The sequence below is a fragment of the Pseudoalteromonas sp. 2CM28B genome (genome assembly GCF_023161935.1).
The window spans coordinates 1-57,671 of sequence record NZ_JALNTH010000017.1 but is presented as its reverse complement, the minus strand read 5'-3'; the positions used below and the strand labels follow the sequence as shown (position 1 = coordinate 57,671).

At 40.9% G+C, this 57,671-nt stretch carries 54 protein-coding genes, 1 tRNA gene and 2 pseudogenes (1 of these 57 running past the window's edge); 25 read left to right on the top strand and 32 right to left on the bottom strand.

The window, feature by feature from the left end:
* The 4 genes from MTN96_RS20355 to MTN96_RS20340 form a co-directional block, all read left to right on the top strand.
* Positions 1-350: the 3' portion of a BON domain-containing protein gene (locus MTN96_RS20355; protein ID WP_036980268.1), read on the top strand. It extends 220 nt beyond the left edge of the window; only the last 350 of its 570 coding nucleotides appear in the window; its start codon lies beyond the left edge, outside the window; its stop codon occupies positions 348-350.
* 64 nt (positions 351-414) lie between these two features.
* Positions 415-573 carry a YqaE/Pmp3 family membrane protein gene (locus MTN96_RS20350; protein WP_008466367.1) on the top strand — a complete coding sequence of 53 codons (159 nt, stop codon included), beginning with the start codon at positions 415-417 and terminating at the stop codon, positions 571-573.
* A gap of 278 nt (positions 574-851) precedes the next feature.
* Positions 852-928: transfer RNA gene (locus MTN96_RS20345), tRNA-Ile, on the top strand.
* Positions 929-1,188: 260 nt separating this feature from the next.
* On the top strand, positions 1,189-3,066 hold the full coding sequence (locus tag MTN96_RS20340) for a methyl-accepting chemotaxis protein (protein WP_248532631.1): 1,878 nt from the start codon (positions 1,189-1,191) through the stop codon (positions 3,064-3,066).
* A gap of 86 nt (positions 3,067-3,152) precedes the next feature.
* Here MTN96_RS20340 and MTN96_RS20335 read toward each other — a convergent pair whose 3' ends face one another.
* Positions 3,153-3,482, bottom strand: a complete 330-nt coding sequence (locus MTN96_RS20335; RefSeq protein WP_013465979.1) for a 5-carboxymethyl-2-hydroxymuconate Delta-isomerase — start codon at positions 3,480-3,482, stop codon at positions 3,153-3,155.
* Positions 3,483-3,675: 193 nt separating this feature from the next.
* Here MTN96_RS20335 and MTN96_RS20330 point away from each other — a divergent pair, with 193 nt between their 5' ends.
* The 7 genes from MTN96_RS20330 (at position 3,676) to MTN96_RS20295 (ending at position 9,629) form a co-directional block, all read left to right on the top strand.
* Positions 3,676-4,197: a hypothetical protein gene (locus MTN96_RS20330; protein ID WP_248532630.1), complete on the top strand. Its 522-nt coding sequence runs from the start codon at positions 3,676-3,678 to the stop codon at positions 4,195-4,197.
* 443 nt (positions 4,198-4,640) lie between these two features.
* Positions 4,641-5,111, top strand: coding sequence for a CreA family protein (locus MTN96_RS20320; RefSeq protein WP_013465976.1), 471 nt, complete (start codon positions 4,641-4,643; stop codon positions 5,109-5,111).
* 3 nt (positions 5,112-5,114) lie between these two features.
* On the top strand, positions 5,115-5,897 hold the full coding sequence (locus MTN96_RS20315; RefSeq protein WP_069439802.1) for a hypothetical protein: 783 nt from the start codon (positions 5,115-5,117) through the stop codon (positions 5,895-5,897).
* A gap of 2 nt (positions 5,898-5,899) precedes the next feature.
* Positions 5,900-6,526: a LysE family translocator gene (locus MTN96_RS20310; RefSeq protein WP_214553155.1), complete on the top strand. Its 627-nt coding sequence runs from the start codon at positions 5,900-5,902 to the stop codon at positions 6,524-6,526.
* Positions 6,527-6,538: 12 nt separating this feature from the next.
* Positions 6,539-7,033, top strand: coding sequence for a gamma-glutamylcyclotransferase family protein (locus MTN96_RS20305; RefSeq protein ID WP_036980263.1), 495 nt, complete (start codon positions 6,539-6,541; stop codon positions 7,031-7,033).
* A gap of 27 nt (positions 7,034-7,060) precedes the next feature.
* Positions 7,061-8,602, top strand: coding sequence for a serine hydrolase (locus MTN96_RS20300; protein ID WP_248532629.1), 1,542 nt, complete (start codon positions 7,061-7,063; stop codon positions 8,600-8,602).
* 103 nt (positions 8,603-8,705) lie between these two features.
* A complete protein-coding gene (locus tag MTN96_RS20295) occupies positions 8,706-9,629 on the top strand; it encodes a histone deacetylase family protein (RefSeq protein ID WP_028835586.1) in 924 nt (307 codons plus the stop codon).
* Here the strand turns inward: MTN96_RS20295 and MTN96_RS20290 are convergent.
* Positions 9,609-9,908, bottom strand: coding sequence for a DUF4144 family protein (locus tag MTN96_RS20290; RefSeq protein WP_036980261.1), 300 nt, complete (start codon positions 9,906-9,908; stop codon positions 9,609-9,611). The two genes, MTN96_RS20295 and MTN96_RS20290, sit on opposite strands and share 21 nt — an antisense overlap.
* 76 nt (positions 9,909-9,984) lie before the next feature.
* On the opposite strand from MTN96_RS20290, the gene MTN96_RS20285 reads away from it, so the two are divergent.
* A complete protein-coding gene (locus MTN96_RS20285; RefSeq protein WP_248532628.1) occupies positions 9,985-12,513 on the top strand; it encodes an EAL domain-containing protein in 2,529 nt (842 codons plus the stop codon).
* Here the strand turns inward: MTN96_RS20285 and MTN96_RS20280 are convergent.
* The 14 genes and pseudogenes from MTN96_RS20280 to rsmD form a co-directional block, all read right to left on the bottom strand.
* On the bottom strand, positions 12,486-13,301 hold the full coding sequence (locus MTN96_RS20280; protein WP_036980260.1) for a DUF2797 domain-containing protein: 816 nt from the start codon (positions 13,299-13,301) through the stop codon (positions 12,486-12,488). The two genes, MTN96_RS20285 and MTN96_RS20280, sit on opposite strands and share 28 nt — an antisense overlap.
* A 21-nt stretch (positions 13,302-13,322) precedes the next feature.
* A pseudogene (locus MTN96_RS20275) lies at positions 13,323-13,770 on the bottom strand (EAL domain-containing protein); the annotation flags it as partial.
* Positions 13,746-13,976 (bottom strand): annotated as a pseudogene (locus MTN96_RS20270) (7TM-DISM domain-containing protein); the annotation flags it as partial. The pseudogenes MTN96_RS20270 and MTN96_RS20275, both read right to left, overlap by 25 nt.
* Before the next feature lie 185 nt (positions 13,977-14,161).
* Entirely contained in the window at positions 14,162-15,448 is a 1,287-nt protein-coding gene (gene purD / locus MTN96_RS20265; protein WP_036980257.1) for a phosphoribosylamine--glycine ligase, read from the bottom strand.
* 14 nt (positions 15,449-15,462) lie between these two features.
* Positions 15,463-16,281 (bottom strand): class I SAM-dependent methyltransferase, encoded by an 819-nt coding sequence (locus tag MTN96_RS20260; RefSeq protein WP_036980256.1) that lies wholly within the window; start codon positions 16,279-16,281, stop codon positions 15,463-15,465.
* A 109-nt stretch (positions 16,282-16,390) separates the two neighbouring features.
* Entirely contained in the window at positions 16,391-17,977 is a 1,587-nt protein-coding gene (gene purH / locus MTN96_RS20255) for a bifunctional phosphoribosylaminoimidazolecarboxamide formyltransferase/IMP cyclohydrolase (protein WP_248532626.1), read from the bottom strand.
* A gap of 332 nt (positions 17,978-18,309) precedes the next feature.
* The gene (gene fis / locus MTN96_RS20250) at positions 18,310-18,600 is read right to left on the bottom strand and encodes a DNA-binding transcriptional regulator Fis (RefSeq protein WP_002957804.1); all 291 of its coding nucleotides are present in this window, start codon (positions 18,598-18,600) and stop codon (positions 18,310-18,312) included.
* Positions 18,601-18,619: 19 nt separating this feature from the next.
* Entirely contained in the window at positions 18,620-19,591 is a 972-nt protein-coding gene (gene dusB / locus MTN96_RS20245; RefSeq protein WP_248532652.1) for a tRNA dihydrouridine synthase DusB, read from the bottom strand.
* Positions 19,592-19,873: 282 nt separating this feature from the next.
* Entirely contained in the window at positions 19,874-20,755 is an 882-nt protein-coding gene (gene prmA / locus MTN96_RS20240; protein WP_008114871.1) for a 50S ribosomal protein L11 methyltransferase, read from the bottom strand.
* A gap of 71 nt (positions 20,756-20,826) precedes the next feature.
* Positions 20,827-22,671 (bottom strand): RNA polymerase sigma factor RpoD, encoded by a 1,845-nt coding sequence (gene rpoD, locus MTN96_RS20235; RefSeq protein WP_028835594.1) that lies wholly within the window; start codon positions 22,669-22,671, stop codon positions 20,827-20,829.
* Positions 22,672-23,061: 390 nt separating this feature from the next.
* Entirely contained in the window at positions 23,062-24,813 is a 1,752-nt protein-coding gene (gene dnaG, locus MTN96_RS20230) for a DNA primase (protein ID WP_248532625.1), read from the bottom strand.
* A 166-nt stretch (positions 24,814-24,979) separates the two neighbouring features.
* A complete protein-coding gene (locus tag MTN96_RS20225; RefSeq protein ID WP_248532624.1) occupies positions 24,980-25,426 on the bottom strand; it encodes a GatB/YqeY domain-containing protein in 447 nt (148 codons plus the stop codon).
* Between the two features lie 19 nt (positions 25,427-25,445).
* Positions 25,446-25,661 (bottom strand): 30S ribosomal protein S21, encoded by a 216-nt coding sequence (rpsU, locus tag MTN96_RS20220; RefSeq protein ID WP_002957797.1) that lies wholly within the window; start codon positions 25,659-25,661, stop codon positions 25,446-25,448.
* A 145-nt stretch (positions 25,662-25,806) separates the two neighbouring features.
* Positions 25,807-26,412, bottom strand: coding sequence for a 16S rRNA (guanine(966)-N(2))-methyltransferase RsmD (gene rsmD, locus MTN96_RS20215; protein WP_248532623.1), 606 nt, complete (start codon positions 26,410-26,412; stop codon positions 25,807-25,809).
* Positions 26,413-26,616: 204 nt separating this feature from the next.
* On the opposite strand from rsmD, the gene ftsY reads away from it, so the two are divergent.
* The 5 genes from ftsY (at position 26,617) to MTN96_RS20190 (ending at position 33,717) form a co-directional block, all read left to right on the top strand.
* On the top strand, positions 26,617-28,401 hold the full coding sequence (ftsY, locus tag MTN96_RS20210; RefSeq protein WP_248532622.1) for a signal recognition particle-docking protein FtsY: 1,785 nt from the start codon (positions 26,617-26,619) through the stop codon (positions 28,399-28,401).
* An 85-nt stretch (positions 28,402-28,486) separates the two neighbouring features.
* Complete coding sequence (gene ftsE / locus MTN96_RS20205; protein WP_013465956.1) at positions 28,487-29,164, top strand: cell division ATP-binding protein FtsE; 678 nt, start codon at positions 28,487-28,489, stop codon at positions 29,162-29,164.
* Entirely contained in the window at positions 29,161-30,147 is a 987-nt protein-coding gene (gene ftsX, locus MTN96_RS20200; RefSeq protein WP_036980252.1) for a permease-like cell division protein FtsX, read from the top strand. The genes ftsE and ftsX overlap by 4 nt, the downstream gene beginning before the upstream one ends.
* Before the next feature lie 507 nt (positions 30,148-30,654).
* On the top strand, positions 30,655-31,518 hold the full coding sequence (gene rpoH, locus MTN96_RS20195) for an RNA polymerase sigma factor RpoH (RefSeq protein ID WP_016899742.1): 864 nt from the start codon (positions 30,655-30,657) through the stop codon (positions 31,516-31,518).
* A 327-nt stretch (positions 31,519-31,845) separates the two neighbouring features.
* Positions 31,846-33,717, top strand: a complete 1,872-nt coding sequence (locus MTN96_RS20190; RefSeq protein ID WP_248532621.1) for a methyl-accepting chemotaxis protein — start codon at positions 31,846-31,848, stop codon at positions 33,715-33,717.
* A 58-nt stretch (positions 33,718-33,775) separates the two neighbouring features.
* Here the strand turns inward: MTN96_RS20190 and MTN96_RS20185 are convergent, their stop codons facing one another.
* From MTN96_RS20185 to gpmM, 4 genes are read right to left on the bottom strand one after another with little or no spacing between them, the layout of a single operon-like run.
* Positions 33,776-34,528 carry a divergent polysaccharide deacetylase family protein gene (locus tag MTN96_RS20185; protein ID WP_248532651.1) on the bottom strand — a complete coding sequence of 251 codons (753 nt, stop codon included), beginning with the start codon at positions 34,526-34,528 and terminating at the stop codon, positions 33,776-33,778.
* Between the two features lie 57 nt (positions 34,529-34,585).
* Complete coding sequence (locus MTN96_RS20180; protein WP_248532620.1) at positions 34,586-35,851, bottom strand: S41 family peptidase; 1,266 nt, start codon at positions 35,849-35,851, stop codon at positions 34,586-34,588.
* Positions 35,852-35,884: 33 nt separating this feature from the next.
* Positions 35,885-37,024 carry a murein hydrolase activator EnvC gene (locus MTN96_RS20175; protein ID WP_248532619.1) on the bottom strand — a complete coding sequence of 380 codons (1,140 nt, stop codon included), beginning with the start codon at positions 37,022-37,024 and terminating at the stop codon, positions 35,885-35,887.
* A gap of 3 nt (positions 37,025-37,027) precedes the next feature.
* Entirely contained in the window at positions 37,028-38,572 is a 1,545-nt protein-coding gene (gene gpmM, locus MTN96_RS20170) for a 2,3-bisphosphoglycerate-independent phosphoglycerate mutase (RefSeq protein ID WP_248532618.1), read from the bottom strand.
* Positions 38,573-39,327: 755 nt separating this feature from the next.
* Here gpmM and MTN96_RS20165 point away from each other — a divergent pair.
* Genes MTN96_RS20165 through gpsA form a run of 4 tightly spaced genes read left to right on the top strand, consistent with a single transcriptional unit; the run spans position 39,328 to position 41,587 of the window.
* The gene (locus MTN96_RS20165) at positions 39,328-39,759 is read left to right on the top strand and encodes a rhodanese-like domain-containing protein (protein WP_013465947.1); all 432 of its coding nucleotides are present in this window, start codon (positions 39,328-39,330) and stop codon (positions 39,757-39,759) included.
* Positions 39,760-39,791: 32 nt separating this feature from the next.
* The gene (grxC, locus tag MTN96_RS20160) at positions 39,792-40,049 is read left to right on the top strand and encodes a glutaredoxin 3 (RefSeq protein WP_016899746.1); all 258 of its coding nucleotides are present in this window, start codon (positions 39,792-39,794) and stop codon (positions 40,047-40,049) included.
* Positions 40,050-40,087: 38 nt separating this feature from the next.
* A complete protein-coding gene (gene secB, locus MTN96_RS20155) occupies positions 40,088-40,576 on the top strand; it encodes a protein-export chaperone SecB (RefSeq protein WP_013465945.1) in 489 nt (162 codons plus the stop codon).
* A gap of 3 nt (positions 40,577-40,579) precedes the next feature.
* Positions 40,580-41,587, top strand: coding sequence for an NAD(P)H-dependent glycerol-3-phosphate dehydrogenase (gpsA, locus tag MTN96_RS20150; RefSeq protein WP_013465944.1), 1,008 nt, complete (start codon positions 40,580-40,582; stop codon positions 41,585-41,587).
* A 69-nt stretch (positions 41,588-41,656) separates the two neighbouring features.
* Here the strand turns inward: gpsA and trmL are convergent, their stop codons facing one another.
* On the bottom strand, positions 41,657-42,121 hold the full coding sequence (trmL, locus tag MTN96_RS20145; RefSeq protein ID WP_013465943.1) for a tRNA (uridine(34)/cytosine(34)/5-carboxymethylaminomethyluridine(34)-2'-O)-methyltransferase TrmL: 465 nt from the start codon (positions 42,119-42,121) through the stop codon (positions 41,657-41,659).
* 157 nt (positions 42,122-42,278) lie between these two features.
* Here trmL and MTN96_RS20140 point away from each other — a divergent pair, with 157 nt between their 5' ends.
* Positions 42,279-43,109: a cation diffusion facilitator family transporter gene (locus tag MTN96_RS20140; protein WP_282452081.1), complete on the top strand. Its 831-nt coding sequence runs from the start codon at positions 42,279-42,281 to the stop codon at positions 43,107-43,109.
* On the opposite strand, the gene MTN96_RS20135 is transcribed toward MTN96_RS20140, so the two are convergent.
* From MTN96_RS20135 to MTN96_RS20125, 3 genes are read right to left on the bottom strand one after another with little or no spacing between them, the layout of a single operon-like run.
* A complete protein-coding gene (locus MTN96_RS20135) occupies positions 43,106-44,050 on the bottom strand; it encodes an alpha/beta fold hydrolase (protein ID WP_096038790.1) in 945 nt (314 codons plus the stop codon). The two genes, MTN96_RS20140 and MTN96_RS20135, sit on opposite strands and share 4 nt — an antisense overlap.
* Complete coding sequence (locus tag MTN96_RS20130) at positions 44,040-45,467, bottom strand: ATP-binding protein (protein ID WP_248532617.1); 1,428 nt, start codon at positions 45,465-45,467, stop codon at positions 44,040-44,042. Before MTN96_RS20130 ends, MTN96_RS20135 begins: the two co-directional genes overlap by 11 nt.
* Positions 45,445-46,134, bottom strand: a complete 690-nt coding sequence (locus tag MTN96_RS20125) for a response regulator transcription factor (RefSeq protein ID WP_248532616.1) — start codon at positions 46,132-46,134, stop codon at positions 45,445-45,447. The genes MTN96_RS20130 and MTN96_RS20125 overlap by 23 nt, the downstream gene beginning before the upstream one ends.
* Positions 46,135-46,309: 175 nt before the next feature.
* Between MTN96_RS20125 and MTN96_RS20120 the strand changes: the two genes are divergently transcribed.
* Positions 46,310-46,777 carry a Spy/CpxP family protein refolding chaperone gene (locus tag MTN96_RS20120; protein WP_248532615.1) on the top strand — a complete coding sequence of 156 codons (468 nt, stop codon included), beginning with the start codon at positions 46,310-46,312 and terminating at the stop codon, positions 46,775-46,777.
* 191 nt (positions 46,778-46,968) lie between these two features.
* Here MTN96_RS20120 and yacG read toward each other — a convergent pair whose 3' ends face one another.
* The 8 genes from yacG to nadC all read right to left on the bottom strand — a co-directional run bounded on the left by yacG (position 46,969) and on the right by nadC (position 55,647).
* Positions 46,969-47,199 carry a DNA gyrase inhibitor YacG gene (yacG, locus tag MTN96_RS20115; RefSeq protein WP_024601728.1) on the bottom strand — a complete coding sequence of 77 codons (231 nt, stop codon included), beginning with the start codon at positions 47,197-47,199 and terminating at the stop codon, positions 46,969-46,971.
* A 64-nt stretch (positions 47,200-47,263) separates the two neighbouring features.
* Positions 47,264-48,940, bottom strand: coding sequence for a type IV-A pilus assembly ATPase PilB (gene pilB / locus MTN96_RS20110; protein WP_248532614.1), 1,677 nt, complete (start codon positions 48,938-48,940; stop codon positions 47,264-47,266).
* Positions 48,941-49,074: 134 nt separating this feature from the next.
* Positions 49,075-49,704 carry a dephospho-CoA kinase gene (gene coaE / locus MTN96_RS20105; protein WP_248532613.1) on the bottom strand — a complete coding sequence of 210 codons (630 nt, stop codon included), beginning with the start codon at positions 49,702-49,704 and terminating at the stop codon, positions 49,075-49,077.
* A gap of 2 nt (positions 49,705-49,706) precedes the next feature.
* Positions 49,707-50,612, bottom strand: coding sequence for an A24 family peptidase (locus MTN96_RS20100; RefSeq protein WP_282452078.1), 906 nt, complete (start codon positions 50,610-50,612; stop codon positions 49,707-49,709).
* A 281-nt stretch (positions 50,613-50,893) separates the two neighbouring features.
* The gene (locus MTN96_RS20095; protein WP_248532612.1) at positions 50,894-52,123 is read right to left on the bottom strand and encodes a type II secretion system F family protein; all 1,230 of its coding nucleotides are present in this window, start codon (positions 52,121-52,123) and stop codon (positions 50,894-50,896) included.
* A 17-nt stretch (positions 52,124-52,140) separates the two neighbouring features.
* Positions 52,141-53,808, bottom strand: a complete 1,668-nt coding sequence (locus MTN96_RS20090) for a PglL family O-oligosaccharyltransferase (protein ID WP_248532611.1) — start codon at positions 53,806-53,808, stop codon at positions 52,141-52,143.
* Between the two features lie 58 nt (positions 53,809-53,866).
* The gene (locus tag MTN96_RS37065) at positions 53,867-54,292 is read right to left on the bottom strand and encodes a pilin (protein WP_282452077.1); all 426 of its coding nucleotides are present in this window, start codon (positions 54,290-54,292) and stop codon (positions 53,867-53,869) included.
* Positions 54,293-54,801: 509 nt separating this feature from the next.
* The gene (gene nadC / locus MTN96_RS20075; RefSeq protein WP_248532610.1) at positions 54,802-55,647 is read right to left on the bottom strand and encodes a carboxylating nicotinate-nucleotide diphosphorylase; all 846 of its coding nucleotides are present in this window, start codon (positions 55,645-55,647) and stop codon (positions 54,802-54,804) included.
* Positions 55,648-55,922: 275 nt separating this feature from the next.
* Between nadC and ampD the strand changes: the two genes are divergently transcribed.
* Together ampD and ampE are read left to right on the top strand one after the other, a co-directional pair.
* The gene (gene ampD, locus MTN96_RS20070; RefSeq protein ID WP_248532609.1) at positions 55,923-56,468 is read left to right on the top strand and encodes a 1,6-anhydro-N-acetylmuramyl-L-alanine amidase AmpD; all 546 of its coding nucleotides are present in this window, start codon (positions 55,923-55,925) and stop codon (positions 56,466-56,468) included.
* Between the two features lie 14 nt (positions 56,469-56,482).
* Positions 56,483-57,334: a beta-lactamase regulator AmpE gene (gene ampE / locus MTN96_RS20065; protein ID WP_248532608.1), complete on the top strand. Its 852-nt coding sequence runs from the start codon at positions 56,483-56,485 to the stop codon at positions 57,332-57,334.
* Positions 57,335-57,671: the final 337 nt, after the last annotated feature.

The window sequence follows — 57,671 nt, the reverse complement described above, 5'->3', positions numbered from 1 at the left end:
ATAAAGAGCTTGCTGAAGAACTCGTGCTAAGCCTAGATGGTGTAACTGACGTTGAAAACAGTCTAACTGTGGTAAAAAACACCGACATGAAGAAGCATGACTCTAAAATGATGGGTAACGACACTGAAAGTGATTTAACCGATGCTAAAATCACTACAGTGATTACAACACGTTACTTATTTGATTCTGAAGTAGGTGGTACAGACATTGATGTTGATACCGATAATGGAGTGGTAACTCTAAAAGGTACAGTTGAGTCTGATGCTGAAAAGCAATTAGCGATGGAAATTGCTAAAAACGCTGAAGATGTTCGCAAGGTAGTGGATGAATTAACTGTTATTGCAGAATAATACACTATACTAAAGCCCAGCCCTGCTGGGCTTTTTGTTTTGCTAACATTATAAGGATTAAATTATGGATATCATTAGAATTATTTTTTCTATTTTATTACCACCACTGGGTGTGTTTTTACAGGTAGGACTAGGGATGCATTTTTGGTTAAATATTTTGCTAACCTTACTCGGCTATTTCCCTGGATTAATACATGCGATTTATATTATCGCCAAAAAATAACACCCTATCGCAGTAATACATTTAATACTGAGTTGCTAATTGCCATCGTAAGGTACGTGTATTAGTTACTCAGACTACTATTATTTAATGAGTTCGTTTCCTCAACGTCACCATCAATAAATCTAAAAGCTTACTATTTGAGCAGTTAGCCCTTTGATTGTTAAAATAAAGCTTTTTGCTAGTGACAAGCCCCTAAAAACTTTTTATACTGCAACCCGCTTTAGTCGCTCTGTGGCTAAACGCTTCAAAAAATTAACTGCTTACAGTTATACAAAAATGGCCCCTTAGCTCAGTTGGTTAGAGCACACGACTCATAATCGTTAGGTCCCCAGTTCGAGTCTGGGAGGGGCCACCACTTTTACACGCTTTCCAAGTACATTAAAACTCATTTTCTTAGTTTATAAAATTCGCTTTTGTTATTTCTATCGTGTTTTTCACCAGTGCACTGATTTCTGTATTAATTCTATTGAATACATTGCAATAAACACAGTTGAATCTACTATTAAAGTGTTATAGGGTTTTATTATAAAAATCTTTACTTTATGCCCTTTAATGTCGCTACTGTTAATTGTGTGCAGTATATAAAATACTGCTTAGTTATTCCTTAGGTGTTCTATGTTATTAAAACGAAAAGTATACCTCAGCCTTATTCTGGCTGTTGCTGCTCCTTTAGCAATATCTACTCTCATCTTTTCCAATAGTATTCGCTCAAATACAGAAGAAAAACTAGCAAAAGTAGATTTACCGACTGCGCTTAGTGAGGTTAAAAGCCAAATAGAGCTGGAACTTTCTACACCTATTGTTGTAGGCAAAGAAATAGCGCAAAACTTATTTGTGCAGCAATGGATGAATAATAATGAAGATGCGCAAAGCCGAGGTAAATTTATTGATTACCTCAAACATATAAAAGATAAAAACCAAGCCAGTAACGCATATATTATTTCTAAAAACTCCCGTAACTATTACACCGATGAAGGTATTTCTAGGCAAATAGACAGTAGTGATACTTGGTTTGATGCTTTTTTAGCATCGGATAGATCATTTGAAGTAGCGCTCGACATAGATAAAGGCAGCTCTGAGGTGATGGTATTTATTAATTATGCCATTGAGCTTGATGGGCAACGACAAGGAATTGCTGGGATTGGGCGTTCGCTCGATTCTATGGTGGATCTCATAAGTGAATATAGGATAGGTGAGGGCGGCATTGTTTATTTGGTCTCTGGTAGTGGCGAGATTATGCTGCATGGTAATAAAACTAAAATAGGGCAATCTGTTGACTTGGCGCCGATTAAAAATGGGGCAATTCAAAGTAAAGTAATTGATGGTGATGACTATGTTGTATCAAGTACGCCTGTAAACTCATTAGGTTGGCATCTAGTTGCTGAAATTCCCCAAGAGCAATTATATGGCGCAATTAATAGTGCTATTAATACTAATATCATTTTTGGTGTAATTATTGCGCTTGTAGGTTTAGCGTCAGCACGCGTGTTGGTAGGGCAAATATTTAGGCCAATCGAAAACATTACTGCAGCAGTGAATGCGTTAACAGAAAAAGATGGCGATTTAACAGCGCGACTCCCTACTGATGATAATAATGAAATTTCAGACTTAGCGGTTAAGTTTAATCTGTTTTTAGAGCAGTTACATTATATGTTCAAACAGGTTTCTGAGTCGGCAATTCATGTTAAAGGTATTTCCCAAGATGTGCTTGAGCAAGTGCAAGGTGCGGCAAATTTAGCTGAAGTGCAATCATCGAGTACGCAAGCGGTGGCGGCAGCCGTTAATGAAATGGAGGTTACGGTTCAGGATATTTCTGGTAGTGCCAGTAATGCAGCAGATATTGCTACTAAAACCGAAGAAACGACGCACAAAGGGGTTGAGTTTGTGCAAAGCACGATTAAACAAATGGAACAACTGGAAGCGTCAATGGCCAACTCTGTGGCCTCGGTGTTAGAACTCTCGACAGAGATTAAATCAATCTCTCATGTATTGGATGTAATTAAAGGGATTTCCGAGCAAACTAATTTATTGGCGTTAAATGCGGCTATTGAGGCTGCTAGAGCGGGTGAGCAGGGCCGTGGCTTTGCGGTAGTTGCTGACGAAGTAAGAACGCTTGCGCAACGTACCGCGGAGTCTACGGAGCAAATTAATGAGATGATTGATTCGTTAAATGCTAAAGCTTCAAGCACGGTAACAGCGATTGAATTGGGCAGCAAAAACACCCTAGAAAATGCCGAGCGCTTAAAAGAAACCGGCCATACATTAAATGGTATTTCACAGGAAATTGTAATACTAAGCGAGTTAAACAACTCAGTGGCTACTGCAACGCGAGAGCAAACACTAGCAACCTCAGAAATTAGCCAAAATATTGTGATGATTTCCGATTCGGCAGAGCAAACCAAAGAAAATATGAAAAAGTCAGAGCAGCTTTGTAACGGTTTAAATAAAGAATCGAATATTTTAAGGGATTTACTGGGTAAGTTTACGCTTTAAACACGATTTAATTAAAAAATCAGTTGAGCGAGAAAGCCATCATAGTTATAGCGCTCTCGCCTATAACTATGATGTTGTAATGGCGGTTAGTTTTTACGGTAAATCTCGTGATCCATTTCGTAAATATTTACGCTTAAACTGTCAGAGGCTCTGCAATACGTTTGCAAGCAGGCTAGTAATTGCTCACTTAGTAGTTGCTTTTGCTCAATGGAACGCCCAGCCATAATATGCACCGCAATATGAATAAACCCTTCTTTACCCACACCTAACTGATAATGCTGATAAGCAATAGCGCGAGTCTTTATTGTTTCTAAATCAAATAAGCCACTTTCAAACGTTGTTGTATGGATTTTTTCCACAAGAACTTGAGGTAGTAAAGGCAGATCTTCTGAGTGTTCAATAATAATGTGTGGCATTTAACGTATCCTCTTTAGATTGGTTTATTTAATTATACCAAACGGGTTTGTACACGCTAACCCCATAACGCTTAATTTTTAAAAATGTGGCTTGAACATATTTTTAGCAATAAACTCATTTAAGCAATTACAAGACCTGTAGCGTGTTTAATTTTAGATTTATTATGGCAAAAATTTTTGGTTGATACGTTTTATGTCAATTTGTGGTGACTTATACGAAGTGCACACAAGCCAGTTGGTATTTGTAATTGCAATTTATGAAATAAGTAACGAAAACATCATGCGCGAATGTTATGACTCAGAGGCTGCGTGGGGCAGTGATAACGAATACTGTAGCGATATTACCCGTAACGACGAAGGTAACATTGTAAAAACTCTACAGCGTGAACATAACTTGGATGAGTTAACTGCGCGCGGTTACGATGTCGTTGCAACTTACAAATATGACATCGGCAGCTATGGCAACTTGTTATTTAAGCTTGATTACAATCACATTATTGAAAACTCGCAAACCTATAAAGGGTTAGATGGTAACAGTGTTACTTCACAGTATGCAGGTTATGGGCGCTCAAAAGATAAAGCCGCTATGTCGATTGTATGGAAAATGGATGATTTACTTATCCGCTGGCGTACAAATTACGTAGGCGCGTTTAAAGCAAGCCAAGAAGATGAGAAAGACTACCTTGAGTATGTTGCTGCAAACGATGAGCGCTGAGCTGCGGGCGGTGCCGATTGTATTGCAAACCCAGAGCCACTTGCGTATCAAGATTATGGCTCATTTTTAAAGCATAGTTTATCAGCGTCCTACACTCTGGCACTGACTGATAAAAGTGACTTACGTGTATTTGGCGGTATTAACAATGTATTTGACGACAAAGGGGCATTTTACCCAAGTGGTCGTGGTAACTTTTATAGTGGCTACGGCGGCGGTGCCGGTCGTTATGTTTATCTAGGTGCGCAATATAGCTTTTAATAACCTTTAGCTGTATTTGTTTGCAAAGGCACTCCCTCGGGCGTGCCTTTTTTATTGTGTATCTTGCTGCGAAATACCCTTTAAATCATTACAGCATTGAGTTGGTGGATAAAATTTGTTTTATCGCGGTGAAAGCGTTTAGTATAAGGCGTAACTTAATTTTTAATATGAACGAAGGACTTGCTATGAAGTATCTCAAAATGGGTGGTTTAATTGTATGCTTAGCAGGGCTTGCAGGGTGCTCTGATGATGTTGCTTCAGTAAGTCTTGGGCTATTTACTACTAAAGATGTGGTGGTTAATTCACAGCAAGACCCGCTAGTGACCGGTGTAACCTGTCATATTAGCCATATTGAGGCGAATTTAGATTTTTCAGACCCCTCAGATATGTCGATTGCCTGTCGTCAAACGGGGCCAATAACGCCAGACCAATTACAGTCTATCGACCGCAGTAAATCCGGTGAAGTCGTGTTTAAATCATCTAAGAGTATTTTGTTTAAGTCATTAAAAGTGCGCCGTATTTATGATGCTAAAACACATACATTATTATATTTATCATACTCAACGAAAGAGTCTACGGGCAGTCATCATCATGCGCTCTCTACGGTGCCTTTATACAATACACAAGCATGGCAATGGGCGAAGGGGCAAGAGTAGTTTATGTTAGCTCTATTTAAATCAAAGCCCTTATTGGCAGAACAAGAACAACAATGGCTGATTGATACCTTTATTTGGGCAGCAGAAAACTTTGATTTGGATTTTTTTACCAAACACAGCCAAGTTATTTTACCAACGGTTGAGTTTTTTCCTGACTCGGTTTCAAGTATTGAGGAAATGGCCAGCAAAGTGTTTGCGCGTGTTAAGCAATACGCTGGTATGAATGAATGGCCAGTAACCTTGGTTGCACCGCAACAATTACAACCACAGGTGTTTCCACACTTTGAATTTAGTCAGCATTTACGTGGCGAAGAGTGTCATTTAATAGTGCCAGCCAGTCATACTATTAATGTGTCGTTTAACCCTAATCAAATTAATCAACCGCAAGATTTAGTGGCGAGTTTTGCCGGTACGCTTGCCACCATATTAATTCATCACGTAGGGGTATTACCCCCAGGTGGTAAAGAGTATTTACCGCAAGCCACTGATGCTTTAGCGTGTTTTTTAGGCTTTGGGGTAATGATGAGCAATACCGTGTACCAGTTTAAAGGTGGCTGTGGCTCATGTTATAACCCGTATGCAAATCGCGAAGCGACGCTCAGTGAAACGCATACCGTATTTATGCATGCGTTAGTGAGCTACTTTAAGCAAGATAAACACTCCAAAAAACATTTAAAACCGCATTTACGAGGCCAATTTAAAAAAGCGCAAAAAGAAATAAAAGCCTTGATTAATCAATCGGCTAACCCATTATTACAGGCTATTTCGCCAGAGCAAGCCAGTTAAGTATGAACTATATCGATGAATTTTTATTAATTGCAGTGGCTCATTTTTTTGCGGTGGCAAGCCCTGGGCCCGACTTTGCGGTAGTCCTTAAACAAAGTGTACAACACGGCAGGCGCAATGCGTTATGGACAAGTGCCGGTGTTGGTGTGGCTATTTTATTACACATAGCCTATTGTGTATTGGGAGTTGCGCTGGTGTTAACTCAATCACCTGCGTTGTTTATGGCGCTTAAATATATAGCGGGCGCGTATTTAGCGTATTTAGGCGTGCAGGCACTGCGCGCCGCTAAACCTACAAATACCTCATCAGAGCCGGCTGCAAAACCCAGCCTTGCAGCTGAGTCACCATGGCGCGCGTTTCGACGTGGCTTTTTTACCAATGCACTTAACCCTAAGGCTACGTTATTTTTTATGTCGTTGTTTACCTTAGTGATTAGCCCAACTACGCCGGTAATAATACAAATGGGATACGGTGTTTATATGGCGCTTGCTACCTGGGCTTGGTTTTCTATTTTGTCGCTATTGTTATCAAAAGCGCGTGTACGTGATTTTTTTCAGCAAAGTGGTTATTGGTTCGACCGCGGCATTGGCATTATTTTAATCGCACTGGCTGTGCGAGTTGTTATTTAAAGAAGGAATAGTATGGCGTTATATAATTTTTCGTTTGGCTCTAATATGTCATCTAATCGTTTATTGGCACGTTTACCTAATGCAAAACGTGTGGGTACGGCACTTTTAAAGGGCTATAAGTTAACCTTTAATATGGCCTTTTCAGATGGTTCAGGTAAATGCACTATTGTGCCCACCAATGAACCCGATGCTGTGGTATATGGGGTGGTGTATCAGCTTAATGAAGCCGAAAAAGAGATCTTAGATAAAATTGAAGGCCCTAATTACGACTGTGTTGATTTAACCGTGAGCCTTCTAGATGACGGTGACATTAATGTACACTGCTACATAGCAAACACACATGACGACACACTGCTACCTTATGATTGGTACGTGCAGCATGTATACCGCGGCGCACTTGAGGCGGGCGTACCCGAACACTACAGTCAACGCATTTTAGCTTACCCGAGTAAGCAAGATACTAATAAAGCGCGCGCCGAAATAGAATTTGCGGTTCATCAAGACTAAACAAAAATAATAACCTAAGGTAACACTATGAAACTAAAAAAATTAGCCACAGCCGCATTATTGGCTGGCTGGGCATTTACGAGCTCTGCAGCGGTTGATACCGATAAAATTTCAGAGGTGATCAACGCCTCAATGACACGTTTTGATGTACCCGGAATGGCCGTTGCCATTGTTGAAAATGACAAAGTCGTATTCGCTAAAGGCTTTGGTGTTGCCAACCTTGATACGAATAGCAAGGTGAATAAAGACACTTTATTTGGCATTGCTTCAAATACCAAGGCATTTACCAGTGCAGCATTGGCTAAGCTGGTGGATGAAGGTAAGTTAAGCTGGGATGACCGCGTAATTGACCATATTCCTGAGTTTAGATTGTACGACTCTTACGTTACTCGTGAAATGCGCATACGCGATCTACTTAGTCATCGTAGCGGTTTAGGGCTTGGTCAAGGCGATTTAATGATTTGGCCAAGTACCGATAAATCGGTAGCCGATATTTTATCTGGGCTGAAATATTTAAAACCCGCGAGCAGTTTTCGTAGCCAATATGCTTATAACAACCTAATGTTTGTTACCGCTGGTGAAGTTGTTGCGCGTATATCGGGGATGAGCTGGAACGACTACATTGAAAAAAATATTCTACAGCCACTTAACATGACTAACTCGCGCGCTGGCTTTTCGCGTATCGCAAAAAATAACAAAAACTGGGCGATTGGACACATCCCAATGGATGGCAAATTGCATCCTTTTTTTGTTAATTACCTTGAAGACTTTCGAGGGGCAGGCGCCATTGCATCAAGCGTAAATGATATGAGCCAATGGCTACGTACTCAACTTGCTGGTGGCAAAATGCCTAATGGCGAGCAGTTATTTAGTGAAAAGCAGCAAGCACAAATGTGGCATCCACATATTACGTCAATGGCATCTAAAAGTGCCTATAAAGCGTATCATCAACAATTTAGAGGCTACGGATTAGGTTGGAGTATAGAAGATTACCACGGCGTTAAAAAGCTGGCACATGGTGGCGGCATTTTAGGTATGGTATCGCAGGTGACTTTACTACCAGAAAAAAACGTAGGGATTGTGATATTAAGCAACCAACAAGCATTTTCTGCATTATCGGCAGTGACTCATGAAGTACTTGAAGATGTACTCGAGCTTGAAGATAAAGATTGGGTTGAAGAGTTAGCTAAAAAGCATTTTGCAGGTAAAGAAAAAGCCTATGCTAACGCCGCACCAAAAGCGCCAACAGATATTCAACCGCAATTGTCTAATATAAACTACACCGGTACATTACATGATGATTGGTATGGCGATGTAATCGTTGAAGAACTAGATGGTAAATTACGCATTGATTTTACCCATACAAAACGCCTTAAAGGTGAGCTGAAGCATTACACAGGTAATACTTTTATTGTGAAGTGGGATGAAAAGTTATTAGAGGCAGATGCCTTTATTCGCTTTTCTATGAGCGCCGATAACCGCGTAGAATCAGCGAAAATGAATGCAGTTTCAACGCAGGTAACCGATTTTAGCTTTGATTTTAGAAATCTCGACTTAAAAGCTAAATAACCATAACTTTGGTTAAATAGTCGTTTAGTATCAACCAAAGTCGCAAAGCCACCACAAGGTGGCTTTGTTATACTCGTTAAGCAACTTATATTTGGAGTTAGCTATGCGCACTGCGATTATTTCTCATCCTCACTGTCGTAAACATAAAATGATTGAAGATCATCCAGAATGCCCAGAGCGTTTAGATGCGATTAATGACCGTTTACTTGCTAGTGGACTGGATGTGGCTATAGAGCAAAAACAAGCCCCTAAAGCACTGCGCGAACATTATTTATTGGCGCACAGTGAGCAGCATATTAAGCATGTAGAAGACATGATCCCAAACGAAGGGCTCAGCGATCTTGATGGAGATACGTGGTTATGCCCCGACTCTTTAAAGGCCATTGAGCGTGCAGTCGGAGCAGGGTTACTCGCTGTTGATGAGATTTTAGAGGGTAAGTTAGACGCTGCGTTTTGTTCAGTACGCCCGCCAGGGCATCACGCTAACCGAGATAGCTCTTCTGGTTTTTGTGTGTTTAATAACCTTGCGATTGCAGTTAAATATGCACAAAGCAAAGGGGTAAAACGCATTGCCATTGTTGATTTTGACGTACACCATGGCAATGGGACTCAAGATATTTTTATGGATGATGAAAATGTGTTGCTGTGCTCGTTATTTCAATATCCATTTTACCCTAATACCGCCATTAAAAATAATGCCACACTGGTAAATTCACCTTTACCGATAGCTAGTGATGGTGCTGATTTAAAAGCACTTTATGAGCAACAATGGCTACCAAAATTAACAGAATTTAAGCCTGAGCTACTTTTTATAAGCGCGGGATTTGACGCACATTTAGAAGATGACATGGCCAGTCTTAAGTTTGTTGAAAGTGATTATATATGGCTTACTGAGCAGTTAGCGCAATTTAGCCAACAGCATCATTGTTTAGGAATTATTTCTTATTTAGAGGGAGGATACTCACTGTCGGCACTCGGGCGCAGCGCGATTGCACACGTTAAAGCGTTAGTTGATTTCGGCGAGTAACCTGAATGCCTGATCTGGAGTTAGCTGCTCTATTTTACTTAAGCAGCATTGCCCTTCTTTTGCTAAATATTCTTTTACTAGCTCTGCTAATTGGCCTGCACTGAGCGCCGTGAGCGAATGGCCGCTTAAGCTTTGATAGCCACTTACCTTATCTAAAATAATAACTTTTTGCTGCTCACTTGCTTCCATAGTGTAAATAAAGTCGTGTAAATCATTGGCGTGCTCCATTAGCTCAATTTCATCATTATAAATAATAATTTGTGGGTAACTGATGCTCATCTATTGTCCTAAATCAAATTGTTTTTTACTGAATAATTTATAGTCATTAATTGGTTTAATTTTGGAAGTAGAAGCAATGCCTCACACTAGCCGCTATCAAAAAGTATGCGATGTTTTTACCAATAAGGTGATCGCCTGCGCTAAGGATACCCCTTTAATTGAAGCGGTGAAACTAATGCGAGCGCATAATGTTAGCGCTATTTTTGTAAAACAACAGCAACAAATAATAGGCGTATGGACTGAAACCGATTGTTTAACACTTAACTTTTCTAATCGCTCACTTAGGCAGTTAGCGATTGAAAGCGTTATGTCGAGCCCTGTATTAAGTGTGCCCAGTCAACAATTATTAACCGAGACGGCCATGGTGTTTAATAAGCAGGGTGTAAGGCATTTGTTAGTAACCGATACAAATGACATTCCCAGCGGCGTGATCAGCATTACAGATATTGTAAACAATCAAGGGCTAGAGCATTACTTACAATTTAGACCTATTAATGATCAATATAATAAAAACATACGGATAGTACCGAGTTCATTGGCAATCAATGACGCGGTGAGCATGATGCGTGAATACGCAGAGAAAGTGATTTTGGTGTTTAATGAGGATGAAAATGTTCATGGCATTATTACCCAGCGCGACTTACTAAAGCTCATCACCGAGCAGCATAATCATCTTGTTTGTTGGGATTTAGCCAGTCGCCCCCTTTATCAGATAAGCCCCCAAGACAGCCTTTTTGATGCTTACAGGTTGATGTCGGAAAGTAATATTCGGCATTTAGTGGTTAGCGAAAACGATCAAATTAATGGCGTGTTGTCGCTTGAAAACTTAATTAATGAAATTGAAACGGCTTATTGTTGTGAGCTTGAAAAAGTACTTCAGCAGCGTGATATTGCATTGCAGCATTCGCAGCGTAACTTATTTTTAGCCAATAAAATTATCGACTCCTCCCTAGATGGCATCATGATCACCGACTCGAATGGAGTGATTATGCAAGTAAACCCTGCATTTACCCATTTAACCGGTTACAAAGAATATGAGGTGATTGGTAAGCGACCCAATATGTTGAGTTCAGGGCGTCATGATAAAAACTTTTATATAAAAATGTGGGATTCGCTTGCCAAAACAGGGGTATGGCAGGGGGAAATTCATAATCGTAAAAAATCTGGCGATATTTATATTGAGTGGCTCAGTATTATAGAAATAAAAGAGCCAAGTCATAGTGAGGTGATTTACGCCGCTATTTTTAGTGACATAACTGAGCGAAAAAGCGCAGAAGAAAAAGTGGTGCAGTTAGCGTATTTTGATGAGCTAACTGGCTTACCTAACCGGCGTTTATTTAACGATAGACTTTCTATGGCACTGGCCTCAGCGCACAGAGATAAACAGATGCTAGCGGTAATGTTTATTGACCTTGACCGTTTTAAAGAGGTGAATGACAGCTTAGGTCATAATGCCGGTGACATGCTATTAAAATTAGTATCAGAGCGCATCATCAATAGCTTAAATGAGGGTGATACGCTGGCGCGATTAGGGGGAGATGAGTTTGTTGTACTATGCGAAATAAATAATGTAGAAGGTGCTATCACCCTTGCTGAGAGTATTTTAAATCACTTAAATACACCGTTTAAGCTTGAAGGCTTTGAGGTTGGTGTTACTGCGTCCATAGGGGCGGCTGTTTATCCATATGATGGCTTAGACAGTGAAACATTATTAAAGCATGCTGATATTGCCATGTATCGCTCAAAAGATGTCGGTCGCAATTCGTTTCAGTTGTTTCAACCGTCAATGAATGCCCGATCTTTAGAGCGCTTAGCGATGATGAGCCGCTTTCAGCATGCACTCGAAAATGATGAGTTTGAGCTTTATTTTCAGCCTAAGCAATGTTTAAAAACAGGGTTGATTATGGGAGCTGAAGCACTACTGCGTTGGCATGACTCTGATTTAGGCACTATTTCACCAGCGCAGTTTATTCCGCTTGCTGAAGAGCTAGGTTTAGTGGTGCGTTTAGATTTATGGGTTATAAACCAAGCAGGTAAAGAGTTAACCCTTTGGCAAGCGCAGGGGATTGATGCCGGACGTTTAGCGATTAATGTATCTGCGTGTCATTTAAGCCAAGGTAAGTTGGCTGATAATATTAAAGCGATGCTTACTCGTTACCAATTACCTGGCAGCTTACTTGAAATTGAGCTGACCGAAAGCAGCTTTATTAGCTCGTTTTCACAGGCAAAAGAGCAACTACAGCAGCTCAAAGCGCAGGGCGTGCATATTGCGCTGGATGATTTTGGTACGGGGTATTCTGCACTCAGTTATTTAACCAAATTACCGTTTAACACATTAAAAATTGATGCGAGCTTTATTGCTAAGATTCCTGATGAGTATGGCAATAGCCAAATTGTGGCGGCCATTATAGCCATGGCGACAAGTTTAGGATTGAATGTGGTTGCTGAGGGCGTTGAGCATGCCTCGCAAGAGGCACACTTAGTCGAAATAGGCTGCAATGTTATTCAGGGCTATTATTATTGCCATCCATTAACGCAGCAGCAGTGGATAGCATTTTATAACCAAGCAGCAAAAGGTTATTCTGAGTCTACACTCACTTCATAAGAGGTGAACTTACGAATATTAATAACGCCGCTATCAAAAATTAAATATTGGCCTTTAATGCCTTGTAAAATACCGCTAACAACGGGGTTTTTATCAAAGTTAAATGAGCTAATTTTACTTGGGTATTCGCTTACAGGAAAATCAAGATTCACAACGTCTTGGTCAAGCTGTTCAATAGCGGTTGCGCCAAATAACTCACTCAGCTCGGTTAGTTTTTCGCTAATTTGTGGAATAAGCTCAGCAGCCGCTGCTTTTAAATCAAGAACGTCGTTTTGTCCTTTGAGCATATTGCGCCAATTGGTTTTATCAGCAATAAACTGCGCGAGCGCCACTTCCACTAAGCCCGACTGTAAACGAGTTTGTACTTTAAAAATAGGTAATGCTTGGGTTGCCCCTTGGTCAATCCAACGGGTAGGTATTTGGGTGTAGCGAGTAATGCCTACTTTTAACCCTGATGTATTAGCTAGATACACATAATGCGGGATCATGCAGTTTTCTTCACCCCACTGTGGCTCGCGACAGGTGCCTTGATCGTAATGGCAGGTTTCAGGTTTCATGATACACATGTCGCAACTTGCAAGCTTGCGCATACATACAAAGCAATGCCCTTGAGAATAGCTTTTTTTTGTTTTTTTACCACAGTTAGAACACAAAATTGTGCCACTAAAAGTGAGAGTCAATTGTTTACCTATTAAAGCATTTAAATCAACCAGTTCATCACCTACAGGTAAATGATATTGAACGGGTTCTGTTAAGCTCGACTTTAATTTGCGCAGTGTACCTTGCATCTTTACTTGGCCCCAAAGATGTTAAAAAGGGGAGTTTAACATTTTTAGGCGGTATTGGCTGTTCAAGAAGTCTAAATAATTATCATAAGAGAGTGCTTTTGCGTACAAATAGCCTTGGGTACGGGTCAGCTTTCATAGTGTTGATCAGCTGGTGAACTTCTTGAGTTTCTACTCCCTCAATCGTGATAGTAAGGCTCAAGTTATGCGCCATATCTATGGCTATTTGCACAATGACCTGATGAGCCCGGTTATCGGTTAAATCAAACACAAACGACTTATCTACTTTAAGTTCACTAAAGTGATAGTTAACTAAGTAGCTAAGTGATGAATAACCAGTACCAAAGTCGTCTAACACCACCTTAACGCCCAGTGTGGCGAGTTCACCAACTAAGGTGACTAACGCATCTTGATTTTCGACAAACGCCGATTCAGTCAGCTCAAACTTCAATAAATGAGGGGCAACCTGATACTATTGAGTCGATATATGGTGAGATGATCTACCATCGGATTATCAAAGTGGGTAACCACATCTTCTTGTTGGCTGCTTTTATTTTCTAAATCGAGGCGTAACCAATAATTTTGCTGTTCAAAGCTCCAAGGTATATCGTTAAATTTTTGCTGTGTAAATAGCGCCTGCTTGGTCATTACTTCTGCAAAACTTTGTGTTTTGCTTTTGCTATGTAATACGCATGATCGAGGTAAACAGAGGTTATTTTATCTATGGTATAGCGCGATGGCATGATAGCGTAAAGTTTTAAATTCCAATATTAATCTATGTCCAGATTAATTTTTTATAGTGTAGCAGTAAAAAGCGCAGATAATCTGCGCTTTTATAAAATTTACTCGTTAGTTATCAATCGTTATGATTGTTCACGAGCAATTGCGCGATAAGCAATGTCAGTACGGTACTCCATGCCATCCCAGTTGATTTCATCAACCAGTTTATAGGCACGCTGCTGCGCTTGTGTAACTGTATTACCCAGTGCAGTAGCACACAGTACACGACCACCGGCAGTCACTACGTTATCGCCGTCTTGCTTAGTCCCTGCATGGAAGACTTTTTCGCCTTCAGGGTAAGTTACTTTCAAGCCACTAATAGCATCGCCTTTCGGGTAGTTATCAGGGTAGCCTTTAGCGGCTAAAACAACACCTACTGCAGCGCGTGAATCAAACTCAATGGTGGTTTTATCAAGCTCTACACGGTTAGCAGCTTCAATCAATTCAACTAAGTCTGATTGTAAGCGTAGCATCATAGGTTGTGTTTCAGGATCGCCAAAACGACAGTTATATTCAATAACCTTTGGTGTACCTGTCTCATCTATCATCAAGCCTGCATACAAAAAGCCAGTGTACGGATGGCCTTCGCTAGCCATACCTTCTACCGTTGGGTAGATCACTTCGTTCATAATGCGCTGATGAATTTCATCGGTGACTACAGGCGCTGGTGAGTATGCACCCATACCACCGGTGTTAGGACCTTGATCGCCATTGTAAGCGCGTTTATGGTCTTGGCTGGTTGCAAACGGCAGTACGTTTTTACCATCAACCATGACAATAAACGACGCTTCTTCACCTTCTAAAAACTCTTCAATGACTACACGACTACCGGCGTCACCAAAGGCATTACCCGCAAGCATATCGCGAATAGCCTCTTCAGCATCGCGTTCGGTCATGGCAACAATAACGCCTTTACCAGCCGCTAAACCATCGGCTTTAATAACAATCGGTGCGCCTTTCTCTTTTAAGTAGGCAAGCGCAGGGTCGATTTGTTCAAACGTTTGGTAATCAGCGGTTGGGATAGCATGACGTGCTAAAAAGTCTTTAGTGAACGATTTAGACCCTTCAAGCTGGGCTGCACCGGCGGTTGGGCCAAAAATAGCTAAGCCGTGTTCACGGAACTTATCAACAACACCTAATACTAGTGGCACTTCAGGGCCAACAATGGTTAGCTCAACATTATTTTGTTGGGCAAAGCTAAGTAGCCCATCAAGGTCTTCAACGTTAATTGCTACGTTCTCAAGTTTTGGCTCAAGAGCTGTGCCCGCATTACCTGGAGCAACATAAACAGTGTTTACTTTTGTATTTTGAGCGGCTTTGAACGCAAGTGCGTGTTCGCGGCCGCCGCTGCCAATGACTAATACATTCATGGCGAATATCCTATTTAAAGCGGTTTTTTAAATTTCAGCGTCATACGGTCGCTTTCACCTATGGCTTTATATTTAGCGGCATCTTGCTCGCCAAGTCTAAGGCTCGGTGGAAGGGTCCATACCCCTTTAGGGTGATCGGCTGTATCAAGGGGGTTTGCATTAATATCGCTTTTTGCTTCAAGTTCAAAACCTGCTTGTTCAGCAAGTGCAATAACTACACTTTGCTTCATATAACCTGATGATTTTTGCATCTCATCATCTTGCTCTTCTGGTAGGCGGTGTTCAACCACACCTAAAGTGCCGCCAGGTTTAAGTGCTTTGTAAAAAGACTTAAACGCATTGCTTGCAGCTTCTTTATCTTTGCTCATGTACCAGTTATGGACATTACGAAAAGTCAGTACCATATCGGCGCTAGCCGCAGGAGCAATATCTAAATGTGTAGAAGGGGCAAACTCAGTGAGTTTAACGTGACTAAAGCGGGCATCTTCAGCGATTTTAGCCTTAAAGCCAGCAAGAGAACGTTGGTAATAACCAACCGATGAATCAGCAGGGAAGTGCGCAGCATAATAGGTGCCTTGCTCTTTCAGCGCTGGCGCTAAAATTTCACTGTACCAACCACCACCTGGGGCAATTTCTACCACGGTCATAGATGGTTTAAAGCCAAAAAATTCGAGTGTTTCTACAGGATTGCGGTATTGATCGCGCTCACTGCTACGCTCACTTGCTTTAACTGCATTTGTTAATGCTGAGTCGTGGCCATGGTTGTGTGCCAATACCATTGTTGAGCTTAATGACAGTGTGGCAACCAGTAGAGATTTTAGTGCAAATTTCATCGTCTAATCCTTCACATTATAATTGTTAGTCATGGTTATAGAATAAGCAGAATACGTGAATTTGGTGCAAACAAAAAGAGCTAACTGAACCCGTTAGCTCTTTATGCGATTAATGACGGAAGTGGCGCATACCGGTAAACACCATTGCCATACCAGCTTCGTCAGCGGCAGCAATTACTTCTTCATCGCGCATTGAACCACCCGGTTGAATAACCGCGGTAATACCTGCTGCGGCTGCAGCATCAATGCCATCACGGAATGGGAAAAATGCATCTGATGCCATTACCGAGCCTTTTACTTCAAGGTTTTCATCAGCGGCTTTAATACCGGCAATTTTAGCTGAGTAAACGCGGCTCATTTGGCCTGCGCCAACACCAATAGTCATACCGTCGCGGGCATAAACAATGGCGTTTGATTTAACAAATTTAGCCACTTTCCAACAGAACAGTAAGTCTTTAAGTTCTTGCTCAGAAGGCTGGCGCTTAGAGACAACCGTTAAGTCGCCTTGCGTTACCATACCTAAATCACGGTCTTGAATAAGTACACCGCCATTAACACGTTTAATGTCATGGCCTGTGCCTTTAGCAGAGAACTCACCACACTCTAATAAACGTACGTTTTGTTTAGCTGATACTATTTGAGCGGCTTCTGCACTCACGCTTGGCGCAATAATAACTTCAACAAATTGACGTTCAACAATCGCTTGTGCAGTCTTAGCATCAAGTTCTTGGTTAAAAGCAATAATGCCGCCAAACGCTGACGTTGGATCAGTTTTGAAGGCGCGATCGTATGCTTCTAAGATATTTTCGCCAATTGAAACACCACATGGATTAGCATGTTTTACAATAACACACGCCGGTACATCAAATTCTTTAACACACTCAAGTGCGGCATCGGTGTCGGCAATATTGTTAAACGATAATGCTTTACCTTGCAGTTGAGTGGCTGTCGCCACTGACGCTTCAGAGATGTCGTTTTCAACATAAAACGCGGCATCTTGATGCGAATTTTCACCGTAACGCATATCTTGTTTTTTAGTGAATTGCATATTGATAGTACGCGGGAACTTGGTATCGATAGCAGCTTCCTCTGTGTAATCAGGAACCATTTTACCGAAGTAGTTGGCAATCATGCCATCGTACTGCGCTGTATGCTCATACGCTGCAATAGCTAAGTCAAAGCGAGTTTTGTAGGTTGTTGAGCGATTGTTATTTTGCATTTCGCTAATAACACGGTCGTAGTCGCTTGCGTTAACAACAATCGTCACATCTTTGTGATTTTTAGCTGCCGCACGTACCATCGTTGGGCCGCCAATATCGATGTTTTCTATAGCATCTTCAAGGCTGCAGTTTTCTTGAGCGACAGTATTCGCAAAGGGGTATAAGTTAACTACAACGATGTCGATAGCAGAAATATTGTTATCTGCCATTACGCCTTCATCTTGGCCACGACGAGCAAGAATACCGCCATGAATTTTTGGGTGTAGGGTTTTTACGCGACCATCCATGATCTCAGGGTGTCCGGTGTGATCTGATACTTCGGTAACTTTAATCGCATTATCAGCAAGTAGTTTACACGTGCCGCCAGTTGAGAGTATTTCAACACCTTGTGCTTCTAGTGCACGGGCAAATTCAACAATACCGGTTTTGTCTGACACACTCAAAAGTGCGCGACGTATAGGACGATGTGTATCCATTGTAGTTTGATTTCCTCAGTTAATGAGCTAGCTTAGAAGCGCGTATTTTAACTGATTACGACTTAAAAAACGACTTATAACGACCCATAAAGCGTGAGCATTTTGCAATTTCGTTAATAAATTTTACAAATAAAAAAAGCACCCTAAGGTGCTTTTTACTCAAAATACTTTATACCAGCTGTATTGGATTAGTAAGCAATTATAACGACAGAGAAATAAGTCAATAACAAGGCAAAAATTTTGCTATGTAGTTATTCTACATAAAAAATTTTTAACGCAATTAGGGGCTTATTTAGCTCGTTAGAATGATTACGGTTTCAATATAGCTGGTATCAGTTCATACCGTATTTTTTAAGCTTTTTACGTAAAGTACCACGGTTGATACCTAGTAAAATTGCCGCACGAGTTTGATTGCCACGTGTGTAAGTCATTACTTCTTCAAGCAATGGCGCTTCTAGCTCAGAAAGAACAAGGTCGTAAACGTCTTGCACATCTTGACCGTTAAGCTGCTTTAAGTAGTGGTGAACAGCTTTTTTCACTGCATCACGCAATGGCTGCGGTTTCTCGTGTGACTGAACATGAGGGTTAGTGATAAATGGAGAAGTCACGTTTTGTTCGAACATTATAAAGTCTCTTTCTTTCTTAGTTAGCTGCTAGTGTTTTAAAGTATTGCTCTAATGCGACGATCTGTGCCTCTGAATTGTCGAGCGCATTAAATACTCGCCTAAACTGACCATCACTGTCATGGGTTTGCAAATACCAAGATACATGTTTGCGAGCGATTCGTGCTCCCATTGGCTCACCGTAAAACATATGGAGGTTGGTTAAATGCTCCATTAAAATACTGCGCACCTCTGCAATAGCAGGTGGCTGCATATGTTCACCAGTTCGCAAATAGTGGTCTATCTCCCTAAATATCCAAGGGCGACCTTGGGCGGCTCGACCAATCATAATGGCATCTGCACCCGTATAGTCCAAAACCTGCTTTGCTTTTTCAGGTGATGTAATATCACCATTAGCAACGACAGGTATCGACACTGAACGTTTTATATCCCTAATTGTGGCGTACTCAGCATCACCTTTATACATACATGCGCGCGTGCGACCATGTACAGCCAGTGATGCAATGCCATAACGTTCAGCTATTCTTGCAATCTCTACACCATTACGGTTGTCCTGATCCCATCCGGTACGGATTTTAAGTGTCACAGGTATATCAACCGCATTTACTACGGCATCAATAATCTCTTCCACGAGTTCTGGAAACTGTAATAAGGCTGAGCCTGCAAGTTTCTTGTTCACTTTTTTTGCTGGGCACCCCATATTGATATCTATGATCTGTGCACCGTTTGCAACATTGAATTGTGCGGCCTGTGCCATAAGCTCAGGGTCTGCTCCTGCAATTTGCACCGCACGTATACCCGACTCACCAGAATGATCCATTCGGTTCATCGACTTTTCGGTTTTCCAAACCTTCGGATTAGACGACAGCATTTCAGACACAGCAAGGCCAGCGCCTAAACGACGACATAGCTGTCTAAATGGTCTGTCCGTTATGCCCGCCATAGGCGCGACAATGACATTATTCTCAAGTTGGTATGAACCGATACGCACGATATTCAATAGGCCTCTTTTCAAGGGGCGCTAAGTTTACGGCTTTTTGCGCAAAAATCAAAGGCTATAAATTGAACAAAAGTGACTTTTTTTTGCTCTTTTCGTATTGACATTTGATAACCGTATGACGAAGCGGTTTATTTGTGTGAATTTTGAACGGTCGTTGTTTTTATAATAAAAAACCTTTATTTTTTATTATGTAAAAAAATAGTAAAGCCTGTTAAATACAGGCTTTAGATACGACTTTTGAGTTAATACTCTAAATTTTTTAATAACGCACTATTATGCTTTTTTAATGCCACTTACTCGGGTCCAATCGCCTTCAATGGCAATTTCATCGAGCTCAATAAAGGGCGCATATATATCAGCAACCGATTGTGCTTGTTCTTCTAAAATGCCCGACATGGCAATTTTACCGCCTGGCTTTAATAACCCTAAAATAACACTATGAAGCTCACGAAGTGGTTGCGCTAAAATATTTGCCACTACAATGTCAGCAGTAAACTCAGGTTGATTTTCTGGAAGGTACACTTCAAGCTTGTCAGCAACACCATTGCGATTAGCGTTATCTAGGCTTGCTTCCAGCGCTTGTGGGTCAATGTCTATCCCAATCATGCGCTCAGCACCTAATTTTATTGCTGCAATACCCAATATGCCTGAGCCACAGCCAAAATCGACCACGGTTTTACCAGTTAAGTCTTGGCTTTCTAACCATTTTAAACACAGTGCTGTAGTGGCGTGTGTACCAGTACCAAAAGCAAGACCAGGATCAAGTAGTACATTGACTGCATCAGGGTCTGGAATGTCGCGCCAGCTTGGACAAATCCAGAGTTTTTCGCCAAATTGAATAGGGTGAAAGTTATCCATCCACTCACGTTCCCAGTCTTTATCTTCGAGTTGCTCAATTTTGTAAACTAAATTGTCTTTTAGCTCATCATGGCGTTTTAATAACGCAACCACTGCGTTCATATCGTGATTAGCTTCGAACAAGCCAATTACTGTGGTGTCAGCCCAAAATACAACAGTGCCAATTTTAGGCTCATAGATAGGCGTGTCTTTAGCATCAATAAAAGTAACAGAAGCACTGCCTGCTTCCATTAATAGGTCACTGACTGCATCAGCAGTTGCAGCATTGGCATTGATACGGATTTGGATCCAAGCCATGTTTATTTCCTTGAAATAGAAAAAAGGCCGCTACAGCGGCCTTTTAAGTTAACTCATAATGTAACGCTAGATTATTTAGCGTCTAAAAAGCTTTTCAGTAAATCAGAGCGAGAAGGGTGACGTAATTTACGCAGTGCCTTCGCCTCAATTTGACGAATACGTTCACGTGTTACGTCAAACTGTTTACCTACTTCTTCTAACGTGTGGTCGGTATTCATATCAATACCAAAACGCATACGTAGTACTTTCGCTTCACGGGCTGTTAAGCCAGCGAGCACGTCGTTAGTTGCGCCACGAAGAGACTCCATTGTTGCCGAATCGATTGGCGAATCAATAGTCGTATCTTCGATAAAGTCACCTAAGTGCGAATCTTCATCATCACCAATTGGTGTTTCCATTGAAATTGGCTCTTTTGCAATCTTAAGTACCTTACGGATTTTATCCTCAGGCATCATCATGCGTTCAGCTAATTCTTCTGGATTTGGCTCACGACCCATTTCTTGTAACATTTGACGTGAAATACGGTTCAATTTATTGATCGTTTCAATCATATGTACTGGAATACGGATTGTTCTTGCTTGGTCAGCAATAGAGCGCGTAATTGCTTGACGGATCCACCATGTAGCATAAGTTGAAAACTTATAACCACGACGGTATTCAAACTTATCAACCGCTTTCATCAAACCAATGTTACCTTCTTGGATTAAATCTAAGAACTGTAAACCACGGTTGGTGTATTTTTTAGCGATTGAAATTACAAGACGTAAGTTTGCTTCTACCATCTCTTTTTTAGCACGGCGCGCTTTCGCTTCACCAATACTCATGCGACGGTTTATATCTTTAATACGTTCAATGCTTAAGCCTGTGCTTTCTTCCATTGAAGTAAGTTTGCTAATACAGCGAAGTATTTCAGGCTTCACTTCTTCAAGTTTAGCTGAATGCTTTTCGTTTGCTGCAATTTCAATATCAAGCCATGCTGTGTCAGTTTCGTTGTTTGCAAAATGCTTAACAAAGGTTTTCTTTGGCAGCTTTGAAACTTGAACTGCATGCTTCATGATAAGACGTTCTTGAACGCGAACTCTGTCCATCATTTCACGCATGTTATTAACCATGCGATCAAACTGTTTAGGCACGAGTTTAAAGGTTCTGAACAGCTCACCGATTTCTAAAATAGCGGCTTGAGACTCTGGATGAGAGCGACCTTTCTTATCGAATGTTTCACGTGCTTTGGTGTATAAATCACGTAAATTTTCGAAATGGATGCGCGCTTCTTCAGGATCTGGACCTGTATCTACTTCTTCTTCGTCTTCATCATCGCTGTCATCGTCATCATCGTCGCTGTCATCAAGCTGTTTTTCACTTAATTCAGAACCAATGTTGGTGGCAGCAATAGGTGGTGCTTCTTCTGCATCAGGATCGAAAAAGCCAGAGATAATATCGCTAAGGCGCATCTCTTCTGCTTCAAACTTATCCCACTGTTCAAGTAGGTAAGTGATCGCTTCTGGGTATTCAGCAACCGAAATTTGAACTTGGTTAATGCCTTCTTCAATACGCTTAGCGATAACAATTTCGCCTTCACGGGTAAGAAGTTCAACAGTACCCATTTCACGCATATACATGCGAACAGGGTCAGTTGTACGGCCAATTTCTTTTTCTACAGTAGCAAGGGCTGCAGCGGCAGCTTCCGCTGCGTCTTCGTCTGTCGTGGTTTCTTGCATCATTAATTCATCGGCATCAGGCGCGTTTTCGCTAACCTTGATACCCATGTCATTAATCATGCTAATGATATCTTCTACTTGATCTGAGTCGATAATATCTTGTGGAAGGTGATCATTAACTTCTGCAAAAGTTAAGTAACCTTGCTCTTTACCTTTTTGAATCAGAAGTTTTAATTGTGACTGAGGAGTTGGATCCATAGAGATTGTTTCTTCCACTCTGATAAGTTGATACAACAGGCGCCATCATGGAGTTTGCTCAAAGGCTAACCAGAATAATGTGACGCAGTGAATAGCACAGTATAACAGCCTAAATCAAATCTGACTAGGGTCTGTTGGTCTTTCAGGATTAAAGTTTGTTCAATCCAAGGGTGGTTTAATCGCGGCGCGAGGTTTGTAACCTAGTGGGCTAAGTAAAAACCGAACAACAAAGAGTAAACCCCCCTTGGGTCGAACCCAAAGGGCAGCGCGTGTTTGGCATTTATGCTGCGTTATCGCCTATTTATGTGAAATAACCACACTACATAGGCTCTGCCTTGTCTAAATACCAAACACACTGCTGTAAACTTAACCTCGAAAGATAAACAGACCCTAACTATTAGTCGTTTTTAACGCTGTCATTAGCAAATGACATTCTAGTCGTTCGTCGCTATTTAGGCCCTGTGTCTTGTCTTTTATTAATAGGGTCTCTAGTCGATAATTTAAACACTGATCTTCAATAAATTTGAAAGTATTTTGAAAAACAGTCTCTAAACGCTCTTCATTTATTTGATGTTGCCATGTCGCTAACTTAGTTAATGGCTCGTAGTCATCGGTGTCTCGAAATGATTCAAGAATTTGTGCGGTGGTAATGCCATCTTTTTGTAATGCTTGATGTTGTAGTCGCAATAATAAGCCAATACCCGCAATATTCATTTGTGCTAAATCGGGCAAATAGGGCACACTTTTAGCCAAATTAGGGTGCTGAATTAAAATGCCTATCGCTTGGCGCATGGGAGTAATTTTAAATTTGCGTTCAATTGCCTGCTGCTGTTTTGGCGTTTTTAAGTGGTTATTGAGTTGCTCACGGGTGCGACCAATTAATCGCCCAAGTTGCTCTAGGATATTTTCTTGATAAAACTCACTTGGGATCTTTTCAATAAGAGGCAGTGCCGCGCTGAGTAACTTGGCCTTTCCTGAATCAAGTGTTAAATCAATCTCTTTACTTAGTTTATTAAACAGCACTTTAGTGAAGTCATCTGCGTTTTCAAGGCGTTGCTCAAAAGCCTCTTTACCTTCTTGTTGTACGAGTGAATCAGGGTCTTCACCATCGGGTAAAAATACAAAATGCAGTGCTTTGCCATCGTTTAAGTAAGGCAGCGCATTTTCGAGTGCGCGCCACGCAGCATCTTTACCTGCACGGTCACCATCGTAACAACAAATAACTTTATCTGTGGTTCTAAATAAAGTGTGCATATGCTCGCTGGTTGTCGCTGTGCCAAGGGCTGCTACGGCATATTCAATACCTTGTTCTGCCAGCGCGACTACGTCCATGTAACCTTCTACAATCAGTACATGGTCAAGCTTTTTGTGCGCTTGTTTAGCTTCATACAGGCCATAGAGTTCAAAGCCCTTATGAAATATGCGCGTCTCCGGAGAGTTTAAATATTTAGGCCCTTGATCGGCTTGCATTACTCGTCCACCAAAAGCAATAACGCGGCCGCGTTTATCACGAATTGGGAACATTAAGCGATCACGAAAAAAGTCGAACTGTTTGCCTGGGGTTTTCTCTGATGCGAGTTTAAGCTCAACTAATTGTTCTTTTTGTTCTTGGTTTCGCCCAAGTTGTTGGCACAGACCTTCCCATTCGCTGGGCGCATAACCTATCATAAACTTTTTAACGGTTGCGCCGCTTAAGCCGCGACCTTTAACGTAATCGATTACTGCTTCAGAGTTACTGTGATGTTTTAACTGATGTTGATAAAAGCGTGCTGCATGCAGCATTAGATCATAGTCTGAACGTTTTTGTGCCGCTGTGCGCTCTGGTCCATTACTGCTTCCTTGTTCGCGAGGAACATCAAGGTTAAGTAAACTGGCTAGCTCTTCAATTGCATCAACAAACTCGAGTTTGTCATACTCCATTACAAAAGAAATAGCATTGCCGTTAGCGCCACAGCCAAAGCAATGATAAAACTGTTTATCTTGCGATACGGTAAATGAAGGCGACTTCTCATTATGAAAAGGACAGCAAGCCTGATAGTCTTTGCCCGCTTTTTTCAACCCTACCTTTGAGTCAATCAGGTCGACAATATCGGTTCGTGCCAATAAATCATCGATAAAGTTGCGTGGGATCTTTCCAGCCATTGTTTAAAGTACAGCCCTAAGATAAATAGAAAAGTGATGAAAACGAATTATAATACGCAAAGATTTGAACACAAATGCATAATTTTTTGAAGTACTAAATCTCTAAACGAAGAAACCGAGCTCAAGGCTCGGTTTACTTCAATCATACTAAATGTATGTGGGGGTATTAGGCAGTTAATCGTTGCTTAATTAAACCTGAGATTTTGCCCATATCGGCACGACCTTCGGCTTTGCTTTTGATTATACCCATTACTTTACCCATGTCTTGCATACCTGCTGCGTTAGTATCAGCAATAGCCGCGTCAATGAGAGCAATAATTTCTTCTTCACTCAATTGTTGAGGTAAAAAAGCTTCAAGTGCTGTAATTTCATTGGCTTCAATATCAGCTAAATCATCACGCCCAGCATCTTTGTACTGAGTGTAAGAGTCGCGACGTTGTTTAACAAGCTTCACTATAACGGAGATAATACCTGCGTCGTCTAGTGTTATTTGCTCGTCAATTTCACGTTGCTTGATTGCAGCAAGTACCATACGAATAGGGTTAAGACGTTGTTTGTCTTTGGCTCTCATCGCATCTTTTTGCGCATCTTTTAGCGTTATTAAAAGGCTCATTTATACAAGACCTAATATATTAGTATAATTTAACGCGACGAGCGTTATCACGAGAAAGTTTTTTCATGTGACGTTTAACAGCAGCTGCTTTTTTACGCTTACGCTCAGCTGTTGGTTTTTCATAGTGCTCGCGACGACGAACTTCTGAAAGGATACCTGCTTTTTCACATGAACGCTTGAAGCGACGAAGTGCTACGTCAAACGGTTCGTTCTCTCTTACTTTAATTACTGGCATTAAAAATTCACCTACCTAAATTATGAGCGTTGCTCAAGTTGATCAAACATTGATCAAGTGGTTCAAAAATGGTGCGGTATTGTAATCCGAAGCAACACCACATGTAAAGGATAATATTAACAGAAACACAGCAGCTAAAACAGTGTTAATTTATATGGCGTTGGTAAAGCCTACAAAAAACTTGCCCTGCCCTTTTTTCTTTAATTAACAACCAGTTATTTGGTGCTTTGAACGAGGTTAGCTCGGTTTCTACTTCAACATATATCAATGCTTCTGGGTCGAGCCATTGATTATTTTCCAATAAATCACAGCATGATTGAGCTAAATTTTTGCGAAATGGCGGGTCAATAAAAACCAAATTAAATGTGTCACTGGTGTTTTTTCTCTCTAAAAACGTCAGTGTATTAGTATTAACGACTTGCGCGTTTTGTGCATGAAGCGTCGCAATGTTTTGTTCTAATTGTTTTGCTGCTTGTGAATCAAGCTCTATAAATGTGGTGTGTTTTGCAAAACGCGACAATGCTTCAAATCCCAATCCACCGGAACCGGCAAAGCAATCGAGAGTGTGCGCATCGCGGGTATCGTGCATCAACCAATTAAACACCGTTTCTTTAATTCGGTCGGTTGTAGGACGCAGACCTTGAACATCTTTTACTGGCAGTTTTCGACCGCGAAATTGGCCGCTAATGATTCTAATAACCCCATCAGCTGATTTATGAGTGGTGTTATTTTGTGTGGTTTTTTTTCTCATTTAACTCACTAAAAATTGGTATCTATGATCTAGCTCAGATAATATTGCAATCATATCACGGCGTGTCATTTTTCAACTGCGCTAAAAGTGTTACTATTATGCACCCTCGAGGATAACGTGTTGCTAAAAGCAATTATTTAGGCTTAAAAGCACGCTATCATTATCGTTAGTTTATCAGATTTTTATAAGTGGTTATTAGCAAGTATGGCAAAAAAAAGTAAATTCATGTCGTGGCTCGGTTTTGGCAAGTCAGATAAAAAACAAGCAGAAGCTGATAAACAACAAGCATTAGCAAAAGAGCAGGCAGAAAAAGCCGAACAAGAGCGTTTAGCTGCAGAGCAAGCTGAGGCAGAGCGCTTACAAGCTGAAGCAGAAGCCGAGCGTATAGAGCAAGCTCGAATTGCAGCTGAACAAGATCGTTTAGCACAAGCGCAGGCAGAAAAAGCCGAGCAAGACCGTCTAGTCGCAGAGCAAGCTGAGGCAGAGCGTTTACAAGCTGCAGCAGAGGCCGATCGCTTAGAACAAGAGAAACAGGCGCAAGCACAGCGTGCAGCGGCAGAAGAAAAACAAGCGATTGAACACGCTAACGCAGAGCTATTAGCTAAACAGCAGGCAGATGCAGAGCAACAAAGACAAGAGCAAGCCAAACGTTTAGCAGAACAAGAAGCGCAAATGCAGTTAGAGCAAGAGCGCATTGCAGCAGAAAAAGCTGAGAACGAGCGTTTAGAACAACAGCGTATTGCAGCAGAGCAAGCTGAGAACGAGCGTTTAGAACAACAGCGTATTGCAGCAGAACAAGCTGAGAATGAACGTTTAGAGCAACAGCGCATTGCAGCAGAACAAGCTGAAAATGCGCGTTTAGAGCAACAGCGCATTGCAGCAGAACAAGCTGAGAATGCGCGTTTAGAGCAACAGCGCATTGCAGCAGAACAAGCTGAGAACGAACGTTTAGAACAACAGCGTCTGGCTGCTGAAGAGGAGTCCGAACGCCTAGAGCAAGAGCGACTGACCGCAGAGCTTGCAAAGGAAGAAGCTATAAAAGCGGAAAAACCTAAAAAAGAAGGTTTTTTCTCTCGCCTCAAAAAAGGCTTACTGAAAACACGCGTTAATATTGGTTCTGGCTTTGCCTCAATCTTCAGCGGTAAAAAAATTGACGATGAGTTATTTGAAGAATTAGAGACTCAGTTACTCACTGCCGATCTTGGTGTTGATACCACCATGAAGCTAATCGATAACCTGACCGACGCCGCTGATCGCAAGCAGCTTAAAGATGGTGATGCGCTTTATGAATTAATGAAGCAAGAAATGGCAACTATGCTGAAAACAGCAGAGCAGCCTTTAGAAATACCAGCAGACAAAAAGCCTTTCGTTATCCTTATGGTAGGTGTAAACGGCGTAGGTAAAACCACCACCATTGGTAAAATGGCGAAACAATTTCAAAACCAAGGTAAATCGGTAATGCTTGCTGCCGGTGATACATTTAGAGCCGCAGCAGTAGAGCAGCTTCAAGTCTGGGGTGAGCGTAATAGTATTCCTGTTATAGCTCAGCACACTGGTGCTGATAGCGCCTCAGTGGTATTTGATGCCTTTCAAGCCGCTAAAGCGCGTAATGTTGATGTGTTAATTGCTGATACAGCAGGGCGCTTGCAAAATAAAGATAACTTAATGCAAGAGCTTGAAAAAATAGCCCGTGTGATGAAAAAAGTAGACCCAGATGCACCGCATGAAGTGATGCTTACAATTGATGCTGGCACAGGCCAAAATGCGATTAGCCAAGTAAACTTATTTAATCAATGTGTAGGTCTAACGGGTATCACACTATCAAAGCTTGATGGCACCGCTAAAGGCGGGGTTATTTTTGCCGTTGCTGATAAGTTTAATATTCCTATTCGTTACATTGGTGTAGGTGAAAGTATTGATGATTTACGCACCTTCAAGAGCGATGACTTTATTGACGCGCTATTTAGCCAAGATGAGGACGACGTTTAATTTACCAAAAGGGAGCCTGCTCCCTTTTTAATTGCAAGGAATACCAATTGCGTTAGGGCGTTTAATGAGGTTGGCATAATAAAAAATGATAAATTTTCAGCAAGTAAGTAAAACCTATGCCGGTGGGCATCGCGCGCTTGAAAAAGTGAGTTTTCATATAAAACCAGGCGAACTGGCTTTTTTAACGGGCCACAGTGGTGCCGGTAAAAGTACACTTTTAAAGCTTATTAGCTTGATGGAACGTCCTTCTGCGGGCAATGTGTTTATCAATGGCGTGGATTTAAATAAGTTAAATTCACGACAAATTCCGTATGCACGCCGCGACATTGGTATTATTTTTCAAAATCATCGTCTATTAGAACGATACACGGTATTCGATAACGTTGCTTTGCCCTTAATTATTGAAGGGACTCACCACAAGCAAATTGCCAAGCGTGTGCATGGCGCGCTCGATAAAGTGGGCTTGTTAGATAAAGTACGCTGTCATCCCTCCACACTCTCTGGCGGTGAGCAGCAACGTGTAGGGATTGCACGAGCCATTGTTAATTCTCCTCCTATACTATTAGCTGATGAACCTACCGGTAACCTTGATCCTGAGTTATCAATGGAAATATTACGCCTGTTCGAAGACTTTAATAAGCATGGCACCACGGTTTTAATTGCCACCCATGACTTGGGGTTAGTATCACGAATGAAGTATCGTAGTTTAACGCTTCATGATGGGCGGATGAGCCAAGATCCACTGGCTGAGGGTGTATTATGAGTTTACTGTTCAAAAGCCGTCAAAATAGTAATGATAAACAAAAAAAATCCGTATTCTCTGGCGGTTACTTTTTCATTATTAATATTTTTCGCCAAGGTGTGTACAGTCTTGGGGAAATGTGGCGCACGCCATTAGCCTCTATGATGACCATTGCTGTTCTGGGTTTGAGTTTAACGTTGCCCGCAACGTTATATTTAGTGGTTAAAAATGTGCAGCAAGTGAGTAGTGGTTTTGAGCAAGCCAGCGAAATATCCTTGTTTGTAAAAGAGGATATGAGCGAGCAAGAAACGCAAACTCTAGTTAAACGCTTAGCGCTATATCCTGAAATACAACGTGTGACTTTTATTTCTCGCACTGAGGCTTTGGATGAATTTAAAGAAATGTCTGGGTTTGGTCAGGCTTTAGAATACCTAGATAGTAACCCATTACCGAATGTGGTTTTAGTTACACCAACCCAGCGACATAGCCAACCTAATGCGGCTAAGCTATTGCTTAAAAAACTTGAAGGTGAACGCGAAGTTGATTTTGGTAAGCTTGATATTGCTTGGCTTGAACGTTTAAATGCATTACTCAGTTTACTAAAAGAAAGTGTAATTACGATTGCGCTATTATTACTTACCTCAGTGACGCTTATTATAGGCAACACAATTCGTTTATCTATTATGGATAAAAAAGAAGAAATACAGGTAATGAAGCTCGTAGGGGCAACTAATACCTTTATTCATGCCCCCTTTTTATGGACTGGCATTTGGTATGGCGTGATTGGCGGATTGTTTGCTTTTATTTGCGTAGCATTAATGATGTGGTGGCTATCTGCTGCTGTAAGCAGTGTTGCAGGGGTATATCAAACCAGCTTTACGCTAATAGGGCTTAGCCTTAATGAATTTGGCGCGTTGGTATTGTTGGCCACTAGCTTAGGCTTTATTGGTTCTTACTTATCGGTTAACCGTTACATCTCAGAAATAGAACCCGATAAGGTTTAGGGCCCTAATATAATTCTTAAAACTGTCATGTTTTAAGTTTAAAATTATAAACACCCAAAGCAAAAAGATTAATCTTTGCTTTGGCTAGGGTCTGTTGACCTTTGCGGATTAAAATTTGTTCAAATTAGGGGCGGTTTAATCGCGGCGCGAGGTTTGTAACCTAGTGGGCTAAGTAAAAACCGAGCAACAAAGAGTAAATCGCCCCTAGGCAGAACCCTTTGGGCAGCGCCTGTTTGGCATTGATGCTGCGTTATCACCTATTTATGGGGAATAACCACACCACATAGGCTCTGCCTTGCCTAAATACCAAACAGACTGCTGTAAATTTAACCTTGAAAGGTCAACAGACCCTAAACTAATTCATAGGTTATTCAGTCGCCTAGTGTAGACTGACTTAATACTAAAAAAACCACTTGATTTATGATTCAAAAAAGTTTTAAATTCAAGTTAGCACTCTTACTAAAAGAGTGCTAAAATGGTTTCAAATGTTTATCACCGAGGTGAAAAATGAGTAAAGATTTATACGCAATGGCACTTACAGTTGGGCAACAAAGCGCAAGTATGGATGGCTATCTTCAAGCTGTTAGTACTATTCCTATGCTTAAAGTTGAGCAAGAGCAGGAACTTGCAAAAAAACTTCAGGAAGAAGGCGATCTTAGTGCTGCAAAGCAACTCATTATGTCGCATTTGCGCTTTGTAGCGCACATAGCTAAAAGCTACTCGGGTTACGGGTTACCACAAGCTGATTTAATTCAAGAGGGTAACATTGGACTGATGAAGGCAGTAAAACGTTTTGACCCATCAGTGGGTGTACGTTTGGTTTCATTTGCGGTTCATTGGATCAAAGCCGAAATTCATGAGTTTGTGCTTAAAAACTGGCGTATCGTAAAAGTTGCGACAACCAAAGCGCAACGTAAACTGTTTTTTAATCTTCGTAAAAACAAAAAACGTTTAGGCTGGTTTAATCAAGCTGAAGTTAGCACAGTAGCGAGCGAGCTAGGTGTGAGTGAAAAAGAAGTGCGTGAAATGGAGTCGCGTATGAGCGGCCAAGACATGGGCTTTGACTTAACAGGCGACGATAACGACGATGCGCCAACCAGTACTTACTCACCAGTGCAATACTTAACGGATGGTACTGCTGACTTAGCCGATGATATTGAGCAGCAACAATGGCAAGAGCAGTCGCATACGCGATTATTTAGCGCTTTGAAAACCCTCGATGAGCGTTCTCAAGATATCGTTAGCGCACGCTGGTTGTCAGATGATAAAGCAACACTGCAAGAGTTGGCTGAAAAATACAGCGTATCAGCAGAGCGTGTTCGCCAGCTGGAAAAAACAGCAATGAAAAAATTACAAAGCGCGATGAGTTAATCGCACTTATAAAGTTATAAAGCCCTGCATGAAAATGCGGGGCTTTTTTTTAGTTAAAAAAAGAGGTTAACAAAAAGTATCGTCTTTCTTATTTTGCTTACCTCTAGTCACATCTGTATATCTTTTAATTAAATATACCCTAGTTAAAGTTAATGAATAAGTTTGGTTTTAATTTAAATACATGATTTTAGTTTGTTTTTAATTTGGGTATATGAAAATATTCGCGCACCTGAGCGACTTGTCGTTCAAACCGTAGCCTAAATTAAACTGTTAATTACTGTGCTTATTGCCTTTCAATTTCATTTAACGCGAGTATTTACACTCAATATGAACTCATATTCACTAAAGAAAAAGATCTTGCTATCGGTGGTTCTTGCCCTAGCCGTTATTATTGTATTGCTATCGTGGAATAGCTACACCTCTCAAAAAGCGTTACTGTTAAAAAGCAGTATTGATAATGTAAGTCAGTCTGGTAAGCAGCAAGCTGCGAGTATTGAAGATTGGCTAGCTAGTCGTCAGCAGATCATAGAGTCAGTTGCGAGTAAGGTTGAGGGCAATACGCTCAGCGCATTACAGCAAGCCCAAGTGTCGGGTGGTTTTCAATTAACTTACTTTGGAGATAGTATCGGGAAAATGACTGACTCTGATCCAAGTATTGATCGAACCGGCTACGACCCGCGCACTCGTCCATGGTATAAACAAGCACAGTTGAAAAATGGCACCGTAATTACCAAGCCTTATTTAGATACTGCGTTTAATCAGTTGGTTGTTTCTATTGCTAAAACCACACAAAGTGGTGTGGTAGCGGGTGATTTATCGATTGAGTCTTTAGTTAATGATGTTAATACTATGTCTTTACCGGCAAATGGGTATGCCATCATGATGCATCAAGATGGCACTGTGATTGCCTATAAAGACACTAAAAAAGTAATGGCAGATATTACGCATATTGACTCGAAAATAAATCACCAATTCATTTTATCTAATAGTCAAAACGGTGAATTTACTCCCCTTTATTTTAAAGATGAAGGCCGAGAGAAGCTTGTTTGGGGTGAAAATATAAATAATACCGATTGGCAGTTGCTATTTGTACTGGATAAAGAAACCTTAGAGGCACCGTTAATTAGTTTATTAGTAACTCAACTCGTATTAGTCAGTGTGGTACTTTTATTGAGCGTGTTGGCTATTTCATGGTTATTAAGTGTGTTGCTTGCGCCGTTAAGCAGAGTATCTCAAGCGTTATCAACAATTGCTGATGGTAACGGTGATTTGACCCAGCGTATTAGTGTTGATACACAAGATGAAGTTGGGGTACTGGCTGATAGTTTTAATCGCTTTGTAAGCAGCCAGCATGAGCTTATAAGCCATATTCGCCAGTTAGCTACTGATTTAGATTTTGATGCAGAGAAAAGCTTAATCACCAATCAAAACAGTGTCAGTGAGTTGCAGCGTCAGCAACAAGAAGTAGCGATGGTTGCCACTGCGGTTACAGAGATGGCAAGTGCAACACATGAGATTGCTGCTAATGCCGAAAATACCGCGACGGCATCACAGCAGTCAGCGCAAAGTAGTCGTGAAGGTAAACTGTTAGTTGATAAAACCAGAAACACGATTAACTCACTTGCGGGTGAAATAGACCAAACAACCACCGTCATTGGCGAACTAAGCTTACATGCTCAGGCTATATCGAGTATTTTGACCACAATTCAAGAAATTGCTGAGCAAACAAATCTCTTAGCACTCAATGCCGCAATAGAGGCTGCCCGTGCTGGTGAACAAGGGCGTGGCTTTGCAGTGGTTGCCGATGAGGTGCGTGTTCTATCAAGAAGAACGCAAAACTCCACAGCAGAAATTTACACCACCATAGAAACCTTACAAAATACGACCAAAAAAGCAGTGAGCTTGATGGGCAGCAGCAAGGGGTATGCTAACAATAGTGTGGATGATGTTAATGCAGCAGCTCATGCACTAGAGGAAATCACCTTAGCAGTGAATGAAATTTCTGATATGGCGGGTCAAATAGCGGTTGCAGCAGAAGAGCAAACGCAAGTGACCAATGAAATTACTCGAAATACGGTCGCCATTAAAGATGTAACCGATGAAATTACTACCTCAGCCACTGCGCATTTAAGCCAAGCTGAAGTATTAAAAGACAGAGCTACAGATTTAAATGCCAAAGTAGCGACGTTTATTTTATAAATATAATGCGCTTAAGTGAGTTAAATTAACTGACGGGGTAGGATGTTTACTTACCCCATCAGTTTAATGAAATAGCTTGTTGCTGAGCTATTTGTACATATTTACGTTCGACCAGTTGCGATACTGGCACCAGTTCAAATCCTTGCTCACTTAATTGCGGCAAAGCGTGGCGTAAAAAATCGATGGTTTCGGGGTAGGGATGCGCTATTGCAATGGCAAACTGATACTTAGTTGCTTTTGATTTTAGCTCTTCTAATCTTAATTGTAGTTGCTCTGTGGTCGTTATATTGTCTAAAAATACATGTCGGCTAATGTTTTCCACTCCCAAAAAGTTGGCTGCATTCTGAGCTTGGCTTAATTCAGTTGTACGGCTATCAAGAAAATATAGCTGGCGTTTTTTGAGTACTTCCATGGTCCATTTCATTGCTTGGCTTTGTTGAGTCAGCGCAGAGCCCATATGGTTATTAACTCCTTTAACTTGCGGTAAACTCGCCAGCGCATTCCCGAGCGTTTGTTGAAGTTTTGCTTTATCCATATTTAAAGTGAGCGCACCTGGCCCGAGTTTTTTACCATTTAAAGCCTGCATAGGAACATGCAACAGGAGCTCTTTATTTGACTGACTAGCAAGGGTTGCAAATATTTGAGAATAGGGGGTGTGGGGCAATATTGAATAGGACAACTGCCCAGGTAAACTCAGGAATTCTAAATCACGTTGATGATAACCTATATCATCGATCACTATGGCTATTTGCTTGGCTTTAACAGCACTCGTTGTTGCAAATAAGGCAAAAAAAAGCCCAGCTAACACCATTAAATTTATAATTTTCACGTTTTATAATTTTTATTATCTTTAAATAGTTTACCGTTTTTATTGCATGCTAAGTAGCTGTTTTGCTTTTACTAACTGGATATCGGCTAATTCTTCAGCGTTAAAAACGGAGTTTTGTTCTGATTGTTCATTTTTTATTATAACGGCTTTATTTGTTTGTGGAAGTGTTGTTTGATTAATCGCCACATTTGGAGTTACGCCAATACCTTCAATCGATTCACCTGATGGCGTAAAGTAGCGTGCGGTGGTTAGTTTTAAGGCGGTATCACCATCGCCTAATGGAATGAGTGATTGTACCGATCCTTTGCCAAACGACTGACTCCCCACTATTTTTGCACGCATATTTTCTTTTAGTGCTGCAGCCAGTATTTCTGCTGCTGAGGCTGAGTTTTCATTAATCAGGACAACAATAGGTGCGCCTTTTAAAATATCGCCGCGCTTAGCGTAAAACGACTGATTAGAATCATAAAAACGTCCTTTGGTTGTTACGATTAGACCATCTTGTAAAAAGAGATCTGCCACAGCAACCGCGCTTTTTAAAGTCCCACCAGGGTTGTCTCGTAAATCAATAATCAGGCCTTTTAATGCGTGGCCGTAATTGTTTTGCATAGCGGCTATTTGTAAGGCAACTTCATGCAAGGTGTGGTTTGAAAAGGTATTTATAGCAATATAACCGCTACCAGCATCAAGTAGTTGCTTAGTTACACTGGCCAGTTTTATTTGTTTTCTGCTGAGGTTAAATATGAGCGGTGTTAGATTGTTATTTCGGATAATACTTAGTTGTACTTTATTGTTGGGGCTGTCTTTAATTTGCTGCGCGACTAAGTCAATCGGACTGTTTTCTACATGGTGCTGATTAACGGCAGTAATAATATCGCCAGCTCGCAGACCGACTTGTTTAGCAGGCGAATTATTAATTATTTTAACAATCGTGGTGCGCTGCTCAATATTTTTGACCTCAATGCCTAAGCCAGTATAGCGACCATTGGTATTATCAAATAACGCATTTAGCTCATTTTTATCTAAATATTTAGAGTAGGGATCGAGCTTAGAGTATAAACGTTCAAATTGAGAGGTGTTGTATTCAATGTATTCACTGTTATGCAGTGCCAAATCATCAACGTAGTAGGTATGAATATTAAACAGTATTTCATTTATTTTTTGGCTTTCTAAATCTTTGACCGAACTGGCATGAGCATTATTTATAAAGCCAAAAAGTGCCAGTAAAAAAAATAACTGCAAACAAAACCAAAACATTGGTTTTGTTTGCGATACTTTTTTTTGGCAAATGTGTGTGTTTATCATAACTGCCTCTACTAGGATGCAGTTATTTTGATACTAAATACGCCTGCACCATTTTATGGGATTAACAGCACGCCCTTTATGACGTATTTCAAAGTATAGACCAGAATCAGCTTGTCCACCGCTTTGCCCAACTAATGCAACACTTTCACCTTCTCTGACCATATCACCCACGTCTTTTAGCAAGGTTTGTGCATGCCCGTATAAGCTCATAAAGCCTTCTCCGTGGTCCACAACAATCACCCAGCCGTAACCTTTTAACCAATCTGCAAATACCACCTGACCGTTATGAATGCTATTTATTGAAGTGCCCTCTGCAGCAGAAATTAACACGCCTTTCCAGTTAATTCCGCCGTGCTTACGTTGGCCAAACTTGTGCGTTAGTTTGCCTTTACTCGGCCAGCTTAATCTTCCTTTATTTTTATTTAGGCCCAATAGCTCAATTTTTGTGGTTTTTTCTTCTTCAAGTTCTTTAATAGTTGCTATCAGCGTTTGTTCGTTCTCTTCTAAGTAACTAATTGAATTTTTTGTTTTATTTAACTGCTTTTTTAGATTTTTTAGGCTGGCTTGGCGCTCATTTTTAGCGTCAAGAAGCGCTGCTTGTCGCCTTTTTTGTTCATCAAATAAAGCAACTAGCTTTTCTTTTGTTTTTTCAAGCTCAGCTTGATTTTTCGCAATTTCTACCTGCAGCGCTTTAAGTTCATCAAGCTGCTTTATGCGGGCTTTATTTAAGTAGTTGTAATAGCTAAGCGTACGTTCAAATTTAGCGGTATTTTCTTGGTTAAGCAGCATTTTTGAATAGTCATCACTACCTGCCATATAAGCACTTTTTAACTGTGCTGCTAACACACGCTGAAATTGGGCTTGTTGTTTTTCAAGCTTTATCGCGCGTTGTTGTTGCTCTGCTTGCTGTTGTTGTGTTTTTTTAACTGATTGCTCAGCCATATTGAGTGCTTTAGCGTTTTTCGCTATAGCGAGTTCATGTGCTTTTAGCTTTTGCTGCTGTTTAGCTATTTCTTTTTGCTGTTGTTGATATTCAGCTTGGCTTTGCTCTAAAGCCACTTGAACTTGGGATAGGTCTTTTTTAGTACGATCTTCATTAGCCACGGCAACGCCAGTGACTAATGAATGCAGTACACAGATACACGCAATGACGCGGTATGCGCTTTTTTTCATAGGTTATTTCAACACCATAATTGGCGACCCTGTCATTTCTGCAGGTTGCTCTAACCCCATTAAATGCAGCATGGTTGGGGCAACATCGCTCAAGGCTTTGCCTGAATAAGCTTGTGCATCGCGACCTACATAAATAAACGGCACGGGCTCACTGGTATGTGCTGTGTGCGCTTGGCCTGTTTTAAGGTTTGCCATTTGCTCTGCATTGCCATGATCGGCGGTAATAAGTGCTTCGCCGCCATACTCTTTCAATGCATCCACTACACGGCCAATACAGTTATCTACTGCCTCACAGGCTTTAACTGCAGCCTCAAATACACCTGAATGACCGACCATGTCGCCATTAGGGTAGTTACAAATAATGGCATCGTATTTTCCACTTTTTATTGCTTCTACTAGCTTATCGGTAAGCATTTTTGAGTTCATTTCTGGCTGCAAATCATAAGTTGCAACCTGAGGTGATGGGATAAGTTCACGGGTTTCGCCGTCAAACTCATCTTCTCGTCCACCACTGAAGAAAAAGGTAACATGAGCATATTTTTCAGTTTCAGAAATACGCAGTTGAGTTTTACCTTGTTTTTCAAACCATTCGCCAAGTACGTTATTAAGCGGCGTGGGGCCAAAAGCAACAGGCGCATCTATATCGGCTGCGTATTCAGTCATCATTACAAAGCCGCTAAGCTCAGGCGATTTTTTCTTATTAAAGCCGTCAAAGCCTGGTTCTACAAAGGCGCGGGTTATTTCGCGTGCGCGGTCTGCTCTAAAGTTTGCAAATATAATGGTGTCGCCATCATTTACTTTTACAGGTTCGCTGCCTTTAGGAGTGATCGTGCTGGCTGCTACAAATTCGTCATTTTCATCGCGCTCATAAGCGGCATTTAGTGCACTTACGCCTTCTTCATAATCAAAATCGCTTTCACCTAAGGTGATTAAATTATAGGCTTTTTCAACACGGTTCCAGCGGTTGTCTCTGTCCATGGCATAGTAACGGCCAATTAGTGAGGCTAAACGGCCACATTTAAGTTCGCTAAATAAGGCTTCAATACGCTCAATAGACGCTTTAGCACTACGCGGTGGTGTATCGCGTCCATCTAAAAAGGCATGAAAGTACACCTCTTTAGCGCCGCGTTTTGCAGCTAGTTGTATGCTGGCAACAATATGATCTTCGTGGCTATGCACGCCACCTGGACTTAACAGTCCCATAATGTGTACAGCTTTGTTGGCATGAACGGCTTTATCAATGTTTTCAACAAGTGCAGGGGTCGTATCAAATTCGCCATCATCAATGGCTTTGGTGATACGGGTAAAATCTTGATACACAATACGGCCTGCGCCTAAATTAACATGGCCCACCTCAGAATTACCCATTTGGCCATCAGGAAGACCGACATCTAAACCCGATGCTGAAATTAATGTATGAGGACGTGTGGCCCAAAGCTCATCTAATACAGGGGTGTTAGCAGCTAAAATAGCATTGCTTTGCTCATCTTCTCTGTATCCCCAGCCATCTAAAATCATTAATACCAGTGGTTTTTTATGCTCTGTCATAGTCACTCCTATTAGGGTCTGTTGACCTTTGCGGATTAAAATTTGTTCAAACTAGGGGCGGTTTAATCGCGGCGCGAGGTTTGTAACCTAGTGGGCTAAGTAAAAACCGAGCAAAGCTTCCGCGTCCTGCTCACGCCCCTTACCTACATCCATGTAGGCAACAAAGAGTAAATCGCCCCTAGGCAGAACCCTTCGGGCAGCACCTGTTTGGCATTGATGCTGCGTTATCGCCTATTTATGGGGAATAACCACACCACATAGGCTCTGCCTTACCTAAATACCAAACAGACTGCTGCAAATTTAACCTTGAAAGATCAACAGACCCTAGCGTTGCTAAAATACACGCTAACATTAATGCCAACATGCCAAGTCTTAGCATACCGCGTTTTATAGCTAGGATCAGCAATGAAAAGAAGATATTAAAAATTTTCAATTAGGATTGGCTAAATTAAAAACTTTAAAGGGCTAGGTTATTTTTCAGTTAAAAAGAGCAGGGCATTGTGGCTTTCAAGCGTGCTTAAACTCGCATTTTTAGCTGATTTGGGTATACTTGCGCGGCTAATCTCTATTTTATTCAAGTATTGAATAGGGTTGTGGGGTAAGTTAAGCCTATATTGTAGGTTAAAATTCAGAGTAGCCTAACAGCGCTCTATTGATTTGCTGATGAGTGACTGCTCATTGTGCAAGTGCAATTGGTAAGAATTTAAAATATCTAAAACATCCGTTTTAGTATGTAACTTTATAGTGGAAGTCGAATGGATCAATATATTGAATTTGTCTCAAACCATCCAATTTTAAGCCTGGCTTGGGTTGCGATTGCGTTTCTTATTATTAGTGGCGCAATAAAAAGTAAATTTTCAGCAATTCGTCAAATCAATCCTCAGCAGTTAACGTTACTTATTAACCGCGAAGACGGCCAGGTTGTTGATATGCGTGGGCAAAAAGAGTTTAAAACCGGCCATATTGCCGGTGCTGTGCACTTAAACCCAGAAAAAGCTAAAGAATCTGATTTCTCAACCCTTGAAAAGTATAAGAGCAAACCCATAATAGTGGTATGTGCTGCAGGCATGACTGCTTCAGGTGTTGCAACCGCAATGCATAAAGCAGGCTATGAACAGGTTTATGTTTTATCTGGCGGTATGGGTGCGTGGCAATCAGCAAGTCTGCCAACAACAAGCGGTCGCTAATATCTCTTAGCTAAACCGATTAAGGATTAATTATGAGTAACGTTGTTTTATACACCAAAGGATATTGTCCTTTTTGCCATCGCGCATTAGCGCTGTTAGACAGCAAAGGTGTAAAATACACAAATATTGATATTGGCGTTCAGCCAGAGCTTCGCGATGAAATGATCGCCAAAGCCGGTGGCGCAAGCACGGTTCCACAAATTTTTATCAACGATGAACACATCGGTGGCTGTGACGACATGATGGCACTAGAAGCGCAAGGTCACCTTGATGCTAAGCTCAGTGCTTAATTTAATTAATTATAATAAATAACAGGTTAGGAATAACAATGAACGAACAAAATCAAAACGCAGCAGCAGAGGCTGATGCAGGTGCACAGTTTACTATTCAACGTATTTACACTAAAGATGTGTCGTTTGAAACGCCAAATTCGCCAGCTATTTTTCAAAAGGAGTGGGCTCCAGAAGTAAAATTAGATTTAGATACGCGCTCTAACAAGCTTGATGAAGGTGTTTACGAAGTAGTGCTTGCGCTAACTGTAACGGCATCTATCGGTGAAGAAACTGCGTTTTTATGTGAAATTCAACAAGCAGGTATCTTTACGATCGCTGACGTTGAAGAAATGCAATTAGCGCACATGCTAGGTGCATTTTGCCCTAACGTGTTATTCCCATATGCACGTGAAGCGGTATCTAACTTAGTAAATCGTGGTACGTTCCCACAACTTAATCTTGCGCCAGTTAACTTTGACGCATTATTTGCACAGTACATGCAGCAACGCACAGCGCAAGCTGAGCAGGCTACAGCAGACGCTTAATTTATGAATACAGCCACATCAGCTGTTACTGTTTTAGGGGCGGGGTCGTATGGCACCGCCCTTGCTATTTGTTTAGCCCGAAATGGCCACAAAGTGACTTTATGGGGACGCAATAGCCAAGACGTTGCGACGCTTGCAGCTGAGCGAAAAAATCAACGTTACTTACCTGATATTCCTTTTCCTGACACCTTAATCCTTGAAGCAGATTTACAGCGTGCAACGCAAAGTAGCGATATTGTTTTGGTTGTTGTGCCAAGCCACGCATTTGCTGACACATTAAAGCAAATCAAACCTGCTTTGCGCCCAAATGCAAAAATAGCATGGGCCACCAAAGGGCTAGAGCCAAATACTGGGCGTTTGTTACAAGAAGTGGCAGTGCAAGAGCTAGGTGAAGAGGTGCCATTAGCGGTACTTTCAGGGCCAACCTTTGCCAAAGAAATGGCGATGGGATCACCAACTGCAATTTCGGTGTCATCAACATCATCGGCATTTGCTAAACAAATAGCCGATTTATTGCATTGCGGGCGCTCGTTTAGGGTGTATAACAATGATGATTTTATTGGTATACAGCTCGGTGGTGCGGTTAAAAACGTGATTGCCATTGGTGCGGGAATTTCTGATGGAGTGGGGTTTGGTGCAAATGCTCGTACCGCGCTTATCACTCGTGGTTTAGCAGAGTTGTCGCGTTTAGGGTGTGCACTGGGTGCAAAACCTGAAACCTTTATGGGCATGGCTGGGTTAGGTGATTTAATTCTGACCTGTACCGATAACCAATCGCGCAATCGCCGTTTTGGTTTAGCCTTAGGCAAAGGTGAGAGTGTTGATGATGCCATTGCATCAATCGGCCAAGTAGTTGAAGGCTTTAGAAATACCAAAGAAGTGTACTTACTAGCTCAACGCGCTGGTGTGGAAATGCCAATTACCGAGCAAATATACAAAGTACTCTATGAAAATAAAGACATGAAAGCAGCTGCTATGGCCTTATTAGGTCGTGAACAAAAGTCAGAATAAAACGAACTGCTAGGTTTTAGGTGACAGTTATTTTGTTTACCTAAAACCTAAAACCTAAAACCTAAAACCTTATTGCGCGTTTACAAAGCCAAGCTGGCGCCAAGATTCATACACAAACACAGCTACTGCATTAGACAGATTCATACTGCGACTATCGGCTTGCATAGGTATACGCACGCGTTGCTCGTTTGGCAGTGCTTGAATCATGTCATCAGGTAAGCCTCGGGTTTCTGGGCCGAATACTAAGCAATCACCCGCTTCATACTGTGCTTGGTGATGAAATTGGCTACCTTTAGTAGTGCAAGCATACACCTTTTTAGGTTGGCACTTTTCTAAGTAAGCATCAAATGAGGCATGGCGTTGTACATGGCTAAATTCGTGATAGTCAAGTCCAGCGCGTTTTACACGTTTGTCATCCCACTCAAACCCTAACGGTTCAATTAAATGCAATGAATAGCCAGTATTGGCACATAAACGAATGATATTCCCGGTGTTAGGCGGAATTTCAGGTTGGTATAAAACAATATCCAGCACAATAAGCCCTATAAAATCTTTAATTTGACTGGCTCAGTATACACGAACAATGAATAAAAAATGATATACTACAAACATTAAATACAACTTACACTTGGACAGATACGTGCATAATCGCAGTTATGAATTTTGGGTCAAAGCTTCAAGCATAGTGACCATGGTCATGGTGAGCCTAATGATTGCGACCAAAGCATGGGCTTGGCTGGCGTCGGGTTCGGCGTCGATGCTTGGCTCACTCACTGATTCATTAATGGATATTACCGCGACGCTAATGAGCTTTTTAGTTTTATCGTATGCACTGCGTCCTGCGGATGATGACCACCGGTTTGGTCACGGTAAAGCGGAGGCGCTTGCAGGGTTAGGCCAAGCCGCATTTATTGCGGGCTCGGGTTGTTTATTAATGTTTCACGGTATCGAGCGATTAATAAACCCAGTAGAGCTTTCGCACTCATTATTAGGTGTATGGGTGAGTATTTTTGCCATTGCTTGTACCTTGGTAATTGTATATGTGCAAAATAAAGTCGTGAAGCACACAGAATCAATCGCTATAAAAGCCGACTCCGTTCACTACAAGGGCGATTTAATTTTAAATGTGGCGGTATTGCTTGCTATTTTACTCGCCTATTATGGCGTACTGTATGCCGACCCATTGTTTGCTATCGGTGTGGCAGGTTATTTATTGTATAACAGTTGGGATATAGCAACCGAAAGTGCCTCGCATTTAATGGACAAAGAGCTACCCGATGAAGAAAAGCAAAGTATTTTTGAAATAGCGCGTAACCATAATGATGTTTATGGCGTTCACGGTATTCGCACTCGACAGGGCGGTAAAGTTAAGTTTATTCAACTGCATTTAGAGCTTGATGACAATTTACCGCTTATTCGTGCCCATAAAGTGGCAGATGAAGTGGAGCTGATGATCACTCAGCAATTTGAATCTGAAGTTGATATTTTGATTCACCTAGATCCGCTGTCGCTTAGTAGTTAACCTATTGAATCACAAAATTTATAAAGGCTTGTTAGCAATGGTTGGCGAATTTCGTCCCGCTCAAAAAACAGCTCGTGCTTAGCCCCTTTAAACTGCTTTATTAGGGTGTTTTTATGTCGGCTTGCAAGCTTATGCTGAGCTTGGTTATCAACCACTTCGTCATTTTCTGCGCTGGCTATAAATAACGGGGTTGTTATGGATAGTTTATCGAGCGCTTTAATAAATGAAAAAACAGTATGCAGCCAGCCATAGGTAACACCGCCTAATTGTAATAGTGGCGTTTGCTGATAAGTTGCCCTAAATTGATCATAGCGTATTTGGCTACTGGTTAAAGTGTTAAGCGCAAACTCTTCAGGTGTATAATCGCTTTGTCCTAACGCATAACACCCTGAGAACCCTAATAATGACGCACTGGCGGCGATAAACTGTGCTACGGGTTTTGGTATTCCTTTAGTATGAATATCAAACATGGGCGCAGATAAAAACGCCCCACTAAAGTCATGTGAGTAACGTGCTAAGTAATCAAACGCAATAGCGCCGCCCATTGAATGGCTAAGCAGTAGTTTTTTACCTTGCCAATGCTGCTTTACCACCTCAAGATTGAATTGATTGAGATCGTGACTGTAATCTTCAAATTGTTTGACATAGCCTTTATGGGGGTTTTTTAATAACCGATAAGAGCGCCCTTGGCCTTGGTGATCAACAATAAAAACAGCAAAATTATTACAATAAAGCTCCCAAAGCAGCTCTTTGTATTTATCGAGTCCTTCAATGCGCCCAGAACTAATAACAATGGCAGTGTGAGCCTGTTTAGGCTTAGCGTAAGCATAAAATAATTTACCGGCAGCCGTGCTTAAATAGGCTTTTTTGAGTGTATTAGTATAAAACTCATTAATGGCAGGCAGGTTACTTTTAAGCTCGCTTTCATTGCTATAGAACATGGTCTCTCTTTTGTATTGGTAAGCTTATCTCAACGCATAACCCGCCAGCGTCCTTATTTGATAAAGCTAAATTTCCGCCGTGGGCAATCACCGCATTTTTTGCAATGGCTAAACCCAGCCCAGTGCCGCCGCTGACTCGGTCGCGGGCGTCTGATTGCCTAAAAAATGGCTCACATAGTTTATCAAGTTGCGCTGCGGGAACGCCAGGGCCGTCATCACATATTTGTATAGTAATAATATCACTGTGTTTTAAGGTGATGCTAATAGTATGTTGTGCGTATTTAATTGCATTACGTAAAATATTTTCTAGAGCACTGGCAATCAGCATTTCGTCGCACTCTATATTTACCTCAGCATCACCTTGAATATGCAGCGTTTTATTGTGCTGTTTTGCTTCAAACTGAGCATCGTTAATCACATGGTCAACAATAACTTGTAACGACTGCGCTTGCAGTGATAAAGGTTGGCTATTGGCTTCTAAGCGCGATACCTGCAATACATCGGCTATCATTTTATCAAGTTGATTTGCTTCTTTTTCAATACGCAATAAATACGATTGGCTGGCCTCACTCGCTTGCATTTGCGCCAGCCCTGTGGCCATTTTTAAGCGTGTTAGTGGGGAGCGCAATTCATGGGATATATCGGCAAGTAAACGCTTTTGAGCGCTAAGTAGTTGCTCTAATTGATCAGCCATACGGTTAAAATCGCGTCCTAAAACTCCAAGCTCATCTTTTCGTTGACTATTTATTGATGCGCGCGCACTTAAATCGCCATTTGAGAGCCTAATTGCAGCTTGTTTTAAACTATTTATAGGGGCAATTAAATTACGACTAAATAAAAAACTTAATGTAAGTGAGGCGATAATGGCGATAGAAATTTTTAACCAAACCGGCAACAATCTTAAGCGAATAAAGAGCGGTCGCTGTTGATTTATATCGATTTCATATAACGCAAATTCGCCTTCAGGTACTCGAATGCGCACAGGGCCAAAAGCTTGGTAATATTCAGTAAAAATAATTTGAGGTGGCATGCCTTCACTAAAGTTCAGTAAGCTAAAATCAATATTATTCTCAACTTTTTTACTGATCAAAAACTCATCGCTACTTAGTGAATTTAAATAAAGTAACTTGCGTTTACTCAAACGCGGGTGAGTAATAATGTCATGAATAGAGCGCTTGTGTTTATGTGCACTACGTTCGATACCTCGAGCCAAGTGTTCTAGATTTTTTTGCATGGGCCCTTTTAGGGGGTCATGGCTAATAGCATTGATCAGCGAAATATTACTTAAGAAAAATAGCGCAGTAAAAGTGCCAATGATCGTTAGCCAAAACCAAGCAAAGACTTTAAAAAACAAATAATGTCGAGGGTGTCTTAACCAGCTAAAACGCGTTACTTTACTCTCCTTGGATAAAGACATAACCCGTCCCTCGAATAGTTTTAATTTTTTCACCCGCGATATGCTCGGCTATTTTTTTTCGAATATTACTCACATGCATATCAATTGAGCGGTCAAACGAAGCTAAGCGCCTCCCGAGCACTTCTTCACTTATTTGCTCTTTGCTGACAACTTCGCCGGCATTTTTAATCAATAACACCAGTACTTCGTACTCTGTGCCAGTCAGTGTGAGGGTGTGCTCGTTAATAGCGGCCTCTCGGGCTGCCAAATTAACTGTAATGCCATTTACATTCATTTTGCTAGGCGTTGCAACGTTTAGGCTATTAATGTGCTCTATGCGGCGGGTAATGGCTTTTACACGGGCAAGCAACTCGCGGTGATTAAAGGGTTTAGCTATGTAATCGTCTGCGCCAAGCTCTAGGCCAAAAATGCGGTCAAAGTCTTCGCCTTTTGCAGTGAGCATAATGACCGGAGTTAGCTTGGTTTGCCTAAGTTGTCTAAGTACTTCAAAGCCATCAAGGGTGGGGAGCATTACATCAAGCAATATCAGCGCGTAGTCATTTGACAAAGCAAGCTTTAAGCCTTGCTCGCCATCGTGAACGCTTTGTACGTCAAAGCCTTGCGCGGCTAAATATTCAGTGAGTAGTTCGCACAAACCTGTGTCGTCATCAATCATTAATAGCTTCATTTCAAACCCTTAGGCAATTTCTATATGGATATTTTACTTCTTAAATTGTGTAAAAGTGAATCTTTACACAACCTTTACACTGCTTTGCGTTACTTTGCGTTGCAAGCGGTATAGTTAACTCACTGGCTAAGCAGCCACAATCAAATTCAATCCATCCAATATTAAGGTGATGATTATGACTAAAGTAAATACACTTTCAAAATTAGTACTTATTTGTGGTCTAGCAACGGCTACACTTGGTGCCAGTAGCGTATTAGCAAAAGGCGGCATGCACGATAAGCAAGGGCATTCTCAAGCGCGTTTTTTACTCTCTGAGCGCGGCGCCGACAAACTTAGTCTAACCGACGAGCAGCAAACTAAGCTTGAAGCTATTTTTGAAGCGCAAAAAACGCAAATGAAAGCGTTACGTGGCGGCGATAAAGAAGCACGTAAAGCACAGCGCGAAGCGCATAAAGCAAAAATGGATGCACTACTTAGCGCTCCAACGTTTGACGAAAATGCGGCGAAAGAGCTATTAACCGCACGCCAAGATAAGAAACAGCAATTGGGGTTAATTAAATTAAAAACCCAGCATCAAGTAATGCAATTGCTTAACGCTGAGCAAAAAGAAAAGTTAGCTAAAATGCAGCAGCGTCGTAGGTAGAAGGGCGACTGGCTGCGAGCAACGGGCAACGAGCCTAGCACCTAAAACCTAAAACCGATGCGGGGTAAATCCGCAGCTACAGGTATAAAAAAACCTTGCTATGTTAACAGCAAGGTTTTTAAATTTCTCGAACCTCGAACCTCGAACCTCGAACCTCGAACCTCGAACCTCGAACCTCGAACCTTTAAAAATCACTTAAAAAAGTCATCTTCGTTTTTTGCCATCATTGCTTCAATATCTTCAATCATGTCTTGGCTGAACTCATCTGCAGATGTAATCGGCGCTGAAATTTTATTATTTTCAAACGACCATTCACCTAAATCAATAAGTTGGCAACGTTTTGAACAAAAAGGGCGATTCGGACTTTGTGCTGACCATTCTACTTTTGCTTTACAGGTTGGGCAGTTAACCACTGTTGGCATAATTTACTCTCACATTAATATAGGCTTTGCGACTCAATTTATAATAAACAGCTAAGCTTTCTATTTAAAAACTAGTGACACGATTAATCTCAGCAAGTGAGGTCACACCCTCTGCAGCTTTACGAATACCCGATAAACGCAAATTGTTATATCCTGCTTTAAGTGATACCTCAGCAATTTCTAATGAGTTACCGCCGCGCATTATAATTTGGGCTATTTCAGGCGTAATTTTCATTACTTCGTAAATACCAACACGGCCTTTGTAGCCATCGGTACAGTTTTCACAGCCTTTAGGTGCGTATAAAACCATGTCTTGAATTTGTTGTTCACTAAAGCCTTGGCGTATAAGCTCTTCGCGAGGTAATTGCTCTGGTGTTTTACATTTAGAGCATAATCTTCGGGCTAAACGCTGAGCTATAATTAAACTAATAGAACTGGCCACATTATACGCGGGTACACCCATATTTAACAAACGAGTAATTGTTTCTGGCGCTGAATTGGTATGCAGTGTTGAGAGCACCAAGTGACCGGTTTGCGCCGCTTTAATTGATATTTCTGCAGTTTCTAAATCACGTATTTCACCCACCATCACCACATCGGGATCTTGACGTAAAAACGCCCGCAGTGCATTAGCAAAGGTCATATCGGCTTTAGTATTTATTTGTACTTGGTTAACCCCTTCGAGGTTAATTTCTACCGGATCTTCAGCGGTACTAATATTCCGCTCCGGCTGATTGAGTATATTTAAGCCCGTATACAAAGATACCGTTTTACCCGAACCGGTTGGGCCGGTAACCAAAATCATTCCTTGCGGTTGCTCAAGTGCATCGAGGTATAGTTTTTTCTGCTCGGGTTCATAGCCTAATACATCAATACCTAGCATGGCACTTGATGAATCAAGAATACGCATTACAATTTTTTCGCCCCACAAAGTGGGCATGGTACTAACACGAAAATCAATACTTTTACGCTCAGTGATTTTAAGCTTAATACGGCCATCTTGTGGTTTACGCTTTTCTGCAATATCCAGTCGCGACATTACTTTTATTCGCGCCGATAGCTTACTGGCCAATGTTTTTGGCGGGCTGGCAACTTCGTACAAAATACCATCTATGCGAAAGCGAATACGATATTTGTGTTCATAAGGTTCAAAGTGTAAATCTGAGGCGCCTTTTTTTATTGCATCCATTAAAATTTTATTAATGTAGACAATTATCGGGGCGTCGTCTTTGTCATCGTCTTTAGGGGTGTGTTCTTTGTGCTGCTCAGAATCGAGTTCAGCAAACTCTTTAAATTCATCGGCGCTTAAATCTAAGCTGCCAGTGGCATCGAGTAATTGCTCAATTTTGTTATCGAGCTGGACGTAGTCAACTACAACTACTTCGCACGATAAACCCGTGCTAAATTCAAAGTTTTCAAAAGCGCCGTAATCGGTAGGATCTGAGGCGGCAATATACACTTTCCTGCCTTTTTGTACCAAAGGCAAAATGTGGTGTTTGCGGATCAGCTTTTCTTTAACTAGCTCGGCAGGAATTTGTGCAACATTAAAATCTTTTAAATCAAAAAAAGGCACTCTAAATAAATCAATGCATTGCTGCGCTAAATCTTTACTGTCTATTTTTCCACATTTAGAGATAAGCTCTGCGGTTGAGGCAAAGTCTTGCTGCCTGGCTTTTATGGTATCGGTATCAACCCGGCCGAGGGTAATAAATTTTCTTAATAACGGTGAGTTAATATTCATTGCGCACCTGATTTAATCCTTCATTTGTCAGCAATTTATCAGAAAAAAGAAAGGAATACATTAATCGTACCAATGCAGCAGATAATTTACTGATAAAAATATCAGTTTATTGCGCTGTGATTGGGTTAGTCACTCTATATTGTAGACTTTGCTTGCTGTAAATAATAATTATGTAGCTTAAGTAAGTCTTGTTTTACATCGCTTAGGTTGCGGTTATTATTTAAAATATCATCCGCTTTTTGTTGTTTATGCTCTCGAGACATTTGTGCGTCAATAATTTGTTTTGCTTGTTCAGTGCTTATATTGTCGCGCTGTATAGTACGTGCAATTTGCACCTCTTTGGGAACATCTATTAGCAAAGTACGATGACAGTAGCCATCAAGCCCATTTTCAAATAATAGTGGGGCAACTAACACCACGTAGTCGCTTTGCGCGTTTTTTAAGTCAGTGAGTAGTTTAGTGCGTATTAAAGGGTGCAGCAGGGCATTGAGCCACGCTTTTTGCTCAGCGTTACTAAAAATACGCGCTCTTAGCTCGCCACGATTTAAAGCGCCATGTTCATCGAGTATGTCAGTGCCAAAATGCGCAATAATCGCTTTTAGGCCATCAGTGCCGGGTTCAACCACTTGGCGAGCCACTATATCTGCATCCACAATAGTAATACCTAGTGCTGCCAACATATCGCTAACTGCAGTTTTACCGCAGCCAATCCCGCCGGTTAGCCCTAGCACCCAGTTATTTTTATGATGTTGTGTATTGCTCATAGTTAGTAGCCAATAAAATTAAAATAGCTGTTTTGCAGTTGCGACCCCCATAGCATAGTGATCCAACCGGCTATTGCTAAGTAAGGGCCAAAAGGAATTGGGGTTGTTTTGTCTTTACCTTGAATACTCAGTAGGGCAATACCAATTACTGCGCCAACCACGCTTGAAAGCAAAATAATGGTTAATAGCGACTGCCAGCCAAGTAGAGCGCCAAACACCGCAAGTAACTTAAAGTCGCCATAGCCCATGCCTTCTTTGCCGGTTATTAATTTAAACAACCAAAACACACTCCATAAGCTTAAATAGCCACATGCTGCGCCAATAATGGCATCGCTAGGGGCAATGGTGTAGCCCATGACCGAGGCTATTAGTGCTAACCATAAAAGTGGCAAGGTGAGCTGATCGGGCAGTAACATGTGGTCAATATCAATAAAAGTCAGTGCTACCAACGCCCAAGTAACTACAATGTACAATAAAGCCTGCTCTGTTGCGCCAAAGGTGTAGGCAACCACTAAACTTAAAATAGCGGTAATGGCTTCAACGAGAGGGTAACGCACTGATATTGGGTTGTTACAGGTTGCGCATTTACCTTTTAAAAATAACCAACTAATAATGGGAATATTTTGCCATGGCTTAATGGCTGCTTTGCACTTTGGGCAACATGAGTTGGGTTTAACTAAGTTAAACGTGTCAGTAGCGGCTGTACGATGAGTATTAGAACTGGTTAGTTCATCGGCTAATAATAAGCGGCATTCAGTTTGCCATTCTTTTTGCATCATTAGCGGTAAGCGATAAATCACCACATTTAAAAAGCTACCAATACATAAACTCACTAGGCCAATCGTGGTTAAGTAAAACCATAAATGGTTTTGCATTGCGGTGATGATATCAATAAAAAAAGTATGCATTTATCTTACCTAAAACTAAATTCTGCGTTGATAATACAGTGGTTTTTCATAAGTGCAAAGTTAGGATGTTAGGTTCTAGGTTCTAGGTTCTAGGTTCTAGGTTAAAGGTTAAAGGTTAAAGGTTAAAGGTTAAAGGTTAAAGGTTAAAGGTTCGGGCTACGAGTTGCGGGGAACCACCGCGTTTTAATTGTTCTGTAGGAGGGGCTTTATGCCGCGCACTTTAGTTGCGGGCAACGGGCTTCGGGTAACGGGCCTAGAAACTCGAAACTCGAAGCTCGAAGCTAAATAACTGAACCTAGTTGGAATATAGGTAAGTACATGGCCACAATTAATCCGCCAACTAATACGCCGAGCACTGCCATTATTAACGGCTCAAGTAAGCTAGATAGGCCATCTACCGCGTCATCTACTTCTTGCTCGTAGATGGTGGCAACTTTTGCCAGCATGCCATCAAGCGATCCTGACTCTTCACCAATGGCAACCATTTGTATTACCATATCGGGGAATATTTTAGAGTTGCGCATCGCCCAGTTCATTTGATTACCTGAACTCACCTCGGCTTTTATTTCTAAAATAGCATAACGATAAACCGCATTACCTGAGGCACCAGCTGCAGAATCCAAAGCATCCACCAGCGGTACACCCGCAGCAAAGGTGGTGGATAAAGTACGGGCATAACGGGCAACAGCCGCTTTATTTAAAATCATACCAACAACCGGAAGCTTAAGTATGGCGCGGTCGGTAGCATCACGCAGTTTTAAACTTCTTAAATGGGCTTCTTTAAATATATAACCAAACGCCACAACGCCAATGAGGGCTATCCACCAGTTGGCTTGCATAAATTCAGAAATAGCGATTACAAATAAGGTAAAAGCAGGTAGCTCAGCGCCAAAACCTGCAAATATTTCTTGAAATTGCGGTACTACAAATATCAGCAATATAGATGTTACTATTAAAGCAACAACTAACACTGAAATAGGGTAAAACATGGCTTTTTTAATTTTCGATTTTAGTGCTTCTGATTTTTCTTTATAAAGCGCAACGCGGTCAAATATTTTATCTAATGCGCCCGATTGTTCACCAGAGGCGACTAAATCGCAATATAAATCATCAAAATAGCGAGGGTATTTTCTCAGCGCTGTTGATAGCGGCTGGCCAGCTCTTACTTCATCGCCAATAGCACTCATGAGCTTACTCACGCTTTTATTGGTGGAGCCTGAGCCTATCATTTCAATTGATTGAATCAGTGGTACACCCGCCATCAGCATAGTAGCAATTTGCCGAGTAACTAACGCAATATCTTTTGGGGTGATTTTTTTCACGCTTTGCAGGCCAAATAAAGGCTTGGCTTTACGTTTTACTTTTGAGGGGGTAATGCCTTGTTTGCGTAGTTGGGCTTTAACTAAAGCAATGCTAGATCCTGAAAGTTCGCCTTCAAGTTTTTTTCCTCGAGCACTTACACCAACCCATTGAAATGTATCGAGCCCTTTTTCTTCTTGTTTTTTTGCCATAACTCACTCAAATAAAGTTAGTTTTTCGATGGAACCCATATACCATTTTCCCACGAATTATTTTGTGGATAAAGGTATTTAGCTTTATTATTAAGCTCTTCAGCCTGCTCCATCATTAAAAGAGCCTTCATTGCTCTAATTGTTTCAAAATATATATAATCACTAGGGTAAGCTTTTAAAAAACCTTCAGACCATAGGATAAACTCATTAATCTCATTGTAGTTATTTTGTTGCAAAGCGAATTCTAATTTTAAGGTGTTCGTTTGAATTTCTTTAAATTTATATTCTATAAACGGATTTAGAGTTTGAGACAATAAAATGTGATTATTTGGTTCATCATAAATATATTTTTTAAGCTTTATTACAGATTGTAATGCTGTTAGTGAGAATATAACAATACCTAAAACTATCAGTAAATTTAATATTTTTATTAGACTGCGGTTTAAGTTTATTTTACGTTGGGGTATGTTGCATTGTTTAAGAGTAATGTAAATAAGAGTCACAAAGACTACAAAGTGAATAGTCGATTGATAAAAAGGATGTTCTGTTAATGTATGTAACAGTATAGGCATGCTTAATAAAAACACACCTAATTTATTTTTATGTTTGCTGTAGTAAATAAGATAGCAAAAGTAGCTAAATATTAAAACAATCGCCACTCCTGCAATAGCCCCTCCTTCCACCATCCAAAGCAAGAGTTCATTATGGGGATGTGTTACTTTTTTTCCATAATTAATATTATTTCTTTCAATAGCCTTGCCTGCAGAGTAGTCAGTTAGTTGCCGATGAAAGCTGCCATAACCGTGACCAGTAATAGGTTCTTGTAAAAATAGTTCTAAACTATCTTGATAAATATACATTCTAATAGTAGGGCTACTGATCACCTCTTTTTTAGTAATATAATCATTCCCAGCACCATAGGGTAACGTTTTGGCTAAAGTTAGACTCGTAATTAAGATTCCGATCAATATAATGATTTTTTTGAATTCTTTACTTTTAAAGTATATAAATGAGTAGTAACAAATGAGAATAGCACCTGCAAGGAGACCTGTTCTAGATTGAGTTAAAAAAAGAACCCAAAAATTAACAAAAACACAGGTTATTAAAAATAAGATTAAATATTTATTTTTTAGTGAATTAAGTAAATAAAGACAAACAGCTATACCGGTAGCTGTAAAACTGGCTAATACATTTACTTGTTGGAATATCCCAGTTGGTCGCCCATATTCAATTTTCACAGCAAAGTAGCTTTCACTCGTCATTAAGTAATTTTGAAATAAAGAAAAACAAGAGCTTACAAAAGATGATGTACAAATAAGGAGTAGTAGTAAAGTGAGATAACTCTTTTCAGGTTTGAGTTGCATTAATGAAAAATAATAAAGTAGCCCAAACAGTATAGTTAAAAAGCGAGGGAGTGATTTGTAAAATTGAAATTCGTCACTTATTAAAACTGGTAAACAAAGAAAGATAAAAAATATACAAAGAGCAAAAAAGAAATTGTCATATTCAAATAGATTTTTAAGACAGGCACAATGTACGACTGTAAATATTACTAAGCTTGATGTTAGAAGTGTAAATAAGTTAAAAGGTAAAGAATAACCAAAGCCACCAATATTTGGTATGTAAAATAATATACTTAGAATATATACAGGAGAAAATAAAAAAAAATACTTGCTATTGGTCAAGTTTAAAACCTAAATAAAAGTTAAAGAGCGTACTAACTGTACGCCCTTTAGTTAACAACTAAACTTTTGTGCAGTTTGTAGGAACATGCTCAGCGTCAGCATCTGATTCACAAGACCAAGTACCAGCAGCTGTTCTTTTAAGTTCAACTTGCTTAGTGTTTACTTTCGGACCGCCGCCAACTTTTCCAATAATAGAACCTGAACCATCATTATTTGATGATGCTGATGCAGAGCTGCAAGCTTTAGTATTTATGCCTAGGTCAGTTAGAGCAATAGACCCAGAGATACTTCCTTCATTAATTTTAATTTCAAATGCAGTTTTACCAGGTGAAATTTCCGCTAAGCAAGCTGTTACTTGAGACTTTGCTGTATAATTTTGATACGCAGGCAGTGCAACTGCTGCCAAAATACCGATGATTGCTACTACAATCATTAATTCAATTAGGGTGAAACCCTTTTGGTTTTGTTGTGTCATTGTTTGCATGTTTCCTCTCCTAAAGGATAATGTTGTGGTAAGCCAAACGGGTATAAGTTTTTAAACTGTAACTTATGTGTTCACTTAACCTGTTACTACAAAAATAAAATCATTTTGCCAAATTTAGTGCTGTGTTTAAGCAGTAAATTATTGGCCGTTAAAACACACACTGCATGGCGGTTATTCGTTACTCGTCCCTTGCTTGAGCATAAACCTAACTATTAAAAGTTAGTTATAACCCGCGTAAGTTACAAGCTAATTGTAAAATAAACCCTATCGCTTATTTTTACTCTGTCCCTATAAATGCTTCTCCATTCTTTTTAACTAATTAAGTATTTAAAACTAGTCAATATGAATGAGTCTAACACTGTTTATTGCGCTTTTGTATGTAAAAGCTTTATAAAAAACGCATTAATTTAATAACTTGTTACAAATAATCCTTTTGAATTATTTAATGCCCTTTTTTAAAACCTGTCAATCAATTAGCGCAAATAAAGAGTAAATATTTTTTGCATTACTTACTCAAATCGCATCGATAAATCGATTGATTGTAAGTTTTTTGTAAGCGCACCGCTTGAAATAAAGTCGACCCCAGCTTGCGAGTAGGCTTTGAGTGTTTCTAGGGTCATATTGCCCGACACTTCAAGTTTTGCGCGCTTATTTGTAATGCTAACCGCTTGGCGTATTTGCTCTGGGTTAAAATTATCTAACATTATGATGTCGGCGCCAGCGTTAATGGCTTGCTCTAGCTCATCAAACGATTCAACTTCAACCTCTATATGTTTATCGGCATGATTTAGCTTAGCTTGAGTAACCGCGTTATTAATTCCTCCACAGGCCGCTATGTGGTTTTCTTTAATTAAAAACGCATCAAATAAACCAATTCGGTGGTTTGCACCGCCGCCACACTTAACTGCATATTTTTGCAATGCTCTAAGCCCTGGAATAGTTTTACGGGTATCGAGCAGTTGCGTGCTAGTGCCACTTAGCTCTTTTACATAATGCGCTGTAGTTGTGGCTGTGCCTGAAAGTGTTTGTACAAAATTAAGTGCGGTGCGCTCGGCTGTTAAAATAGCGCGAGCAGACCCAGAGGCAGTAAACAGCGTGCTATTGGCACTAACAAAGTCGCCATCGTTCACGCATATAGTTACAACTACGCTTGGGTCGACTTGTTTAAATACTTCAATAATTAGGTCTTTACCACAAAAAATGCAGTCTTCACGGGTGATCACTTTCGCATTGGCTTGCTCTGCTTGCGGAATAAGCTGTGCGGTAATATCGCCTTGTTCAGCGCTTTGATAATTTAGGTCTTCATCAAGTGCTAAGGTAACAAGTTGACTAATTAGGGTATGCGAAATAGACATGAAAAAGCTCATAATAGATAATAAATTAACTAAATTTTACTCTGTTTAATTACTAAATAGAAGCTGCTAACAACTAAACTAATCAGCCAGCGCTTAATTTACACGTTAATCATATTTTATCGTTTAGTATTACGCTATCTTTATAGGGTTAAATCTATTAGCATCTTGATATACATCAATTTTGGTTGATTAACCTGAGCGCTGCGAGCTACGGGGTAACGGGATGCGGGTAACGGGCTATGGGCAGCGGGCTACATAAGTTTTAAATAAATAGTATGAAAATAGATTCTTTAGGCGTTATAAATAATATTAGCCAGCGGGCGTGTAGCCACTTTGACGAGCGACCTGCTCAGTGCGATATTTCGCTGTTGGTTATTCATAATATTTCATTGCCCGCTGGGCAATTTAACACTCCGTACGTTGATGATTTATTTATGGGGTGTATTGATTGTAATGCGCACCCTAGCTTTATTGACCTAGAGGGGCTTAAGGTGTCAGCGCATTGTTTTATTAAGCGCTGCGGCGAAGTTACACAGTATGTGCCTTTTGAAAAACGTGCATGGCATGCGGGGCGCTCCTGCTTTGCTGGGCAACAAAATTGTAATGATTTTAGTATAGGTATAGAGCTTGAAGGCACAGATACAATTAACTATACCGATGCGCAATATCAAAGTTTAGCTGCATTGGCGCAGGCTATTATGCAGCGCTATCAAAAAATAACAGCCAGTAATATAGTCGGGCATTGCGATATAGCCCCTGGGCGAAAAACCGACCCTGGAGCGAGTTTTAACTGGCGTAAGTTTTTTAACCTAATTAAATAACTAAGAGTAACAACATGATTTTGGTTTCAATAATAATAGCACTGATACTTGAGCGTTTAGGTGCTCGCTCTGCGCATTGGCAAATGAGTTATTACGCTAATGGCTACTTAACTCGCAGTGTTAATTTATTAACGAATAAAGGTTTATTTGGCACGGCTACCGGGTTTTTGATTTGGTTATTACTGCCAGTGATTGTTGTTGGGTGTGTGTATTTTTTATTTGACTTCGCATTGTGGCAACTTGTTTTTAATGTGGTGGTGTTACTCGTTTGTTTTGGTTGTGCTAAGCAACGCGCTTTGTATAAGTCGTATTTAAATGCACTGACCCGAGGGGATCAAACCGCTGCGTCTTTGTATGCTTTGCAATTAGGGCAAAAACGCACCCAAGAGCAACAAGGCGGCGAAACCGTTGGGCAAACGCTGGCTTGGGTTAACTTTCGATTTTATTGTGCGGTTATATTTTGGTTTGTGGTATTGGGCGTTGCTGGTGCTGTTTTTTATGCATTAGTACGTACCTTTGCCGACTTAGTGAGTGATAACCGTGATGAAGTCATTGCTAAGCATTTTAAACTCCTCCACCGTTTACTATTTTGGCTTGATTGGCTCCCCGCGCGTATTACCAGTTTTGGCTATTTAGTGATTGGTAACTTTAATAAAGGGACTAGCTGTTGGCTGCATTACGTGTTTGACTTTTCAAGCCCTAATCGCAAGGTGGTTACTTATACGGCGCTAGCGGCTGAACAAGTTGAAGAGCGCTACTATGGTTGCACCTTTGAGGCCACCTGCATGATCAAACTGGTTAAGCGCAATGTACTTTTTTATTTAGTGTTAATTGCTTTAATGACTTTATTTGGTGGTTTAAGTTAAAGAGCAGGGGTTAGGTGTTAGGTATTAGGTATTAGGTGTTAGGTAGAAATTAAGCCAAGCACCGTGTTTAGCTTGGCAGCTGGCGGGCTACGAGCAGCGGGGAATGGGGAACGGGCTTAAAACCTTTAACCTTTAACCTTTAACCTTTAACCTAGAGCCTAGAGCCTAGAGCCTAGAGCCTAGACCCTAAACATGAGCGAGGTAAATTCTCACTTACAATATAAAAGTATGTTTATATTAGGTGCTATGTTTTATCCTACTGCCGAACCCCGAACCCCGAACCCCGAACCCCGAACCCCGAACCCCGAACCCCGAACCCCGAACCCCGAACCCCGAA

Excerpts from the sequence above, each read along its gene's own strand:
- ampD (WP_248532609.1), top strand. The coding sequence starts at position 55,923 with ATGAAAATAGATTCTTTAGGCGTTATAAATAATATTAGCCAGCGGGCG.
- MTN96_RS20180 (WP_248532620.1), bottom strand. The coding sequence starts at position 35,851 with ATGATAAACACACACATTTGCCAAAAAAAAGTATCGCAAACAAAACCA.
- rsmD (WP_248532623.1), bottom strand. The coding sequence starts at position 26,412 with ATGAGAAAAAAAACCACACAAAATAACACCACTCATAAATCAGCTGAT.
- gpsA (WP_013465944.1), top strand. The coding sequence starts at position 40,580 with ATGAATACAGCCACATCAGCTGTTACTGTTTTAGGGGCGGGGTCGTAT.
- purD (WP_036980257.1), bottom strand. The coding sequence starts at position 15,448 with ATGAATGTATTAGTCATTGGCAGCGGCGGCCGCGAACACGCACTTGCG.
- MTN96_RS20350 (WP_008466367.1), top strand. The coding sequence starts at position 415 with ATGGATATCATTAGAATTATTTTTTCTATTTTATTACCACCACTGGGT.
- ftsY (WP_248532622.1), top strand. The coding sequence starts at position 26,617 with ATGGCAAAAAAAAGTAAATTCATGTCGTGGCTCGGTTTTGGCAAGTCA.
- MTN96_RS20140 (WP_282452081.1), top strand. The coding sequence starts at position 42,279 with ATGGTCATGGTGAGCCTAATGATTGCGACCAAAGCATGGGCTTGGCTG.
- grxC (WP_016899746.1), top strand. The coding sequence starts at position 39,792 with ATGAGTAACGTTGTTTTATACACCAAAGGATATTGTCCTTTTTGCCAT.
- coaE (WP_248532613.1), bottom strand. The coding sequence starts at position 49,704 with ATGAGCAATACACAACATCATAAAAATAACTGGGTGCTAGGGCTAACC.
- MTN96_RS20095 (WP_248532612.1), bottom strand. The coding sequence starts at position 52,123 with ATGGCAAAAAAACAAGAAGAAAAAGGGCTCGATACATTTCAATGGGTT.
- MTN96_RS20190 (WP_248532621.1), top strand. The coding sequence starts at position 31,846 with ATGAACTCATATTCACTAAAGAAAAAGATCTTGCTATCGGTGGTTCTT.
- fis (WP_002957804.1), bottom strand. The coding sequence starts at position 18,600 with ATGTTCGAACAAAACGTGACTTCTCCATTTATCACTAACCCTCATGTT.
- rpoH (WP_016899742.1), top strand. The coding sequence starts at position 30,655 with ATGAGTAAAGATTTATACGCAATGGCACTTACAGTTGGGCAACAAAGC.
- MTN96_RS20310 (WP_214553155.1), top strand. The coding sequence starts at position 5,900 with ATGAACTATATCGATGAATTTTTATTAATTGCAGTGGCTCATTTTTTT.
- MTN96_RS20120 (WP_248532615.1), top strand. The coding sequence starts at position 46,310 with ATGACTAAAGTAAATACACTTTCAAAATTAGTACTTATTTGTGGTCTA.
- MTN96_RS20330 (WP_248532630.1), top strand. The coding sequence starts at position 3,676 with ATGTCAATTTGTGGTGACTTATACGAAGTGCACACAAGCCAGTTGGTA.
- MTN96_RS20125 (WP_248532616.1), bottom strand. The coding sequence starts at position 46,134 with ATGAAGCTATTAATGATTGATGACGACACAGGTTTGTGCGAACTACTC.
- rpoD (WP_028835594.1), bottom strand. The coding sequence starts at position 22,671 with ATGGATCCAACTCCTCAGTCACAATTAAAACTTCTGATTCAAAAAGGT.
- rpsU (WP_002957797.1), bottom strand. The coding sequence starts at position 25,661 with ATGCCAGTAATTAAAGTAAGAGAGAACGAACCGTTTGACGTAGCACTT.
- MTN96_RS20305 (WP_036980263.1), top strand. The coding sequence starts at position 6,539 with ATGGCGTTATATAATTTTTCGTTTGGCTCTAATATGTCATCTAATCGT.
- ftsX (WP_036980252.1), top strand. The coding sequence starts at position 29,161 with ATGAGTTTACTGTTCAAAAGCCGTCAAAATAGTAATGATAAACAAAAA.
- MTN96_RS20300 (WP_248532629.1), top strand. The coding sequence starts at position 7,061 with ATGAAACTAAAAAAATTAGCCACAGCCGCATTATTGGCTGGCTGGGCA.
- purH (WP_248532626.1), bottom strand. The coding sequence starts at position 17,977 with ATGGATACACATCGTCCTATACGTCGCGCACTTTTGAGTGTGTCAGAC.
- ftsE (WP_013465956.1), top strand. The coding sequence starts at position 28,487 with ATGATAAATTTTCAGCAAGTAAGTAAAACCTATGCCGGTGGGCATCGC.
- MTN96_RS20320 (WP_013465976.1), top strand. The coding sequence starts at position 4,641 with ATGAAGTATCTCAAAATGGGTGGTTTAATTGTATGCTTAGCAGGGCTT.
- MTN96_RS20295 (WP_028835586.1), top strand. The coding sequence starts at position 8,706 with ATGCGCACTGCGATTATTTCTCATCCTCACTGTCGTAAACATAAAATG.
- MTN96_RS20165 (WP_013465947.1), top strand. The coding sequence starts at position 39,328 with ATGGATCAATATATTGAATTTGTCTCAAACCATCCAATTTTAAGCCTG.
- pilB (WP_248532614.1), bottom strand. The coding sequence starts at position 48,940 with ATGAATATTAACTCACCGTTATTAAGAAAATTTATTACCCTCGGCCGG.
- MTN96_RS20280 (WP_036980260.1), bottom strand. The coding sequence starts at position 13,301 with ATGCAAGGTACACTGCGCAAATTAAAGTCGAGCTTAACAGAACCCGTT.
- MTN96_RS20175 (WP_248532619.1), bottom strand. The coding sequence starts at position 37,024 with ATGAAAAAAAGCGCATACCGCGTCATTGCGTGTATCTGTGTACTGCAT.
- nadC (WP_248532610.1), bottom strand. The coding sequence starts at position 55,647 with ATGTCTATTTCGCATACCCTAATTAGTCAACTTGTTACCTTAGCACTT.
- MTN96_RS20315 (WP_069439802.1), top strand. The coding sequence starts at position 5,115 with ATGTTAGCTCTATTTAAATCAAAGCCCTTATTGGCAGAACAAGAACAA.
- secB (WP_013465945.1), top strand. The coding sequence starts at position 40,088 with ATGAACGAACAAAATCAAAACGCAGCAGCAGAGGCTGATGCAGGTGCA.
- yacG (WP_024601728.1), bottom strand. The coding sequence starts at position 47,199 with ATGCCAACAGTGGTTAACTGCCCAACCTGTAAAGCAAAAGTAGAATGG.
- gpmM (WP_248532618.1), bottom strand. The coding sequence starts at position 38,572 with ATGACAGAGCATAAAAAACCACTGGTATTAATGATTTTAGATGGCTGG.
- MTN96_RS20260 (WP_036980256.1), bottom strand. The coding sequence starts at position 16,281 with ATGAAATTTGCACTAAAATCTCTACTGGTTGCCACACTGTCATTAAGC.
- MTN96_RS20100 (WP_282452078.1), bottom strand. The coding sequence starts at position 50,612 with ATGCATACTTTTTTTATTGATATCATCACCGCAATGCAAAACCATTTA.
- dnaG (WP_248532625.1), bottom strand. The coding sequence starts at position 24,813 with ATGGCTGGAAAGATCCCACGCAACTTTATCGATGATTTATTGGCACGA.
- ampE (WP_248532608.1), top strand. The coding sequence starts at position 56,483 with ATGATTTTGGTTTCAATAATAATAGCACTGATACTTGAGCGTTTAGGT.
- MTN96_RS20130 (WP_248532617.1), bottom strand. The coding sequence starts at position 45,467 with ATGTCTTTATCCAAGGAGAGTAAAGTAACGCGTTTTAGCTGGTTAAGA.
- MTN96_RS20185 (WP_248532651.1), bottom strand. The coding sequence starts at position 34,528 with ATGGTGTTAGCTGGGCTTTTTTTTGCCTTATTTGCAACAACGAGTGCT.
- MTN96_RS20290 (WP_036980261.1), bottom strand. The coding sequence starts at position 9,908 with ATGAGCATCAGTTACCCACAAATTATTATTTATAATGATGAAATTGAG.
- MTN96_RS20340 (WP_248532631.1), top strand. The coding sequence starts at position 1,189 with ATGTTATTAAAACGAAAAGTATACCTCAGCCTTATTCTGGCTGTTGCT.
- MTN96_RS20285 (WP_248532628.1), top strand. The coding sequence starts at position 9,985 with ATGCCTCACACTAGCCGCTATCAAAAAGTATGCGATGTTTTTACCAAT.
- MTN96_RS37065 (WP_282452077.1), bottom strand. The coding sequence starts at position 54,292 with ATGCAAACAATGACACAACAAAACCAAAAGGGTTTCACCCTAATTGAA.
- MTN96_RS20225 (WP_248532624.1), bottom strand. The coding sequence starts at position 25,426 with ATGAGCCTTTTAATAACGCTAAAAGATGCGCAAAAAGATGCGATGAGA.
- MTN96_RS20135 (WP_096038790.1), bottom strand. The coding sequence starts at position 44,050 with ATGTTCTATAGCAATGAAAGCGAGCTTAAAAGTAACCTGCCTGCCATT.
- MTN96_RS20335 (WP_013465979.1), bottom strand. The coding sequence starts at position 3,482 with ATGCCACACATTATTATTGAACACTCAGAAGATCTGCCTTTACTACCT.
- prmA (WP_008114871.1), bottom strand. The coding sequence starts at position 20,755 with ATGGCTTGGATCCAAATCCGTATCAATGCCAATGCTGCAACTGCTGAT.